Origin of the sequence: Prevotella sp. 10(H) (assembly GCF_000711235.1) — a bacterium.
Classification (GTDB): domain Bacteria; phylum Bacteroidota; class Bacteroidia; order Bacteroidales; family Dysgonomonadaceae; genus Dysgonomonas.
Genome location: NZ_JOMI01000002.1, coordinates 346030 through 403700 on the forward strand (window position 1 = coordinate 346030; position 57671 = coordinate 403700).

The 57671-nt window shown below is 40.2% G+C and carries 46 protein-coding genes (2 of these 46 only partly in view); 23 read left to right on the forward strand and 23 right to left on the reverse strand.

Going from position 1 to position 57671, the window contains the following annotated elements; all coding sequences use genetic code 11:
* From K348_RS0105050 to K348_RS0105060, 3 genes are all read left to right on the forward strand, one after another.
* A protein-coding gene (locus K348_RS0105050) for a DUF6056 family protein (RefSeq protein ID WP_029903566.1) crosses the window boundary here: on the forward strand, window positions 1–1328 show its 3' portion. Its footprint begins 142 nt before the window's first position; only the last 1328 of its 1470 coding nucleotides appear in the window; its start codon lies off the left edge, out of view; its stop codon occupies window positions 1326–1328.
* Window positions 1329–1419: 91 nt separating this feature from the next.
* Entirely contained in the window at window positions 1420–2403 is a 984-nt protein-coding gene (locus tag K348_RS0105055; RefSeq protein WP_029903567.1) for a GSCFA domain-containing protein, read from the forward strand.
* Window positions 2404–2416: 13 nt separating this feature from the next.
* Entirely contained in the window at window positions 2417–4888 is a 2472-nt protein-coding gene (locus K348_RS0105060; protein WP_029903569.1) for a bifunctional UDP-N-acetylmuramoyl-tripeptide:D-alanyl-D-alanine ligase/alanine racemase, read from the forward strand.
* Window positions 4889–4941: 53 nt separating this feature from the next.
* Here K348_RS0105060 and K348_RS0105065 read toward each other — a convergent pair whose 3' ends face one another.
* Window positions 4942–5556 (reverse strand): hypothetical protein, encoded by a 615-nt coding sequence (locus tag K348_RS0105065; RefSeq protein WP_029903576.1) that lies wholly within the window; start codon window positions 5554–5556, stop codon window positions 4942–4944.
* 226 nt (window positions 5557–5782) lie between these two features.
* Between K348_RS0105065 and K348_RS0105070 the strand changes: the two genes are divergently transcribed.
* The 3 genes from K348_RS0105070 (at window position 5783) to K348_RS0105080 (ending at window position 8964) form a co-directional block, all read left to right on the forward strand.
* The gene (locus K348_RS0105070) at window positions 5783–6322 is read left to right on the forward strand and encodes a YcxB family protein (protein ID WP_029903578.1); all 540 of its coding nucleotides are present in this window, start codon (window positions 5783–5785) and stop codon (window positions 6320–6322) included.
* 104 nt (window positions 6323–6426) lie between these two features.
* Window positions 6427–7581 (forward strand): Gfo/Idh/MocA family protein, encoded by a 1155-nt coding sequence (locus tag K348_RS0105075; RefSeq protein ID WP_029903580.1) that lies wholly within the window; start codon window positions 6427–6429, stop codon window positions 7579–7581.
* A 69-nt stretch (window positions 7582–7650) separates the two neighbouring features.
* The gene (locus K348_RS0105080) at window positions 7651–8964 is read left to right on the forward strand and encodes a Gfo/Idh/MocA family protein (protein WP_029903581.1); all 1314 of its coding nucleotides are present in this window, start codon (window positions 7651–7653) and stop codon (window positions 8962–8964) included.
* 13 nt (window positions 8965–8977) lie between these two features.
* Here the strand turns inward: K348_RS0105080 and K348_RS0105085 are convergent, their stop codons facing one another.
* Window positions 8978–9166 carry a hypothetical protein gene (locus tag K348_RS0105085; protein WP_029903583.1) on the reverse strand — a complete coding sequence of 63 codons (189 nt, stop codon included), beginning with the start codon at window positions 9164–9166 and terminating at the stop codon, window positions 8978–8980.
* A gap of 74 nt (window positions 9167–9240) precedes the next feature.
* Here K348_RS0105085 and K348_RS0105090 point away from each other — a divergent pair, with 74 nt between their 5' ends.
* The 3 genes from K348_RS0105090 to K348_RS0105100 all read left to right on the forward strand — a co-directional run bounded on the left by K348_RS0105090 (window position 9241) and on the right by K348_RS0105100 (window position 13077).
* Window positions 9241–10224, forward strand: a complete 984-nt coding sequence (locus K348_RS0105090; RefSeq protein ID WP_029903587.1) for a sugar phosphate isomerase/epimerase — start codon at window positions 9241–9243, stop codon at window positions 10222–10224.
* A gap of 93 nt (window positions 10225–10317) precedes the next feature.
* Window positions 10318–10779, forward strand: coding sequence for a hypothetical protein (locus K348_RS18980; protein ID WP_081852516.1), 462 nt, complete (start codon window positions 10318–10320; stop codon window positions 10777–10779).
* Window positions 10780–10863: 84 nt separating this feature from the next.
* Complete coding sequence (locus K348_RS0105100; RefSeq protein ID WP_029903591.1) at window positions 10864–13077, forward strand: TonB-dependent receptor; 2214 nt, start codon at window positions 10864–10866, stop codon at window positions 13075–13077.
* An 81-nt stretch (window positions 13078–13158) separates the two neighbouring features.
* On the opposite strand, the gene K348_RS18365 is transcribed toward K348_RS0105100, so the two are convergent.
* The 7 genes from K348_RS18365 to K348_RS0105135 form a co-directional block, all read right to left on the reverse strand.
* A complete protein-coding gene (locus K348_RS18365) occupies window positions 13159–14277 on the reverse strand; it encodes an HNH endonuclease (protein ID WP_051697630.1) in 1119 nt (372 codons plus the stop codon).
* Window positions 14278–14303: 26 nt separating this feature from the next.
* Window positions 14304–14969, reverse strand: coding sequence for a DNA alkylation repair protein (locus K348_RS0105110; protein ID WP_029903595.1), 666 nt, complete (start codon window positions 14967–14969; stop codon window positions 14304–14306).
* A gap of 7 nt (window positions 14970–14976) precedes the next feature.
* Window positions 14977–15276 carry a Dabb family protein gene (locus tag K348_RS0105115; RefSeq protein WP_029903607.1) on the reverse strand — a complete coding sequence of 100 codons (300 nt, stop codon included), beginning with the start codon at window positions 15274–15276 and terminating at the stop codon, window positions 14977–14979.
* A 9-nt stretch (window positions 15277–15285) separates the two neighbouring features.
* Window positions 15286–15738, reverse strand: coding sequence for a hypothetical protein (locus K348_RS0105120; RefSeq protein ID WP_029903609.1), 453 nt, complete (start codon window positions 15736–15738; stop codon window positions 15286–15288).
* Between the two features lie 488 nt (window positions 15739–16226).
* Window positions 16227–17513, reverse strand: a complete 1287-nt coding sequence (locus tag K348_RS0105125; RefSeq protein WP_029903611.1) for an Nramp family divalent metal transporter — start codon at window positions 17511–17513, stop codon at window positions 16227–16229.
* Window positions 17514–17734: 221 nt separating this feature from the next.
* On the reverse strand, window positions 17735–18328 hold the full coding sequence (locus tag K348_RS0105130; RefSeq protein WP_029903612.1) for a hypothetical protein: 594 nt from the start codon (window positions 18326–18328) through the stop codon (window positions 17735–17737).
* A 47-nt stretch (window positions 18329–18375) separates the two neighbouring features.
* The gene (locus tag K348_RS0105135) at window positions 18376–19761 is read right to left on the reverse strand and encodes an MFS transporter (RefSeq protein ID WP_029903615.1); all 1386 of its coding nucleotides are present in this window, start codon (window positions 19759–19761) and stop codon (window positions 18376–18378) included.
* Between the two features lie 253 nt (window positions 19762–20014).
* Between K348_RS0105135 and zupT the strand changes: the two genes are divergently transcribed.
* The 5 genes from zupT to K348_RS0105160 all read left to right on the forward strand — a co-directional run bounded on the left by zupT (window position 20015) and on the right by K348_RS0105160 (window position 29996).
* Window positions 20015–20809 carry a zinc transporter ZupT gene (zupT, locus tag K348_RS0105140; RefSeq protein WP_029903617.1) on the forward strand — a complete coding sequence of 265 codons (795 nt, stop codon included), beginning with the start codon at window positions 20015–20017 and terminating at the stop codon, window positions 20807–20809.
* 158 nt (window positions 20810–20967) lie between these two features.
* Window positions 20968–26532, forward strand: coding sequence for an alpha-2-macroglobulin (locus tag K348_RS0105145; protein ID WP_029903620.1), 5565 nt, complete (start codon window positions 20968–20970; stop codon window positions 26530–26532).
* Window positions 26533–26629: 97 nt separating this feature from the next.
* The gene (locus tag K348_RS0105150; protein WP_029903622.1) at window positions 26630–27487 is read left to right on the forward strand and encodes a hypothetical protein; all 858 of its coding nucleotides are present in this window, start codon (window positions 26630–26632) and stop codon (window positions 27485–27487) included.
* 239 nt (window positions 27488–27726) lie between these two features.
* A complete protein-coding gene (locus tag K348_RS0105155) occupies window positions 27727–28599 on the forward strand; it encodes a hypothetical protein (RefSeq protein ID WP_029903625.1) in 873 nt (290 codons plus the stop codon).
* A gap of 17 nt (window positions 28600–28616) precedes the next feature.
* Window positions 28617–29996 carry a hypothetical protein gene (locus K348_RS0105160; protein WP_029903627.1) on the forward strand — a complete coding sequence of 460 codons (1380 nt, stop codon included), beginning with the start codon at window positions 28617–28619 and terminating at the stop codon, window positions 29994–29996.
* On the opposite strand, the gene K348_RS0105165 is transcribed toward K348_RS0105160, so the two are convergent.
* The 7 genes from K348_RS0105165 to pgeF all read right to left on the reverse strand — a co-directional run bounded on the left by K348_RS0105165 (window position 29997) and on the right by pgeF (window position 37033).
* Window positions 29997–31679, reverse strand: a complete 1683-nt coding sequence (locus K348_RS0105165) for a glycosyltransferase family 39 protein (RefSeq protein ID WP_029903628.1) — start codon at window positions 31677–31679, stop codon at window positions 29997–29999. It abuts the gene before it with no gap.
* A 66-nt stretch (window positions 31680–31745) separates the two neighbouring features.
* The gene (locus K348_RS0105170; RefSeq protein WP_029903630.1) at window positions 31746–32942 is read right to left on the reverse strand and encodes an MFS transporter; all 1197 of its coding nucleotides are present in this window, start codon (window positions 32940–32942) and stop codon (window positions 31746–31748) included.
* A gap of 289 nt (window positions 32943–33231) precedes the next feature.
* Window positions 33232–33963, reverse strand: coding sequence for a hypothetical protein (locus tag K348_RS18740; RefSeq protein WP_051697631.1), 732 nt, complete (start codon window positions 33961–33963; stop codon window positions 33232–33234).
* Window position 33964: 1 nt separating this feature from the next.
* On the reverse strand, window positions 33965–34840 hold the full coding sequence (locus K348_RS0105180; protein ID WP_029903634.1) for a carbon-nitrogen hydrolase: 876 nt from the start codon (window positions 34838–34840) through the stop codon (window positions 33965–33967).
* A 63-nt stretch (window positions 34841–34903) separates the two neighbouring features.
* Entirely contained in the window at window positions 34904–35128 is a 225-nt protein-coding gene (locus K348_RS0105185; protein ID WP_029903636.1) for a hypothetical protein, read from the reverse strand.
* Window positions 35129–35141: 13 nt separating this feature from the next.
* Window positions 35142–36179, reverse strand: a complete 1038-nt coding sequence (locus tag K348_RS0105190; RefSeq protein ID WP_029903638.1) for an agmatine deiminase family protein — start codon at window positions 36177–36179, stop codon at window positions 35142–35144.
* Between the two features lie 44 nt (window positions 36180–36223).
* Window positions 36224–37033, reverse strand: a complete 810-nt coding sequence (pgeF, locus tag K348_RS0105195) for a peptidoglycan editing factor PgeF (protein ID WP_029903640.1) — start codon at window positions 37031–37033, stop codon at window positions 36224–36226.
* Window positions 37034–37137: 104 nt separating this feature from the next.
* On the opposite strand from pgeF, the gene K348_RS0105200 reads away from it, so the two are divergent.
* Window positions 37138–37677 (forward strand): hypothetical protein, encoded by a 540-nt coding sequence (locus tag K348_RS0105200; protein ID WP_029903642.1) that lies wholly within the window; start codon window positions 37138–37140, stop codon window positions 37675–37677.
* 67 nt (window positions 37678–37744) lie between these two features.
* Here the strand turns inward: K348_RS0105200 and obgE are convergent, their stop codons facing one another.
* The 3 genes from obgE to hpt all read right to left on the reverse strand — a co-directional run bounded on the left by obgE (window position 37745) and on the right by hpt (window position 40229).
* Window positions 37745–38917 (reverse strand): GTPase ObgE, encoded by a 1173-nt coding sequence (gene obgE, locus K348_RS0105205; protein WP_029903643.1) that lies wholly within the window; start codon window positions 38915–38917, stop codon window positions 37745–37747.
* A 119-nt stretch (window positions 38918–39036) separates the two neighbouring features.
* The gene (locus tag K348_RS0105210; RefSeq protein ID WP_029903644.1) at window positions 39037–39609 is read right to left on the reverse strand and encodes an adenylate kinase; all 573 of its coding nucleotides are present in this window, start codon (window positions 39607–39609) and stop codon (window positions 39037–39039) included.
* Between the two features lie 83 nt (window positions 39610–39692).
* Window positions 39693–40229 carry a hypoxanthine phosphoribosyltransferase gene (gene hpt / locus K348_RS0105215; protein WP_029903645.1) on the reverse strand — a complete coding sequence of 179 codons (537 nt, stop codon included), beginning with the start codon at window positions 40227–40229 and terminating at the stop codon, window positions 39693–39695.
* Between the two features lie 210 nt (window positions 40230–40439).
* Here hpt and K348_RS0105220 point away from each other — a divergent pair, with 210 nt between their 5' ends.
* The gene (locus tag K348_RS0105220; RefSeq protein ID WP_029903647.1) at window positions 40440–41879 is read left to right on the forward strand and encodes a redoxin family protein; all 1440 of its coding nucleotides are present in this window, start codon (window positions 40440–40442) and stop codon (window positions 41877–41879) included.
* A gap of 70 nt (window positions 41880–41949) precedes the next feature.
* Here K348_RS0105220 and K348_RS0105225 read toward each other — a convergent pair whose 3' ends face one another.
* From K348_RS0105225 to rnr, 3 genes are all read right to left on the reverse strand, one after another.
* The gene (locus K348_RS0105225) at window positions 41950–42642 is read right to left on the reverse strand and encodes an AIM24 family protein (RefSeq protein WP_029903649.1); all 693 of its coding nucleotides are present in this window, start codon (window positions 42640–42642) and stop codon (window positions 41950–41952) included.
* A gap of 128 nt (window positions 42643–42770) precedes the next feature.
* On the reverse strand, window positions 42771–43940 hold the full coding sequence (locus K348_RS0105230; protein ID WP_029903650.1) for an acyltransferase family protein: 1170 nt from the start codon (window positions 43938–43940) through the stop codon (window positions 42771–42773).
* Between the two features lie 82 nt (window positions 43941–44022).
* Window positions 44023–46179, reverse strand: coding sequence for a ribonuclease R (gene rnr, locus K348_RS0105235; RefSeq protein ID WP_029903652.1), 2157 nt, complete (start codon window positions 46177–46179; stop codon window positions 44023–44025).
* Between the two features lie 193 nt (window positions 46180–46372).
* Here rnr and tsaB point away from each other — a divergent pair, with 193 nt between their 5' ends.
* The 4 genes from tsaB to K348_RS0105265 all read left to right on the forward strand — a co-directional run bounded on the left by tsaB (window position 46373) and on the right by K348_RS0105265 (window position 51454).
* Window positions 46373–47083: a tRNA (adenosine(37)-N6)-threonylcarbamoyltransferase complex dimerization subunit type 1 TsaB gene (gene tsaB, locus K348_RS0105240; protein ID WP_029903654.1), complete on the forward strand. Its 711-nt coding sequence runs from the start codon at window positions 46373–46375 to the stop codon at window positions 47081–47083.
* 727 nt (window positions 47084–47810) lie between these two features.
* The gene (locus K348_RS0105255) at window positions 47811–48173 is read left to right on the forward strand and encodes a BlaI/MecI/CopY family transcriptional regulator (RefSeq protein WP_029903659.1); all 363 of its coding nucleotides are present in this window, start codon (window positions 47811–47813) and stop codon (window positions 48171–48173) included.
* A 17-nt stretch (window positions 48174–48190) separates the two neighbouring features.
* A complete protein-coding gene (locus K348_RS0105260) occupies window positions 48191–50062 on the forward strand; it encodes a M56 family metallopeptidase (RefSeq protein ID WP_081852517.1) in 1872 nt (623 codons plus the stop codon).
* Window positions 50063–50143: 81 nt separating this feature from the next.
* On the forward strand, window positions 50144–51454 hold the full coding sequence (locus tag K348_RS0105265) for a tetratricopeptide repeat protein (protein ID WP_029903663.1): 1311 nt from the start codon (window positions 50144–50146) through the stop codon (window positions 51452–51454).
* On the opposite strand, the gene recG is transcribed toward K348_RS0105265, so the two are convergent.
* Window positions 51451–53547, reverse strand: coding sequence for an ATP-dependent DNA helicase RecG (gene recG / locus K348_RS0105270; RefSeq protein WP_029903666.1), 2097 nt, complete (start codon window positions 53545–53547; stop codon window positions 51451–51453). The genes K348_RS0105265 and recG overlap by 4 nt on opposite strands.
* 397 nt (window positions 53548–53944) lie before the next feature.
* Between recG and K348_RS0105275 the strand changes: the two genes are divergently transcribed.
* The 3 genes from K348_RS0105275 to nagB form a co-directional block, all read left to right on the forward strand.
* Window positions 53945–54769 (forward strand): ROK family protein, encoded by an 825-nt coding sequence (locus K348_RS0105275; RefSeq protein WP_029903668.1) that lies wholly within the window; start codon window positions 53945–53947, stop codon window positions 54767–54769.
* A 53-nt stretch (window positions 54770–54822) separates the two neighbouring features.
* Window positions 54823–56805 (forward strand): glucosamine-6-phosphate deaminase, encoded by a 1983-nt coding sequence (locus K348_RS0105280; RefSeq protein WP_029903669.1) that lies wholly within the window; start codon window positions 54823–54825, stop codon window positions 56803–56805.
* A gap of 98 nt (window positions 56806–56903) precedes the next feature.
* Window positions 56904–57671 carry the 5' portion of a glucosamine-6-phosphate deaminase gene (gene nagB / locus K348_RS0105290; RefSeq protein ID WP_029903670.1) on the forward strand. It continues 30 nt past the right edge of the window, so 768 of the gene's 798 nt are visible here — the first part of the coding sequence; its start codon is at window positions 56904–56906; its stop codon lies beyond the right edge, outside the window.

Genomic DNA, 57671 nt, shown 5'->3' on the forward strand with positions numbered 1-57671 from the left:
TCATCTGGAAGGCCAATGTTGCGGATATGGATGGTAGCAGAATAACAAACCTCCATGACTTGTTTGAATCCCAGTATGCACATTATATGCAATGGGGAGGGCGTACAGTTGCCCATGTAATTGCACAAACATTGCTAAACATCGATATGATATGGCAGGATATATTAAATACTTTAGTATATATTTCCCTTATGTTCCTGATGTACAAGTATTCAATTGTCGGAAAGAAAACTAATGTCCTTGTGTTTTTGCTTATTTGCACTATTTTCTGGTTATTTCAGCCCATGTTTGCCTCTACAATGTTTTGGATTACCGGTAGTGCAAATTATATGTGGTGTACTCTTATCATTCTATTGTTTGTTTATCCATTTCATGTGCTCTATATGAAGGAAAATGGCAAAGAGAATTTGCTTAAAGCAGCCGGTCTCTTCGTATTTGGCATTATAGCCGGCTGGACAAACGAAAATATGGTGATTGCAATAATCTTCTGTATCCTAGTACTGATTTTCTTAATGAAGAGACAAAATATTTTTATCCCAAAATGGGTTTACTGGGGATTAGCCGGATTTATTATTGGTTCGCTGTTCTTATTATTATCACCCGGCAATGCGGTCAGATACGAGAAAGAACTGGATGCAGAATCTGCTTCGGCATCGTTATTTTCTATCGAAACTATCATAGCCCGTCTTCAGCATATATGGTTTTATTATCGCAGGTATTTACTGACGTTTTCTATTACATCTTTAGTAGCTATAATTTATTATTACATAAAAGGGAAGAATAAAAAACCGGATAAGTTCACTTCCATATTACTGCTCTTATTCATCTCGGCTCACATAGCTCTTTTTGCTATGATTGCTTCCCCGACATTTCCCGAAAGAGCCTTATTCGGCCTTATTTGCCTTTTCATTATACTGATTGGTTTGGCATTTGCAAACTTAAGCATGGATAATAAATGGGTGCGGAGTGTAAGTATTCTGGTTATTGTCGTGGCAACGGTTGCTTCATGCGTCGATTATGCCCAAAAGTACAAAGTTGTACGGGAAATAGATCGTGTGGATAAAGAGCGTGAGGAAATCATTGAAAAGGGCAAAAAACTGGGTTTGAAAGATTTTGTGTTCGATAATCAGCTTGTTGTTTCTCAGAGATTCCATTATCACGAATGGCCTAATGATCAAAAAGATGGGAAGACGATAGTTTTTTGCTTATACCATGGCATAAATTCAGCAATAATTATAGACCGGTGGGGAAAAGATTCTACAGAAATAAATCCGAAATATCTCGAGATGAAGGCTCGGCAAGACTCAATACTGAACAGTGCAAAATGATAATGTGTTTTTCAGTTTAATTTATTCTTTGCTGAAAACATAGAAACCAAAAGCTTTTTCTATTTTTGTATAACCCATAAATAATTATTGAATGGATTTCAGAACCAGAATAGAAATACCTAAATCCGATCTGAAAATATCTCACAGAAGCCGAATCTTAATGCTCGGCTCTTGTTTTATAGAGAATATTGGAAAACAGCTTATCAGGAATAAATTCAATGTAAACCTTAATCCTTTCGGGGTATTGTATAATCCCCAATCTATAAGTCAGGCTTTGAGGCTGCTTATGGAAAAGAAGAGATTTGCAGAAGAAGATATTTTCGAATATAAAGGACTTTATCATAGCTTTTATCATCACAGTACTTTTTCGGATACGGATAAAAACAGATGCCTTGGAAAGATAAACAGCGGATTGGAAAAATCTTCACAAGATCTTTATTCGGCAGATATCTTATTTATTACATTCGGTACGTCTTATGTCTTTCGTTCAAAAGAAAAAGATATGGTTGTCGGGAACTGCCATAAACTACCGGCGTCTGATTTTGACAGGTACCGCTTGTCGGTAAAAGATATTGTTGCTGATTGGGAAAGTTTGATAAAGCAGTTACGGCAAATAAATCCTTCTCTGCAAATAATATTTACCGTAAGCCCTATACGACACATGAAAGACGGGGCACATGAAAATCAATTGAGTAAAGCTACTCTGCTGCTTGCTATAGACGAACTGATGAAGAAAGGCGATTCTCTTCACTATTTCCCGTCATACGAGATCGTGCTCGACGAACTTCGCGATTACCGATTTTATTACGACGACATGGTGCATCCCAATTTTACAGCAATCAAATATATATGGGAAAGGTTTTCGAATACATATTTCGAAGCCGAAACATATCCTGTTGTCGAAGAGTGGAATAAGATATATCTTGCTCTTAATCATCGCCCGTTTAATACTGAAACAGATGAGTATAAGCATTTTTTAAGGCAAACTTTGTTAAAGCTTAAAGCCTTCGACGAGAAATATCCATACATTTGTTGTAGCGACGAAATATCAGGTTTAGAAGACCTGATATCATAAGAACAGATAACACATGAAATACTCTATACATAAAATAGCGAAAATCCTCGACGCCATCACCTCTGACCTGAACGATGCCGAAATCAGTATTTTACTCACCGACAGCAGACAGGTGTTTTACCCGGCCGAAACTTTATTCTTTGCCCTGACTACAAAGAACAACGACGGACATAAATATATCAATGAACTATATGAACTCGGTGTCCGCAACTTTGTCGTATCTCAGATGTATCCCGAATGGGATGATTTCGAAGATGCGAATTTTCTTATCGTTAGCAAGCCTTTGGCTGCGTTGCAGCGGATAGCGGCTTATCATCGCGCGCAGTTCGATATACCCGTTATCGGTATCACAGGCAGCAACGGTAAAACTGTAGTAAAAGAATGGCTGTATCAGGTGCTTCATCAGGATTTCAATATCACACATTCGCCACGCAGCTACAATTCGCAGATTGGCGTTCCTTTGTCGGTGTGGCAGATGAACGAAAATACGCAACTCGGCATCTTCGAAGCTGGAATTTCCCAGCCGGAAGAAATGTCTAAACTTGAAGCTATTATCGATCCGAAAATAGGTATCCTTACAAACATAGGGCAGGCACATCAAGAGGGTTTCAACTCGATGAAGCAGAAATGTCTGGAAAAACTAGAGCTGTTTATCAATTGCGATGTAATAGTCTGCGAGGAAGAAAATGAACTGATAGACGAATGCATGGAGATCGCCTGCCTGTCGCATAAACGTCTTACATGGTCGCGCAAGGGCTCCAATAAGAGTCCTTTGCATATTATGAAGGTGGAGAAGCATGACAAGTCTACCGATATACATTATTCCATTCTGGGAATGGCCTCGCGCCTGACGATTCCGTTTTCGGATAATGCTTCTATAGAAGATGCTATTCATGTATTGGCGACAGCATTTTACCTGCATGTTTCACTACCCGATATTAATGAGCGTATGTCGCAACTCGAGCCTGTGGCTATGCGTCTCGATGTGCGGCAGGGGAAGAATAATACGACCCTTATAAATGATTCATATAACTCCGATATAAACTCGCTGAACATAGCGCTGGATTTTCTGGCGCAGAGAGCCACAGCCGGAGATCAAAAGAAAGTGCTTATTATATCCGATATCCCACAATCAGGGCTTGCGTTGAAAGAACTTTATTATCTCGCATCCAACCTTGTTGTAAATAAGAAAATAGATTTACTGATAGGGATCGGAAAAGAAATATCGGCGCATAAGGACCTGTTTAAGCAGACCGAAAGTATATTCTTTGATACGACCGACGAATTTATCCATTCCAATGCATGGCACGATTTCCATGATATGTTTATCCTGCTCAAGGGCGCGCGCAGTTTCTCTTTCGAAAGCATCAATAAACTGCTGGAAGTTAAAACCCATGAAACTGTACTCGATGTAGATATGGATGCCATCGTGCATAATTTTAAGTTTTACCGTTCGCGACTGAACCCGAAAACAAAGATGATATGTATGGTAAAAGCCGACGGATACGGTACAGGCTCGTCGGAAGTAGCGAAGACATTACAATACCATAAATGTGATTATCTTGCCGTTGCTGTTGCAGACGAGGGAGTTACACTGCGCAAACATGGCATTAAAGTGCCGATAATCGTGCTTAATTCCGAAGTGGGAGGCTTTGAAGAACTGGCATCCTATTCACTCGAGCCGGAAGTTTATAATTTCAGGATACTCGATGCTTTCATCAAAGAAGCCAAGTTGCAAGGGATAACCAATTATCCTATCCATATAAAAATAGATACAGGTATGCATCGCCTCGGTTTCACAGAAGAAGATATTCCCGAACTGATGAACCGTATCAAAAACCAGACAGGGGTGCGCATCCAATCCGTATTTTCACATCTGGCAGCAAGTGAAAGCTGGAACTTCGACGATTTTACTTTGCAGCAGATAAAAACATTCAAGAAAATTGCGGCAGAAATAGAGAATAACTGCCGTTATCCTGTAATGAAACATATTTTAAATTCTGCAGGAATAGAACGCTTTCCAGAGGAGCAAATGGATATGGTACGACTCGGTATCAGCCTGTACGGTGTGAGTGCCAGCGGCAAGCAGGGGCTCCGCAATGTATGCACATTGAAAACGACTATCCTGCAAATAAAACATATCCCGGCCGGTGAAACGGTAGGATACGGACGTAAAGGACATTTCGACCATGATGCGACTATAGCTACCATACGTATCGGTTATGCAGACGGTATTAGCCGACAATTCGGAAACGGTGTGGGTAGTGTTATTGTAAACGGGCAGGAAGTTCCGATTGTGGGCAATATCTGTATGGACCTGACGATGATAGATGTTACAGGTAAGAATGTAAAAGAAGGAGATACAGTCACTATTTTCGGTGAATCACTGCCTGTTATAGATTTGGCAAAGAAGATAAATACAATCCCGTATGAAATACTGACTTCTATATCGAGCCGTGTAAAACATATATATTATAAGGAGTAATAGATAATTGATAGAATACTTGCAGCCAATAACCGAAGTTATTGGCTTTTATCTTAATAATTTTTGACTTTTGTATAAATTATATCCAGATTCTCTTCAGCCCATGCTTTCTTTTTAAAATTATAGATATTAATGGTTAAATCTACTTTGAATGAGTCTTCATTAATTCGCATTAACGAATTTACCTTGCCGTATTTCGAATTGAATTCAGAATTATTATCTATGATTTTAATTTGTTTGTCAGAATCATAGTCATATGAATAATTTGTAAATCTATCCAGATAAGTAAGTGTTGTATAATCGCCTTCTTCCTCATTAACGAAGACCTGATAAGGATAACGAAAATCAATAAGCCGGACATTATTTGCACTGCCAGGCAGAGGTCTGATCTCTGCATAGTTTCCCGGTGAATCAGGGTCGAAAGTTAGAGGAAATAATGTTACTGTAATGTCTTTGTAGTTACGCATTTCGGATATTAAATCAATGGTTTCTCTACCGTCATTATTCATGTCGATACCGCGCTCGGAGGTTATGGAAACAATTTTATAATAGCCAGGAAATGTATTGTCAAAGTCAGGATTGTTGTCAGCCTCGTTATTGCTGCATGAAATAAGGAAAATTGAGAACAAAACAAAAAATGCTGCACGGATACTATTGGGCGCTTTCATAAGATTTCCGTTTTATGATTATATACAAATATACCAATAATGTAAATATTAGAATATTATTATCATGAAAAATTTTGTCATGACCAATATTCGGATCTGTAACTTATTGTAATTTTAACATATAATAAGAAAGTCTTTTTTATTAAAAGAGAAGTAATTAAGCTGAAAGACAGACAAAAAATATTATTTTTACTTTTTCAGTTTAAAATTGAAACCGGAACATTGTATGTTAGAATTCAATTATACTTTAAGCAAAGAGGATAACTATATCTTCCAATTATATGTTGCTTCTAAAAGTCCGTTAATAAAAAAACAACGAAGAAGGGTCCGATACCTGTTGTTAGCCGTACTCACATTGTTGGGTTTTATTTTCTTTAAAGATAGTGTTGCTACGGCAATTGGTTTTTTTGCGGCAGCAATTATATTTTTCTTTTTTTATTCCGAATATTCCAAGTGGTTTTATCGGCGTTATCTGAGAAAGCATGTCGATGAGTTTTTCGATCCTGATGCCGGAACCACTACTCTCAGAATAACAGAACAAACACTAGAATCGTTTGATAAAAAAAGTAATTCTTCTATCCGGTGGAAAGAATTTCTAAGCTTTATCGAAATAGACAATTATTTCTTTATACAACTGACAAAAGCTATGTACTATATAATCCCCAAAGATCAGGTGGATGAAGAGGAAGTGAGGCGACATCTGCAAAAATGCTCAGAAGAATTTGGTGTGCCTTACGTTTCAGAACTCGACTGGAAATGGAGATAGTTGCATCTTTCATTTTCCGGTAGAATTGTGAAGCTGAATTGTTTAGCCTTATAATATTCGTTTGTGATAAATTGAATCAATTATAACCTAATAATATCTTTATCATGAAAAGGAAAATCAGAATGGGTATGATCGGTGGAGGACAAGGCTCTTTTATTGGCCCTGTACACCGTATCGCAGCATTAATAGACGGACAAATCGAGTTGGTCTGCGGCAGTTTCAGTTCTTCTTTCGAGAATACGAAAGCTACGGGAGAATCTTTATTTCTGCCCGAGAATCGTGTGTATCCTACATTTAAGGAAATGATTGAAAAGGAAGCGCAGCTTCCCGAGGGTGAACGTATGGACTTTGTAGCCATAGTTACTCCTAACAGCCTTCATTTCGAACCGGCTATGCTTGCCCTCGAGAAGGGTTTCCATGTTATGCTGGATAAGCCGATGACTTTAACTCTCGAACAGGCCTACCAGTTAAGGGATAAAGTAAAAGAAACAGGTAAACTTTTTGGATTGACACATACTTATACAGGTTACCCTGTTATGAAAGAAGCCCGCTTCCGTGTTCAGAGAGGCGACCTCGGTAAAATCCGCAGGATATATGCTCTCTATCCGCAGGGCTGGCTGGCTGAGGATGTAGCCGGAGAGAATAAACAGGCTGCATGGCGCGTCGATCCTAAACGATCGGGTATAGCAGGATGCATGGGGGATATCGGTGTGCATGCATTCAATATGATTGAGTATATCACCGGACTGAAAGCTGTGGAAATGTGCGCCGAACTGAACATATTTGTTCCGAACCGCCTCTTGGATGATGACGGTGTAGCCATGATACGCTACGATAACGGAGCAAGGGCAATGCTTGCTGCATCACAAATAGCGGTAGGAGAAGAAAATCCTTTCAGTATCCGTATCTATGGGGAAAAAGGAGGCTTGGAGTGGTGTCAGGAAGACCCGAATACTATGATTATGAAGTGGCCTGACAGACCGAAGGAAATAATCCGTACCAATTTAGGGTATATGTCACCCGTATCTCAGTTCCATAGCCGTGTTCCTGCCGGGCATCCCGAAGGTTATCTGGAAGCATTCGGGAATATCTACCGAAATTTTGCTTTATCGCTGCAGTGTATCTTGGCAGGAGAAAAGCCGAAACCTGAATACCTCGATTTTCCGTCCATTGAAGAAGGAGTGCGCGGCATGCAGTTTATAGAAACTGTTGTTGCTGCATCGGCAAGTAATGAGAAGTGGGTAAAGATGATTCAGTGATTGAATAGCTTCTATTCCCGAAAAACACGATCATATTAATTCTATTACCATAAAACCTAAACATACCTTATGACAACACGAAGAAATTTTATCAGGCAGGCCGCACTATTGGGTGCGGGATTAGTCGTTAGCCCTCATATTATAAGAGCGGAAAGAAGCCGTGTGAGCGCAAACGACAAAATAAATGTCGGGCTTATCGGCTGTAAAGGAATGGGATTTGAAGACCTGAAAGCTTTCCTGCGCAATCCTGAAGTAGAATGTGTCGCCCTGTCGGATGTCGATACAGGCGTTTTGAATGAGAGGGCTGCCGATACGGAAAAGATAACAGGCAAGAAAGTAAAGCATTTGTATAAAGACTGGAGGGAACTGATCGATAATAAAGATATCGATGTTGTTATTGTGGGAACTCCCGACCACTGGCATTGTCTGCAAATGGTCGCAGCCTGTGAGGCAGGTAAGGATGTATATTGCGAAAAGCCGTTGGGTAACAGTATCGAAGAATGTAATATAATGGTACGCGCCGCCCAGAAATATGACCGTGTGGTTCAGGTAGGGCAATGGCAACGAAGCGACCCTCATTGGCAGGATGCAATGGCTTTTGTGCATAGCGGAAAGCTGGGTAAGATACGTACAGTGCGTGTATTCTCCTATCAGGGCTGGTGTCCTTCTATTCCTGTAGTGGCTGATGAGGCTGTGCCTACAGGTGTTGATTATGATATGTGGCTGGGGCCTGCACCGAAACGTCCTTTCAACCGTAACCGCTTCCATTTTACTTTCCGTTGGTTCTGGGATTATGCAGGCGGTCTGATGACAGACTGGGGCGTTCATCTGCTCGATTATGCATTATATGGCATGCAGGTCACTGCACCTAATTCTATCATGGCATCGGGCGGTAAATTCGGATATCCCGACGATGCCTGTGAAACACCGGATCTGTTGCAGACAATTTATACTTTCGACGATTTTACCGTTATGTGGGATCATGCTATCGGTATCGACGACGGGGCATACGGACGTAACCACGGATTGGGTTTTGTCGGTGAAAACGGTACATTAGTTATAGACCGTGGCGGCTGGGAAGTAATTCCTGAACGTGTAAACGGAAAGTCACGTATGGAAGCCGTAGCATTAACCAAATCTTATGGCGAAGGAGGACTTAATCTGCATGTGAAGAATCATCTGGAATGTATCAAATCCCGTAACAGGAATTGTAATGCAAGTGTCGAAATTGGTGCACACATAGCTAAATTCTCCCAACTCGGAAATATTGCCTACCGTACAGGTAAAAAACTTACTTGGAATGGTAAGACCTTTAACGATAAGGAAGCCGATAAATATCTGGTTAAGGAATATCGTAATCCTTGGAAATTACCTAAGGTATAATATGCGATGAGAATTACGAAGAGCCTATTTCATAATTCTTGTCATCGCATTGCGATTGCGGCCTTTGACCCGCAGCAGGGGACACACCCGGCGAAAGCGGCATAGAAAGGAATCGGGCGGGAGCCCGTGTATTCCTTTCAGCCGGTAAGCCGTTGGTGGGTCTGCGAGGGTTGCAGCCTTGATTTTTTGTTTCGTTTTGCATCAAGGCAAAATGAAAAACAAACCCGACAGGGTGCGTTAGTATAACTGTATTATATAAACTAAAAAAATAAACATATGGCACGTCCGGTAACTATTTACACCTTACAATGGGGAGACCTCCCTTTTGAAACTGTTTGCGAAAAAGCACGCGAATTCGGATATGACGGAGTCGAGATAGGACTTCCCAATCACATGGATGTACGCAATACTGACCCTGCATATTACAGGGGTATTAAAGATATAATTGAAAAGAACGGATTAAAATTATTTACAATATCCACCCATATTGTCGGTCAGGCTGTTTGCGACAATATAGACGAACGCCACAAAAGCATTTTGCCCGAACATATCTGGGGAGACGGCGATCCCGAAGGAGTTCGCCAACGTGCTGCCGAAGAATTGATACGTACGGGGCATGCAGCTAAAGCGCTCGGTATCAATACCGTTGTCGGTTTCACGGGAAGCTCTATCTGGCATCTGTTGTATTCTTTCCCTCCGGTAACTAAGGAGATGATCGATAAAGGGTATGAAGATTTTGCGCGTCGTTTTACTCCTATAATGGATGTCTATAAAGAACTAGGAGTGAAATTTGCATTGGAAGTGCACCCTACCGAAATAGCTTTCGATACTTTTTCAGCAAAAAGGACTCTAGAAGCCATTAACTATCATCCGTCATTCGGATTTAATTACGACCCGAGCCATCTGGCATATCAGGGAGTGGACTATGTAGATTTCATCTATCAATTCCCTGAGCGCATTTATCATGTTCATATGAAAGATGTATATTGGAGCGATACCCCGAAGCAGATAGGCGTTTTCGGCGGATATTCCACATTCGGAGACCCGCACCGATACTGGAATTTCCGTAGTATGGGGCATGGCAAGGTACAGTTCGGGGAAATTATCCGTGCTCTTAACTGGATTGGTTATACCGGCCCGTTGTCGGTAGAGTGGGAGGATAGTGCAATGGATAGAAGTCAGGGAGCAATAGAATCCTGTAAATTCGTTAAGGATATCGACTTCGATACTTCGGCAATGGCTTTCGATGCATCGTTTTAAAGATAGTTATCTATAAGAGAATGAATGTTTTTGAGCGAATCTGTTTGTTAATCTACAGATTCGCTCAAATTATTATTTATCTTTGTAACCGGAATGAAAAAGTTTGGACAGACACTTATCCTCCTTGTCGCTGCTGTAACTGTCTTTCTTACAGGTGCGGGCGTAACGATAGTGAACTACTGCTGTACGTCGTGCAGTGGGCAGACTCTTTTTATGACCGGACAACATGTATGTTGCGCCGAATCATTTGAAAACGAAGAAGTAATGAGTTGTTGCTCGTCACATGAAGCGGTTGTGAATGAAACAAGTGAAACTGTTTGCTATGATCAGGACAGCCATTGTACGGCATCCCGCTTATCGATAGATATCGATGCGTCTTCGTTTCGCCCGCATGTATCTGTTCCTTTTATGTGGATTTCCGATGCTTCATTTACTCCGACTTCGTATATACTACCCGAAAAGATAGAGTATTCTGATGAATATATCCGGTTCGAATCACCTCCCGATATCCTCCCGAGGGAATACCTTTCTTTTATAAGAGTACTCATCATTTGATTTTCTCTATTAATTGTGTTGCAGGATGTGTCTCATCTTGTGACAAATACATGTTTACTACTTATTACTAATTAAGAGAATCAAATGAAAACAATCAAACTATTAATATTACTGCTTGCTATTCCGATTTTTAGTTTCGGTAAAGAGATTCTGAAAGGGTATGTATACGATAATCAGAAGCAGCCTCTGATAGGTGCCATGGTGCGATGGGAAAATGCAGAAACGGGAGTTGTAACTAACGATAAAGGCTATTTCGAAATAAGCGGAACGCCGCACAAAGACCATATGCTGACTATATCTTATGTCGGCTTTAAAGATAAGGTGCTGCATATCCATGACTTCAAAGAGGTACAGAATATTGTGCTGGAAGAAAATACAGAACTTGGAGAAGTCGTTGTAGAACGTACTCCTCCGGGAACAATAAAATCGAGAACCAACATCCTGCAAACAGAAAAGATAACAACGAAGGAACTGCACCGCGCTGCATGTTGCAACCTTTCTGAAAGCTTCGAAACGAACCCGTCGGTGGACGTATCCTTCAGTGATGCAGTGACAGGTGCGAAGCAAATTCAGTTACTCGGCCTTGCCGGAACTTATGTACAGACACTGACCGAAAACTATCCGAACTTTCGAGGACCTGCGTCTATATATGGTTTGGACTATATCCCCGGCCCATGGATGGAAAGCATTCAGATATCCAAAGGGGCGGCTTCGGTAAAGAACGGTTATGAATCTATTACCGGGCAAATGAATGTTGAATATAAAAAGCCGAATAGTGCCGACCCGCTGAGCCTGAATGTATTTGCCAGTGATGCCGGACGCTATGAAGGTAATGCCGATGCTGCTTTCATTCTGAACGATAAGCTGAATACAGGTATATTTCTGCATTATTCGAATGAAACGGCTTCACACGATGATAATGACGATAGTTTCCTCGATGCGCCGAAGAAGCACCAGTTCAACCTGATGAACCGCTGGCATTATATGTCGGGACGATATGCCTCGCAATATGGATTCCGTTTCGTACAGGATTACCGTACCAGCGGACAGACACTGCATACACTCACCCCCTCTTCCGTAAACAAAGACAATCCGTATGAAATAACCGTGAATGCAAACCGCGGAGAATTCTATACGAAGAATTCCTATATTATCGATGAGGAACGGAACGGCAATGTGGCACTGATTTTTACAGGCTCGTATCACGACCAGAAGTCGCAATTTGCTGCTAATAAATATAATGTGTACGGAAATAACCTTTACGCTTCGTTGATGTACGAAACCGAACTTGGTAAAATGCACCAACTGAGTACAGGCCTGAGTATGAACTGGGATAAATACAACGAGTCCGTATATCTGGCTCAGCCTATTACCAATCAACCAGGAGAGGAAACAACCACAGGCGGTTATCTGCAATATACTTTCAATCTGAATGATAAATTTATAGCATTGGCTGGTTTGCGTGGCGACTACAGTTCATTGCACGAAAAATTCTTTGTGACTCCGCGCCTGCACCTGAAATTTATGCCGGTGGAATGGCTTAATGTGAGGGCTTCGGCAGGGAAAGGATATCGAACGGTGTTTGTGATGCCAGAAAACAGTTTCTACCTTGCCAGCAGCAGAAAAATAGAAATTGCTAACGACCTGAAACAGGAATCGGCATGGAACTATGGTGCCAGTGTATCATTCCATATCCCAATTAATAATGAAGAACTGACTATCTCCGGTGAATGGTACCGTACTGATTTCGATAATCAGGTGGTAACGGATATAGACAGCAATCCGCACGCAGTGATGTTTTATAATTTACAGGGGAAATCTTACGCCAATAGTTTTCAGGTAGAGGCTTCTTATCCTTTGTTTAAGGGATTTAATATACTGGGGGCTTACCGCTGGATGAATGCGAAGACAAACTATGGTGGCAAGTTAATGAAGAAACCCCTTGTGAGTGATTATAAAGCATTGGCAACAGCATCATATGAAACGAAGTTGAGAAAATGGGTGTTTGACTTCACTGCGCAATTTAATGGTGGCGGACGCATGCCTACGCCCGATGCGGTAAATCCGTTATGGAATACGACATTCGATTCGTTTACGATACTGAATGCACAGATAACAAAGAATTTCCGAGATTGGAGTATTTATATCGGTGCGGAGAATATCACCGACTTTAAACAAAAGAATTCGATAATCTCACCGGAAAATCCTTTCGGAGATAGCTTCGATGCCACAATGGTGTGGGGCCCAACAATGGGACGGAAGTTTTATGTGGGGTTGAGGTATGCAATAGGGAAATGAGTGACTAATCATTTTATTTCTAGTGAAGCGAGATATCTTTCTATAAGACATGTTTCGTTTCATTACGAATGATAGAATTAGTTATCTTTTTTGATTCATTAACTCTATTACCTTATCTATAACTAGAAATGGATATTGACTATGAATTACTCGATGACAATTAGGACAAACTAAACAAACATTGTCCAAACTAGTACCATGGTCCTCTTCCATATCCATGATAGCTTTTAAATGGTGCACTTCTATGTAGTCAATACCATATTTATCCATAAAATTAAAACCACATATTTCACAAAAGATTTTACCATCATGCGTATCTCTAAACTTGCGCTTTGCATTAGCAACTAATTTTCTATTGCGTTCTCTTCTCTTATGCTTACCTTCCAAAATTCGCCCTTCTTTGTATTCTTTTCCATTATTATTCGCCAATTTTTCAAAAGGTGTACCAGAAAAGTCGAAGAACCAGTATTGTCGTTTATTTTGATATACTTCTATATCTAAAAGTTCACAATATTTTATATAGGCTTCTTCTATTTTCGGGTCATAATTAAGTTTTTGTTTTGCAAGCTTCTCGATAACTGGTGTGGTTTCTTTACCATCTTTAGTGTCATTATCAAGATGTTTTTGCATATCATTGTCTTTGTAGCCAATAAATCGACTGGGTGCAAAATGCCATTCATCTTGAACTTTATAAGCGATTAGGTTTTTCCCTTTTTGAATAAGAGATAGGGCAAATTCTCTTTCTTGAGTAGAAAAATCATCTCCTATATAGGCTTCAATTGTTAAAAGATTATCTTTCAAATCTTGTATGGTTTCAATAAATATTTCTTTTTGAGGTATCTCATAATCTTTTTCTATTATTTCTAATATGTTATTAGAGATTTCTTTTTCCATATATCCTTCATCTGTTAAATATCTCATATTTAAAGAATCCTCATTATGCTGCAAGAAATATAAATCATATTGTCCAGATAAATAGACTCCTTCTTTTCTGGGGATAATACTTTTTAATTCTTTTTCTATATTTATTTCAAGAATCGTTATTCTATTCAATTGCTTATCTATAAGCATTAAATGTAAAATACCTCTAAATGAATTTGGCGAAATAGTAAACCACCACTGTTTATTTTTTCTATTTATAAGATTAGAATAACGAATTGAATTATATTTTGTTTTCAATTCTTTTTTTAACTGTTCCATTCTTAGAGTAAAGATTTAAATAAAGGTTATTCGTCAAAATAATACTCAAACTCAAAAGCAAGGCTATTATATGCTTCCTGTTTTATCAAGTCACTATCATCTTTATAAATAGACAGCTTCGTTAAAATAGCATCCGCTTCTTCTTTCGACTGCCGACCGATATTTTTTAATGCTAATAATGCGGCATTTCGCAGAAACATATTATCGGAAGTTACATCATTCCAAACGGAGTGGAGAGCCTCAGCTGATTGCTTTTCCAGTTTCTTTATTAAAAATAAACGCGCAAGCAGCCAGTACCCTGTTGTCCGTATATCCTCATCTTCGTTATTACTCGATTCCAACGCCAATTTATTGGCAAAAGGGAGATTCTGTAGAAGATTGAGTGATAGTTGTTCCCTTATTTCCTGATTATGAATAGAAGCAATCCAATTATTTGCTGTTTCTACGGTGAAATCGTCAATAGGGTATAATAATGTAGCCAGAATTTTCAATTCCCGGGTGTCCTCTTTCCATAGAGTTTCTGCCAGTTCAGCATTCGGCTCATATCGTGTGGATAAATCCTTTATCTGCTGTATAGACAGACCGAAATTTACCTTGTAAGCCATGCCGCGTTTGCGCATACTTGTAGAAGCCACTCCGTTCATAGCCTTACGGCATCGTTGGCGTATATCCCTTAATATATCTTCGTACATTTGATTTTTATGCTTCGTAATCTACTGCTTTCCTGTCCGTAACGGCTTCGCGTATAAACGGGAGTTCTGCCTGATGCAGCGGGTGATTCTGATAAGTATCTAATGCCTCTTTGTTTGTCAGTTCAGAATAAAGTACCACATCGAAATTTCCTCCGCCGAGAATATCTATACCTACTTCTATTTTCAAGAGTCCGTCGATTTTACCGCTGAGGGCTTCCAGTTTTTCTTTTACCAAGCGGGCATTTGTCGCTTTATCATTTCCGTGGGCTTCCTCTTTGAGCTTCCACATTACAATATGTTTTACCATTGTATATATTTATTTTTTATAGTCTTCGGGTGAGAGTGCCGTTTCGGCGAAAAGGGTACCGTCCATCAGATAGTAAGCATAAATAACAGTCATTTTATCGCTTTTGAACATATCAATATCTTTCCCTTTCATCTGTTGCAAAGCAAGACTAAGCATAGGTTTTACATTTCTGATAAATTCTTCTGCAGAAACGGTCGGTACCTGCGTGAATGTATAACAGTATTTATACTCGTTCTTAGATACTGCCACTGCTTTATCCAACCTGATTCCTCCCGGCATGGGCTTCGGCAAATCTTTATTTGTTTCTTCCGCCAGTTTTATAAATTTTTCTTTTGGAGCTTCTGTCTTCGTGTCTGTTGACGTGGTTTCTGCCTGTTCATCGGTCTTTGTTTTTGAACCGCAACTTGCCGATATTCCTGCTATAAGAATGCTGCATAGTATGAAGAGTATTGTCTTTTTCATATCCGTTGATTTTAAATAACGGGCTAAAGATAAGTATTTGGATGTAAAGAGGCAATCTTACGGTATGTAATTAATGTAAAAGGAATGGGAGGAGTGAAAGAAATTTATCTATATAGAAGTAGTTGGTAGCCTTTAGCTGTAGCTTATAGCTCTTTGAAATGATTAGTGGTCCCTCCAACCTTCCCAAAGGGAGGCTTCTGCGAAAAAGATAGATATCTGTTACTTTTGTTACCTTTTAACATTGTATCTCGCAAAGACGCAAAGACGCAAGGACTCAAAGAGATGTTGTTGACTGATAACTGGTGACTGATACTGAAAAATACGTTACTTTCGTTACCTTTTAACTAAATATGGTTAATAAATGTAAATGTGAAATTGAAAACCAAAAAGCTAACGGCTAAAAGCTATCAGCTAATAGCTATAAAATCGTTACTTTCGTTACTTTTTAACTATATATTGTTAAAATATGTAAATTTACTAGAAGGGATTTATATCTTGATATCAATAAAGAAACTGGCAAGTAATAATATATTGAGGAATGTTACAATAGAAGCAATGCCGTAAAGCAGTACTTTGGTCGATAAAGGATTGGAATATTTCCCCATAACCTCGGTCGAAGAAGTAAGCCTTACCTGAAGGAAAACCGTAATCGGCAATTGCATACTCAGTATAGCCTGTGATATAATCAGTCCTTTGAACGGGTCGCCTATCATGAAGATAATTATCAGGGCAGCACCAAGTGAGATAGCAACACCAATACGTGAATGGATATCCTTTATGTTATAGGGTTCGTCATACATTCCGGCAAAGATGGAGCCTGCCGCGATGCCTGAGGTCATTGAAGAAGATATTCCTGCCAGAAGTAAGGCAATAGCAAAAATGATGACAGCGTTGTTACCCAAAAGAGGCTGTAATAATGAATGAGCCTGCTGCAAATCGTCTACAACAACTCCCTGCTTAAAGAACGTAGATGCAGCCAGCAATATCATGGCGCTGTTTATCGCCCAGCCTATAACCATGGAAAAGAATGTGTCGAAGAACTCGTATTTCAGTTGCTTCTCCATTACCTTTTCGTCTTTCAGGTTCCATTGGCGGCTTTGTATCACTTCCGAATGTAGGAACAGATTATGCGGCATGACTACGGCGCCCAGCACGCTCATAATTATCAGCATACTCCCCTGCGGAACAGACGGTACCACCCACGATTTGGCTGCTTCGCCCCATTCGATGTCGACCAGAAAGAGTTCATAGATAAAAGACAGGCCGATAATGGAAACGAAGAAGATAATATAGCGCTCTATCTTTTTATACGAGTTGGAGAACATCATGACGAATACGAAGACAGCGACCATAACCGCTCCTACCTTAACAGGTATGTCGAATAGCATATTCAGGGCGATGGCACCTCCCAGTATTTCGGCCAGTGATGTGGATATGGATGCACCGATGGCTGACCAGAGTACAACCCGCGAACCTGTTCTCGGCAAATATTTATTAGCCGCTTCGGAAAGGCACAGACCGGTGACAATACCCAGATGGGCGACATTATGCTGTAAAACGATAAGCATAATAGTGGACAAGGTGACTACCCAAAGCAGTGCATAGCCGAACTCGGAACCTGCGGCGAAATTCGACGCCCAGTTGCCGGGGTCGATAAAACCCACGGTAACCAATAGCCCGGGCCCGATATATTTGAGGATTTCCAGCAATCCCGATTTTTGTTTGGGATTGACAGTGTTATAGTCTTTCTTTATTCTGTTAAAAAGGTTCTTCATTCTTTCCGAGTGTGTTTTCTATCACTTTACTAGATTAAACAGCAAAATTAATAGTTTGTTTACAGCAATAGTCTGTTTTAGCGAAAAGAACCAAAAGCTGTTCCTCTGTGCTATCCGGTCCATTTTCCCCGTTATTCATCAGTAGAGTAGCTTGTTATGTAACAGAGGTTTGATAATGTAATAGTTGTTGTCTCTTTTCATAGTAAATAAATACTGAAGTATTATATCCGGCTCCATTTCTCTATTGGTGTAAACTTTAATCCTTTGGGATCGACTGATTTGATGATATTTATAATTGACTCATGGTATAGTTTAAGCCCTGTATCTTCTTTTGCTTTATACATGAGGCGTTCCTCAATAGGGATTTGCGATAAACATTCTTTATCCAAAACAATTTTCCTGATGCCAACCCATTCTCCGCTTCTGTTTATCTTCTTATACACACTTGCTTTTTCATCAAATGTCCGGATACTGTGGTATATGGCAGCTATCCAAAATCCCTTATATTCCTTGCTATCTTCATTGATGACCGTTTTAACAAGCTGGAAGTTTTTAATTGGCAGATACGGTTTTAGAGCATCACACACCTTCTCGGAAAAGACAGAATAAGTATCTAATCGCAGAAAATCAACATCCATATCGGGATTTTTATTGGGAATCAAAAATTGCAAATGTGCGAGATAGTTTTTTGCTACAGGGGTTTCATAGTATAGAAAATTAGTGCTGTTCGGCCCACTTCCTCCATTGTTCATCAACAAGACAGTCCGTTCGGTAATCACCGGTTCAATAATGTAATAATTAAAGTCTTTTTCCATAGTTAAAGCTAGTTTAAAATTTAGTGTTAAGTTGTTCTAGTTCTTTATTAATATTTCTTCTTCTTATCCCTTACCGATGAGGCATATACGCCGAACAGGCAAAGTATCAGGCATATGATGAACGTAATGCGCATACTTGCGATGAATTGGGCAGATAATGAGGGTGACATCTCCACATTTCCTATCATAATGGAAATGGCCATAATTGCGATACCCATACTGAATGCTTGACCTGTAAGACGCATGGTCCCCATGGTGGCGGAGGCGAGTCCGTAATGCTTTTTCTCTACCGAACTCATGATAATGTTTGTATTCGGAGAAGAGAATATGCCAAATCCCAGTCCTAGAAGTACAAGTATTGCTCCTAGGAAGTAAAAGCTGGTAGTTTCCGTAATAAAGCACAGGCCTACAAGTCCGACTGCTATTATCCCCATGCCGAGTGTTGCCAAAAATGTTGCAGACATCTTATCCGAGAGGCTTCCTGACTTTAAGGATGCAAATGCCTGAATAATAGATTGCAGAATCAGCAACAGACCTGCATCACGCGGACTCAATCCTCTGACATATTGCAGATAAAGGCTAAGCATAAAAGATATGGCAAATGTAGCCGAATAGTTAATCAGGGCAGAAAGAGAAGAGAGCCGAAAGACTCTGTTCTGAAGGAATACCCTGATATTGAATACAGGAGATTCCTGCTTCTTCTCATATACTGCGAAGCATAAGAGAACCGCTACCCCACTGACTATAAAGATAAAGCCTTTGGTATGCGGGAGTTCCGAAAAACCGTATATCAGTGCCGACAGACCTGCTGCAAATAAGATGGAACCGACGGTGTCGAACTTGCTCTTCGTTTCTTCTTTCCAGTCGTCTTTTATTATAACGATACCGCCGATAGCTACGATGAAACTGACCGCTGCGGATACGAAGAATATGCTGTGCCAATTGAAATACTGAGTAAGGATTCCCCCGATAAAAGGGCCTGCCGCCAGAGAAAAGTACACCGATGCAGCAACCATCCCCAAGGCTTTACCCCTTTTCTCTACGGGTACAGAAGTAGTAAGGATTGCTGTGCTGGTTCCAAACATCATTGCGCTACCGATACCGGCAAGCAGACGGTATGCTATAAGACTGAATCCGGTAGTTGCCAGTCCGCTCAATATCGAAAATATAGTGAGGACAATAACACCCCAGATAAATACCTTACGGCGTCCTATCATATCGGCTATACGGGCGCAGGGTATCTGCAATATGGCTGTTGACAGCATATAAGAAGTAGGCACCCACCCCGACATAACGGCGTCGAGCGACAAGTCGCTATTGATATACGGTAATGCGAGATTGAGCGCCGAACCCATGAATGGGACTAAGGATGCAGCCAGACAAATAATGAATAATAGGGCACCGGTGCTTGTATTATGAGTTTCCTGTGTCATATTTTTTCTTTTTTATCTATATCTCAAGATATACCGATTCTTCAAAAGGAAATAGGTATGAAATGAATATTATAGGGGCCTTTATTTATCATATATATATGTCGTTTTATAAATAACCTGTAAAATTATCAAAATGTTTATACTATAGGGCAATAATCGCTGACAATTACAGGCTTCTTCCTGAAATTTTCGCGGTACATCCCAACAATATTTTATCTTTGTAGCCTGTTTATTAATATTTCAGCGTGCGTACATGACCGAACAGAATATTCTACTTGCATTTATCCTGACAGCTGTTGCCGGTTTATCTACAGGCATAGGGAGTCTGATCGCTTTAATAGCCAAGCATACCAATACCAAGTTCCTTTGTGCATCACTTGGTTTCTCGGCAGGTATTATGCTCTATGTCTCTTTTATGGAAATGATGCCGCAGGGCAAAGAGGAACTGGTGCTGGTTTTTGGGGAGAAAATGGGGACGCTGTATCTGATACTTGCCTTTTTCGCCGGTATAGCATTTATCAACCTGATAGACTTTGCCATTCCTAAATCCCTCAATCCGCATGAGATACAAGGGGTAGAGGATATGGATAACAAGCGTTCTTTGAAACGGACGGGTATCGTTGTCGCCCTATCTATAGCTATACACAACTTTCCCGAAGGAATCGCCACTTTTACATCTGCCCTTGGTTCTTTGGATGTCGCCATACCTATTACCATAGCAATTGCCATACACAATATACCCGAAGGTATTGCCGTAGCTGTTCCTATCTATCATGCTACGGGTAGCCGCAAAAAGGCATTCTGGCTATCATTTGCTTCCGGTTTGGCCGAACCTTTCGGTGCGCTGATAGCTTATCTTTTCCTCATGCAGTTCTGGACTCCGGTTATGAACGGAATTATTCTGGCTGCAGTTTCCGGCATCATGGTTTTCATCTCCCTCGACGAACTGTTGCCCAGTGCTGAGAAGTACGGGAAGCATCATCTTTCCATTATGGGATTGGTCGCCGGTATGCTGGTCATGGCATTCAGTCTTTACCTCTTTGTATAGTTTCAATTGTTAATTACGTGAAGTCAGGATACTATTTCGTCATTGCAGGCGGCAACTTCCTACAATAGTGGATTTAACGCTCTGTATATCCCGAATATTCTTTTATATTTGTAAATTAGTATCTTATAATAAACACAATAGACACAAATGGTATCGTTATGAAAAAGCATCTATTCTTCCTCAGTTTCTTTCTATTGTCGTGCCTCTTTATTGCTAACTCATGCAAAAGGGACGGTAAACGGGAAATCAATCCTGCATTTGCCAAGTATATAGCAGCATTTACCTACGGTAAAGTATCTTCGTCATCGGAGATACAGATAGAACTTACTCAGGACATCCCGACAGTTGAGCTGAATAAAGAGATAGACCAAAAGCTTTTCAGGTTTTCCCCTTCTATCAAAGGAAAGGCTTATTGGTCCAGCAACCGCACCATAAAGTTTGTACCCGAACAGGGAGAACTACAGCCCGGAAAAGAATATGAGGCTTGGTTCGAACTGGATAAGGTGCTGAAGGTAGAGCGTGACTTCAAAGAGTTCTACTTCCATTTCCATATACCTGGTCAGAACTACAGTATTAGCATGATGCCTTACTCGCCTATTAAGGAAACCGACCTGAAGTGGAATTCGGTACAGGCGACAGTGCTTTTAGCTGATGATGCGCCATTGGATAATGTTACTAAGATGTTCAAACTTTCTGGAGGGGATAAAGCGGGAGAGGCAAAGATTAAAGTTAGCCCCGCACAGACAAAAGGCCGCTTCAACCTATTGATTGATAGCTTATACAGAGACGATGCGGGTAATGAATATACGCTTCATGTAAACGGAGATCCGATAGGCCTTAAAAAGACGGAGGATATAAAGATTGAAATACCTAAGATACCTCAGTTTGAAGTCATAGATGTAGCCATGGAACATGACCCGCAGGAATGTATCCGTGTCACGTTCAGCGATCCGCTTTCTTTGAACCAGAATATACATGGCTTAGTGAAGCCGGGCAATGTAGAAAGTTTTTCTTATGATATAGAGAAGAATGTGCTGAGACTTTATCTGGATAAGACAACCCGTGGTACAAGTATTGAGCTCACCGTATACAAAGAAATGAAGAGCGTGGCCAATGCTTCTCTGAAACAGGATTATACGTACAGTGTCAACTTTGAACGCAATAAGCCTGAAATAAAGCTGACTGCTACAGGCAATATACTACCTAATTCCAACAATCTGATAATACCGTTTCAGGCGGTAAATCTGTGGGCGGTAGATGTGAAGGTTATCAAGATATATGAGAACAATGTTCTCGGTTACTTACAGGCTAATAACTTTGGCGGAAATGACGAACTGAAACGCTTCGGCCGCCTGATACTAAAGAAACGCGTGCGTCTGGATGAAGACCCGACTTTGAAACTCGAAGAATGGAACAACTTCTCACTCGATCTGGCTACGATGATCAAGCAGGATCCGGGAGCCGTTTACCGTGTGGAGTTCACCATGAAGAAAGAATATTCCTTGTATCCTTGTGGCGGAGCAGTTCCACAGATACCGGAAGAAGCCAGCCTTGAAAGATTCAGCAACCAGATATCAGAGGAAGAAGAAGCCAAATGGGACAATCCGGGCTACTATTATTCCGACGAATGGGATTGGGATGATTATGACTGGGAAGAGCGCGAAAATCCGTGTCATCCGACATTTTATATTAATAAGTCTTACAGTTGTGTTGTGTTGGCTTCGAATATAGGGATGACAGCTAAACTCGGCGCAGACAAGAAGATGTATGTTACCCTTACGGATATCCTTTCCACAAAACCTATATCGGGAGGTGTGGTCGATATATACAACTATCAGATGCAGCGCATAGGAAGCGGACGAACCGACGCCAACGGCTTTGCCGATGTAGAATTCAAAAGCGGTGTTCCTTTCGTGGTAATAGCATCGCGCGACAAGGAAAAAGGATATCTTAAAGTGACTTCCAATCTCTCGCTTTCGCTGAGCAACTTCGATGTGAGCGGTAAAGAGATACAAAAAGGTCTAAAAGGCTATGTATATGGTGAGCGCGGTGTATGGCGTCCGGGTGATTCCATATTTGTAACTTTCATACTGGAAGATAAAGGCAATACCTTGCCTAAGGAACATCCTGTATCACTTGAATTATATACCCCTCGCGGACAGATGGCGCAACGCTATGTTTCCACATCCGGCAAGTATGGTTTCTATCCGTTCCGCATGGCTACCGATGCCAGTGCGATTACCGGTAACTGGCAGGCACGGGTGAAAGTAGGAGGTGTGACTTTCTATAAAACGTTGAAAATAGAGACAGTAAAACCTAACCGTCTCAAAGTACGCTTGGATGCAGGAGAAATGATTGATGCCGGTTCGGGTACTTTCTCAGCCGAACTATCATCGCAGTGGTTGCATGGAGCGCCTGCTGCAAATCTTGCGGCCAAAGTGGAAATGACATTGAGTTCGGTAGGTACACCTTTCAAGGGCTATGAGAATTATGCATTCAACAATCCGGCTTCCAACTTCTCATCGGACACGTATACAGTCTTCGACGGAAAGCTCGATGCATCGGGTAATGCCAGTGTAGAAGGAAATCTCCCACAGGCTGCAAGTGCTCCGGGCATGTTGCGTGCCAATATTGTTTCGCGGGTATTCGAGTCCGGTGGAGATGCAAGTATCTATACGCAGACAGCAGCTTATTCTCCTTTCCCAGCCTATATCGGGATAAAGTCGCCGACCGATACCCAATATGGCTGGCTGGAAACAGATAAGGACAATATGATAGATATAGTTACTCTTAGCCCGCAAGGCAAGCCGGTAAACCGTTCTAATCTGGAAGTTAAGATATATAAACTGGATTGGTCGTGGTGGTGGAGTTCGAACAATAATTTGTCTTCATACGTGAACAATACATCTACTAAGGTTATACTGGACCAGACGATAGCAACTAAAGGCGGAGGAAAAGCCAAAGTGAAATTCCGTGTCGATTACCCTGAATGGGGCCGTTACCTGATAATGGTTACCGACGAAGACGGAGGACATGTTTCCGGACGCTTGCTGTATGCCGACTGGCCGTCGTGGCGCGGACGCTCCGATAAGCAGGATCCTAGCGGATTGACTATGTTGTCGTTTACAACAGATAAGCAAAGTTATAAAGTCGGTGAAACCGTAACGGTTATTTTGCCTAAGAGTTCAGAGGGACGTGCATTGATAAGCCTTGAAGACGGTTCACGTGTAATTTCTCGCGAATGGGTATCGACAACGGCAAAAGAAGATACGAAGCATACATTTAAGGTGACAGAAGAAATGGCGCCGAACTTCTATATTTTCGCCAGTCTCTTCCAGCCTCATGCGCAGACGGATAATGACTTGCCGATACGTATGTATGGCGTACTGAATATAAATGTGGAAAACAGCGAAACGAAACTGACTCCTGTTATCAGTATGCCGGATGAACTACGGCCTGAAAAGGAATTCACGGTTTCCGTTACTGAAAAGAACAAGAAGGATATGACCTATACTCTCGCTATTGTGGATGAAGGTTTGCTTGATCTCACATCTTTCCGCACACCGAATGCATGGAGTGAGTTCTATTCGCGTCAGGCGCTGGGAGTACGTACCTGGGATATGTTCGATATGGTAGTAGGAGCGCAGACCGGAAAACTCGGCCCGCTGTTGAGTATCGGAGGGGATGAAGCTCTGAAACCGGGTAATAATACCATGAGCCGCTTCAAACCGGTAGTCAAATATCTGGGGCCGTTCACACTTAGTGGCGGTAAAACAGATACACATAAGATAACGTTGCCGCCGTACTTCGGTTCGGTACGCCTGATGGTCGTTGCCGGAAATACCAAAGGTGCATATGGTAATGCCGAAAAAGCCGTTCCGGTACGCAATCCGTTGATGGTATTGTCTACATTGCCACGTGTAGCAGGCCCTGACGAAGAGATACTGCTTCCGATCAATGTATTTGCTATGGATAAAAAAGTGAAGAACGTGTCGGTTAGCGCTCAGTCTACAGGACTCTTCCAGTTTACCGAAGGAACCACTCAATCGGTATCCTTTACCGAAACGGGCGATAAAATGGTGTATTTCAAAGTAAAAGTGGGTAAGAAGACCGGTTTCGAAAAGATTGTAATCAAAGCCACCGGAAACGGCGAATCTGCCACTGAGACCATAAATATAGAAGTCCGCAATCCGAATCCTCCAATACTCTTGTCTTCACAGGCTCTTGTCCCTGCAGACGGAGCTACACAGCTCGAAATCAATTTCGAGGCGCCAAAAGATGAAGATTGGGCTAAGATGGAGATATCACGCATGCCGGGTGTCGATCTGAATAAGAACCTTTCCTATCTGCACGATTATCCGCATGGATGCTCTGAACAGGTAACCTCTAAGGTATTCCCGCTGCTGTATGTACAGGCTTTCCGTCCGTTCTCTAATAAAGAGAAAGACGTGATAGACAATAATATCAGGGAAGGAATACGGATGATAGCTTCGCGTCAGCTTATCGACGGAGGAATTGCATACTGGCCGGGAAATGCCACCCCGAACGAATGGGTAACCAATTACGCTGGACATTTCCTTGTGGAAGCACAGCGTGCAGGACGTGATGTACCGGCATCGGTGATAACCAAATGGAAGCAATTCCAGAAGAAGGCCGCACAGAACTGGAATAGAGCAGACCTTTATACTTCATATTACAGCAACTCGATGTCCGACCTGCAGCAGGCATACCGTTTGTATACCCTCGCCCTTGCCGGAGAGCCTGAATTAGGAGCTATGAACCGTTTGAAGGAAATGAGCGGATTGTCTGCTCAGGCACGATGGCGTCTTGCTGCCGCTTATGCACTGGCAGGTAAGAGAGATGCTGCTAATCAGTTGATAACAAACCTCAGCGATATGGTAAGCCCTTATTCTTTCAATAATAACACGTATGGTAGCGCGCCTCGTGATATGTCGATGATTATGGAGACATATCTGTTGCTGGGTAAGACGGAGAAAGCATTGGCCTTATCATTCAAGGTATCCGAAGCGTTGAGCGGAAGATATATAACTACTCAGACTGCAGCTTACGGACTGATAGCAATGTCCAAACTGGCAGAAAAAATGGGCAAGGGGGTTATTTCATACGAATGGGAACTGAACGGAGTGAAGCAAACGACCGGAAACTCCGGTGATGTATTCCAGGAAATAGCATTGAAGCCTCAGAATAAGATTCATATCTCTATTAAGAATAAAGGACAGGGGCAGATATTTGTCCGCTTACTTGGTCGTACGCAGCCGATAGTGGATAATAGTCCTGCGCAGAGTAACGGTACTAACCTGTATGTGAAGTACGTGGATGAGAACAACAAGGAAATCGATGTTACTTCTTTGAAACAGGGTACTGAGTTTTATGCCGATGTTATAGTGCAGAATATCTCAGGTCAATATCTGACGGATATGACATTGAGCCAGATATTCCCGTCTGGATGGGAGATATTCAATACCCGCCTGTTTAATGAGGCAGATAAGCGTACCGGAGGTGCGTTTAACTATCAGGATATCCGCGACGACAGAGTATATACTTACTATAATATCAGCACCGGATATTCATCATCTTTCCGTATCAGGCTGCAGGCTGCATATTGCGGGAAGTTCTATCTTCCGGCTATTACGAACGAACCAATGTACAATCCGTCTGAGCAAAGCCGTACTACCGGACGCTGGGTAGAAGTTAAGCAATAGAGATAATGAGGCCTGATAAAGACTATCAATAATAAGCAGAATAGGGTATTTATCAAATAAATACCCTATTTTTGTATAATATTCATCTACATATATAATGAAGAGAGCAGTCTGCACGTTTGGCAGCTATTATTTAACCGCAGGTTTTCCGCGTTTCAGGAAGATGGCCGAAAGTATGGATATTTTCGATGAGATACATACTGTCAGCCAGAAGGATCTGGATAAGGATTTCTATAAGAAATGGGGACGCTATCTTATTCCTTACTCTCGCGGATTCGGCTATTGGTGCTGGAAGCCGTATTTTATTCTGAATATATTGGAAAAGATGAATGACGGAGATGTGCTTCTCTATTCTGATATAGGCTGCTATTTCAATCCGAAAGGCAGGATGCGGTTGCTCGAATATTATGATATGGTAGAGAAGACGCCAACAGGGATTCTCGGGGTTAAAAGTCAGGAAGTTAGTTATAACGGGATGCCCGAAACGCTCTATTACGAATATGAATGGACGAAAGGTGATGTCTTTGCTTACTACAATGTGTATGATGATAAGGCTTTTACCCATACGCCGCAGTTCGAATCCACTATTATATTCTTCAAGAAGAGCCCGGTAGTCATGCAGTTTGTAAAGGACTGGTATCAGGCTTACTTAGATGATTATAGTCTGGCAACAGATTCTCTTTCCCGAATACCTAACCTTCCGGGATTTAAGGAGAACCGCCATGATCAGAGCATATATTCCATATTGGGAAAGAGATACGGTATAGCTGAGATTTCCACCAACGAAATTTTCCAGCGCGACTGGTCATTATTGGATAACTATCCGATACAAGCCCGCCGCGACAAATATTATACAAGCAAATATCACTACAAGCACCGTTTCAGACTCAGAAAATTATATAGAAGAATCTGGGCACTAAAGTACTGGTTCAAAGATACGTTCAACAACTATTAATTCAATAAAACTATATATATCAATCATTTATAACTTAATAGCGCAAAATATATAACTAAGGTCAAAACCAAACATATAACGTTCTTTTTACAATACGACATTTACCTATTAAGCAGGTAGAATTTTCAGCTACCTCGAATTATGCTGTATTTCGCTTACTGTATTGTTTTCCTGTAAGTATAATAATAGCACCTTAATGAACTTTTTGAATAGACTCAGAATCTAACACGACTATATATATGAAAAAAGTCTTATGCACATTTGGCAATTATCCCATGTTTAAAGGAGCGGAACGCTATCGTAAATCAGCTGAGGGCCTGAATGTATTCGACGAAATATACACATATAATGAGAATGATCTCGATGCCGACTTTAAGAAAAAGTGGGGGAGATACCTAATTCCTTATTCCCGTGGTTTCGGCTACTGGTGTTGGAAGCCATATTTAGTACTTCAGACACTAGAGAGAATGAATGACGGAGATATTCTCCTATATGCCGACCTTGGTTGTTTCTATAATCCTGACGGTCGTCAACGTATGCTGGAATACTACGATATCGTTGAGAAATCGGAAACGGGTATTCTAGGTTTCAGAGGACAGGTCATTCCCACAAACGATATGCCTGAAATGATACGCTGTGATAATGAATGGACTAAAGGTGATATCTTCGATTATTACGGTGTGCGTGATAATAAGGTATTTACCCATACTCCGCAATTCGAATCCACAGCAATCTTCTTTAAAAAAAGTCCTCTTGTAATGCAGTTTGTAAAAGACTGGTATCAGCCTTATCTTGACGATTACAGCCTTATTACCGATGAGCCGTCGCGTTCTCCCAATCTCGAAGGGTTTGTAGAGAACCGTCACGACCAGAGTATATATTCCATGCTTGCCAAAAAATATAAGATAGCCGAAGTTTCCCTCAATGAGATATGTCCTTTCGATGACAATTATGATTGGGGCCTGTTGAAGGATTATCCGATATGGGCTACCCGCAATCTTTACTATGAGTCGACATTTCATTACAGGCACCGATACCGATATCGGCAACTTTATACCAATTGGTGGAAAGCGAAGTACTTTTTTAAAGACTTATTTGGAAAGTCTGAATAAAGCATCACAACGTATTTATGCAGAGCTATATATCAAGAAATAGCAAAAGGATATTCTATGGAATTGCCTTTATCCTCTTTGTCCTGAGCTTTTATCTTAATCTTTTTAAGATAGCTCCTGACTTGAAATACACTGAATACGAGACATTCGAAGAAGCGCTTGTTTTAGGTCGGATGGCAAAAGCAGAGAAAGACGGGTTCTTTGCAGCTTCAGGTTTTACAGGAGTTAATCATAGCAGGCCGGATAGTATTATCAGTGAAGAGCAGGTAAATGATCTTACCCTAAGGGATTATGTCATTTCCGAAACACAGTTCGACCAGAAGAAATACTATATCGGAGAAGAAAAGACTCCGAACGGGTACTGTGTATATGTAAGTCATTCCGGAGGACAGGCATCGCTTTATTATCTCATACAGAAGATACTTCCGTTTAGTAAAGAAACATGCTATCAGATACTCCGTTTACTGAATGCTGTACTTATGGCAATCAGCTTTCTCGTTTTCATCGGCTGGATACTACGCAACGTTGGATTTATTGCTGCTGTCATATCCTTTGTTCTTATCTTCCTTTCCCCATGGATAGTTTTGTTTGGCGGTAATGGCTTATGGTGGTCGCTGTGGAATTTCTATGTCCCTTTTCTTACAATGCTTTTATTACTTGAGGAGAAGTATAGTCTGCATAAAGACGTTTCGGACAGAAAGATTTATGCAATGCTGTTTCTGGCATTAACGATCAAATTCTTTTTCTCCGGATTGGAATTTATATCTACTGTTATATTGTCCATTTTCATTCCTATAATATACTATGCATATCTTGAAAGATGGCAGTTTCTCAAATTTATGAAGCACTCGCTAAAAGCCACTATGGTAGCACTGGGAGCCCTTGTCTTACAGTTTATAGTATTAGCCTTACAACTTTGGAATCTATTGAGAAATCCTACTGCCGCTATACGATATATAGAATCTGCTTTTACTCGTCGTTCTTCTTTCGGAGAATTTGCTTCTGCAAGCGGAGCAACAGAAGATACCGATTCTTTCCTCTTTACATGGAACAATGTCATTAAATTTTATCTGAGGGAGAACAGTACTGACTGGGGATTCTCTCCAATATTTATCCGTATCCGGTTTATATACCTGTTTCTTATTATTATAGCCTGTGCAGCAATCATTTATTTACTGACGAAGCAATTACAAGACCGTAAATATAAGGCGCTCATATTATCAGTGTTCATATCCGTAATATGTCCGTTATCATGGTACATTATTTTCAAAGAGCACGCATTCTGGCATGTACAACTGGATGTAATCGTGTGGTATATGCCTTTTCTTTTATTAGGTTTTACTTTGATAGCAACTACATTATCCCTGTTGATAACAAAAGTATTGAAAAGTAAATAATTATTCTTTTACATAGACGTTTACTATATTCCATTTTGTCGGAATGGAATATGTAGCTTTCCTCTTTACAGTTTTATCAAAATCCTGATCAATCAGCACATAATCGTAAGAAAATATAGTATCTGCACTAATAGGTTCAGCACTTCTATTTTTTATTGCATAACAGTTATAAGAACGTCTTTCTGCTTCGAAATCGAAAGTAAGCACTATGTCATCTTTAGCTTGTACAAAATAGGATTTATTATCTTCCAACAATGTTTCAGTAAAAGCCTTGAATCCGTTCAGACCCTTAGTATATTCCGGCACCTTGTATATGTAATTACATACTAGAGATATCTGCAATATGAGTGTAATAAGTAGTGTCGGTTTCAGTTCGATTCTTGAAAGTAATTGCTTAAAAGTAAGAACAGTTAATATAGTAAGAGCAAAACTTATATAAATAAATGTCCTCGAAAAAGGAAATACTCCTTGTATAAGTGGAAACACAAAAGGTAAAACCCCGAATATAAATAATAAAATAACAAGCTTAATATTCTTCTTTATCCGCAATAGTGTGTATCCACCGACTAACATAAAGAATATCATCACATAGTATGCATTAAAGCCGAAATTATCCGAATATGTCCACATTACCAATGTAGTCATCATATGTATCACCATACTTCGGCTGATACTTGGGGCATCGGGATTCGAAAACACCATATCCCATCCGCTGACCATAAATACCGGAATGTAAAGTATTGCGGTGACAAGCACAATGAGGCAATTATAATACAATTGCTTGGATATAGACTTGTAATTATATAGTAATATGACGAGATTTAATGAAACGAAAGGATAAAGGAACGACGGCATCGTATAAAATCCTAGTACCGAGCTAAATGCAAAGAGCAACCAATGCTTATTTTGATTATTCTTCTTTATAATGCAAAATGCAGAATAAGAGGCTATAATAAAAAACAGAAGGAACATGCTGTATCCTCTCGCTACACTACTATAAAATAATACCAGAAAGAGTGTGGAATAAATCCCCATTGCCAGCAGTGAAAGTTTCTCGGTAAGTATTTCTTTTACAAATCGGAATCCGATAAACAAAGCAATAAATGAAGTGAATATGGTAATAATACGCATCTTCATCAGTACATCCATCCATGGGATAAGCTCGGTAATATTACACAGAAAAGAGTATAATATATGATTATTCGGATACGGGTAATATATCAGGCATTTGTAAAACGACGGTTTTACAAATTGATTATATGTAACGATTTCATCGGCAGTAGGAGGCAGGTAATACGAATAGAAAATCGATACAACTACAGGTAGAATTATTATGTATTTCAGATGTGTATAACGAAAATCATTATATCCCTGATTAATAACATTCTTTATTAATATAACGAATTTTTTAGGATATGAATATACTGTATCAAATTTATAGAGAATAACACTGAATAAAGCGATGAAAAGGACTAATTCTACCAACAGAAATAAATAACTATTATATATAGGCGTTTTAAAATAAATAATGATAGATCGTATTGTAATAAAAAACTCAGTATTTCCGATATACTTATTCAGGATATCTCCGGTTCCCTCACACCCTGATATGGTAAAGATTATAAGGAGTAAGGCCGAAACGGCGATAAAAAGTATATTCAGTATCTTGATCGTTTTTTTCATGTAAAGGTTTTAGTTTCCCCGCTACAAAGATATAGATAATCCCGATTTAAAAAGATATAAATCTTTTCATATAGCATATTTCTTCCTGCTACATAATATGATATGAGTTAACAGGCAGAGTAATACAAGCAATCCTCCGCTGGCGACTACTCCGTTCCATTCGTAATGCTGCCATGCGATTCCACCGATGAAAGTGCCTATTGAACCGCCCACAAAATAAGATACCATATACACCGTATTCAAGCGGTTGGATGCTTCGGGATGTGTGGAAAAAACAATTGTCTGGTTTGTTACATGCATACCTTGTAACCCCATATCCAGAAAGACAATGCCTGCAATCAGTCCTATATAGCTATTACCTAAAAATCCAAATATTCCCCATGATAATATCATTATTAAACAAGCCATAAGGATTATTTTATTCTTATTAATCTTACCAGCAAGCGATCCTGTGACGGATGCTGCCAGTGCGCCTACTATCCCTACAAGCCCCAATGAACCCGCAACGTCGCTTCCCTGAAAGAATGGGGCTTGTTCGAGGCGGAATGTCAGCGTAGTCCAAAAGATAGAAAATGAACCGAATCCTAATGCCCCTCGGACTGATGCAAGGCGCAGGCTTGGAATTTCTTTTATATACCGGAATATAGAGCTCATCAGCTGACTATATGTTCCACGGAAAGTCGGATTCATATCCGGCAGTAGCCATGAGATGAGGATAGCCATTGCGAACATCATTCCTGCAGCTATATAGAATACTTCCCGCCAACCGAGATATTCACCCAGCAATCCGCTGAAAACGCGTGAAGCAAGTATGCCTATAAGCAATCCGCTCATCACTATCCCTACATTGCGGCCTTTCTCTTCCGGTTTTGAAAGTTGAGCGGCTATAGGTACGAATATCTGGGGCACTACGGATGTCAGGCCAATAAAGAAGCTGGCAATTATCATCACAGTGAGGGAATTGCTGAAAGCAAAAGCCAGTAATGAAAGGATGATAAATATGAAGTCGAAGAGTATAATCCTTTTCCGCCGGAACATATCACCTAACGGAATAATCAGCAAAAGTCCGGCAGCATAGCCTATTTGCGTTAGCATGGCGACTTTGCTTGTTGCGGCTTCCGATTGTCCGAATTCTTTAGCTATCATACCCAATAAGGGTTGATTGTAGTAAAGATTAGCGACTACCAGTCCGGCACCGATTGTCATCAGCCAAAGGGTACTCTTTGTCAGGTATATTTTACTTTCTTGTTCGGTTGATGTCATTAATATTTATTAACTATATAATGTTAAAAAGTAACGAAAGTAACGCATTTTTCATTTATCAGTCAACAGTTATCAGTTAACAACATCTCTTTGCCTCCTTGCGCCTTTGCGAGATACAATGTTAAAAGGTAACAAAAGTAACAGAAATCAATTAGTAATTAACAATGAACAATTAATATTTCCGTAACTCGTAACTGCCCCCAGGGCGAAGTAACTTGTAACTAATATATCATTCAAAGAACTAACAGCTATTAGCTAAAGGCTAACAGCTACCTCAATATAGATAAACTTATTCCGGATAAGCCACATTCAATATCCAATTCTTTACCATTTCTTTATCGAATATTTTCCCTATAACGCGGTATTTAGAATCGTTCAGCGGATTACGTCCTGTCAGTGGTTCCGACATTACACCGATTTTCGGTTTGTAGTAATTAGCATGCACGAAAGACATCTTCCCGTTCAGGTAGTAAATATATCCTACATGGCTGTCGAGACCGACAATGTACAGTCCTTCACCTTTCGATTCGATGTAACTCACAATATCCTTCATCGGCTTTTGCTGAAATCGTTTGATGTCGGTCGATACTTTCTTTATCAGATATTCGGAAGCTTGCTGTGCCCATTTTATACGGGGGATATTGAAACCCATATCGCGCAGTGTTGTAGTAACAAAGTAACCGCAGGCAATACTGCCTTCTTTTGGGGTCTGGCTGTGCCCGTGAAATGTCCATGGCGTATTGTACCACGAACGGAAGAAATCGTCGGAAATAGTTAATAAGTATTTTTGTGCTTCAAGGAGAATGCTGTCCTGCTTTTCCTTGTTGTTTTTATTAGCTTCATATGCTTTTCTGAAAGCCTCTCTTTTCTCAATAGTTTCTTTTTTGAGTTCGGCATACGGCTTTAGATTTTCAATTTCAGTAACTTCATTTACAATCTCGCTTTCCTTTTGTTCATTCGATTTGGATGAACAGGAGAACAGAAAGAAAACAGCGAGCAATATAAAGTTTTGTAAACTCATATCAATCTATAAACCGCTTCGTTATATCCCCGAAATAATCGATGCGTCTGTCACGGAAGAAAGGCCACCAGCGACGTACCTGTTCCGAACGTTTCAAATCGATATCAATAACTTTCACTTCTTCCTTATCATTTGATGCCTGCCATAATATCTCACCCTGAGGGCCTGCTATGAAACTATTTCCCCAGAATGTGATACCGTTAGTCTGTCCTGACGGGTCGGGTTCGTAGCCTGTACGGTTCACAGATATTACGTGTAGCCCGTTAGCTACAGCATGTCCCCGTTGCGAGACTACCCATGCCCCGAGTTGGCGGTCTTTCTCATCCTGTATATCGGTCGATTCCCAGCCTATCGCAGTAGGATAAATCAGCAAATCAGCTCCGGCCATGGCCATTAGGCGGGCAGCTTCGGGATACCATTGATCCCAACAGACCAAAACGCCCAATTTACCGAGAGAAGTCTCTATCGGTTTGAAGCCCAGATCACCCGGTGTAAAGTAGAATTTTTCGTAATAAGCCGGATCGTCGGGAATATGCATCTTGCGGTACTTTCCGGCGATGGTTCCGTCTTTTTCCATTACAACGGCCGTATTGTGATACAATCCCGGTGCACGCCGTTCGAAGAGAGATAATACTATAACCACTCCGAGTTCCTTAGCCAGTGCGCCAAATTCGTCAGTAGACGGTCCGGGTATGGTTTCAGCAAGGTCGAAAATATCTGTATCTTCCACCTGACAGAAGTAAAGGGAATTATGCAGTTCCTGCATTACAATAAGTTCCGCGCCCTGCTTGGCTGCTTCCCTGACTTTGTCTTTTAGTCCTTGTATATTATTTTTAATATCAGGCGTATTGGCCTGTTGTATTATTCCTACTTTCATTGTTCTCAAAATTACGAATTACTAAATTTGCTAATTTCCGAATTTGCTAATTGTCACATTGGATTAATCCGGTAACTTAACTGTATCGGGCGACATCTGTACATGCTTTTCAAATTCCTCAATGCGAAGCAATATATCGTCTAGAAACTCTTGAGTACATCCTCCTTCCTTTGCATCCTGATAATATCTTTTCAAGAGTGGCAGGAACAATATATCATTTCCCGAAAATACCATTGCCGGAATATCGTTTTTCAGGCATCTGAATAATAATGCTTTCTGGTCTTTCATCCTTAATTAATAATTAAATAAAACCTTCGGGATACTGCATGGTAATGCAATGTAGTGAGCCATGCTGCTTAATCAGCGGTGAACAATCCACACCGACAACTTCCCTATCCGGAAAAGTCATCTGCAACTGCTTACGCGCTTCTTCATCCCTTTCCTTATCATTATAAAACGGCAACAGAACGGCTTTGTTCATAATCAGGAAATTAGCATATGTAGCGGGCAGTCTGTGATTATCTTCATCATATACAGCTTTTGCCATTGGCAGAGCCACCAGTTTATATGGTTTTCCCTGATAGTCGGTAAAAGTTTTCAGTTGCTCTTCCATTTTTGCCAAAGCATGGTAATGTTCGTCCGATTTGTCGTCACACTTTACATAAGCTATTGTGTGCTCATCACAAAAGCGGGCAAGCGTGTCGATATGGCTGTCCGTATCGTCTCCGGCAAAATAGCCATGGTCGAGCCATAGTACTTTATTTAGTCCGAATACTTCTTTCAAATAGTCTTCTATGCCGTCTTTTGACAGGTAAGAGTTTCTATTTGGTGATAGCAGACATTCGGTTGTGGTAAGCAATGTGCCTTTTCCGTCCGATTCTATCGCGCCCCCTTCGAGTACGAAATCCTTTTTGTTGACCAGCGTAACATCATTCCCAAAAATCTCTTTCGCAAATAACCCTTTGGTTATCTGGTTGTCGAAATTGGATGCAAATTTCATGCCCCAGCCATTGAATGTAAAGTCGTAAACACATTTTTTACCATCTTTTATGACAGAGATTCCGCTATGGTCGCGTGCCCATGTGTCGTTTGTCGGTAATTCGACAAGGGTAAGATTTGTAAATAAGTCTTTATGTTCCCTTAGTTCGAATTTTACTGTTTCGGCACTGTAGCAGACAATAACCAACTTTTGCCTTTTCAATATCTCTACTGCAATATTTACATAGCAGGCTGTTACGTCTTCAATCATATATTCCCAATCGGTACCAAGATGTGGCCATGTGAGTTGTATCGCACTTTGTGGGTACCATTCGGGAGGTAAAAGTATAGGGTGAGCCATTAGAATCAACTTAATAATTATATATTATAGCAAAAATACAAATATTATCTTAATACACCACCCGTTATCATCCTTCCCGAATGTACAGACTGGCGTCGCGCGGAGAAGAACAATGCAGGATTAGAGTAAGTGCAAAGATCGGCAATCTCTATATTGTCAGCGGGAATACCGGCCTCTGATAAAGTAAGTTCGTTTGCCCGTTGCAGGTCGATATGCATTTTGCCGGTTTCTGGTTTTCTGTATCCTATATCTTCCATTATAAAGCCCGCTTGTTGGAAAGCGTCGACAACCTCCTCGCCGACCTCGAAGCGTTCCTGAGATATACACGGCGCTATTCCTGCCAATAGTTTAGTGGGATCGCAGTCGAATTGCTCTTTCATTTTAGCCACTGTTTTTGCTGCAATTTTGGCTACAGTGCCTTTCCATCCGGCATGGACGGCTGCAAGTATATTCTTTTCGGGGTCGAAAATCAGTACAGGGACACAGTCGGCTGTTGTGACGCCTATACAGATATTCTTCCGGTCGGTTATCAGTGCATCGATGCCATTCATCAGTTTTACTTTCTCAAGGTCGGGTTTGCTGAGAAATGAATCGTCGATAGTCAGTATTTTGTCTTCATGGGTCTGATAAGGAATGTAAATATCTTCTTCAGAAACTCCTATAGCCTGAGCCAGTCTCTCCTTGTTTTCGGCAACATTGTCGATATCGTCGCCCGAATACATACCGAGATTTAAAGATGTATAATCACCTGTGCTTACACCGCCTTTAATAGTAGTAGAAAAATGAAATAAATTTTCCTGCTTGAAGTGATTGAATTGTAAGAGATTAATCGCTTTTATTTCGGTAAATATCATGCTTTTGTTGTTATTTTAATGTTATCTTAGGTTAAATAAATAAACTTTTCCGATCAGGTTCTGTCTTAAAGATAATGTTGTTTTATTAATCAATTTTACGTATAATGAAGAAAATTTTACTCTTACTACTTGTTGCAATCCTTGCTGTTTCATTGAATGCACAGACTAACGATCATGAAAATTATTACAAAGGAATAGAATCTAATCAAGAACTTCGCCTTTCATCGGAACAAATTGCAAAAATAAAGAAACTTAAGCGAGAGATAGGGCCACAGTTTGCAGCAATTAATAAAGACCGGAATTTGTCGGGTTATGAGAAAGGAGAGAGAAAACGTGCTCTGGCTCAGAAGCACCGTGCCGAAATACGCTCGATACTTTCGGAAAACCAGATAACAATTCTGGATAAGAAATATGGTGTTAATTCGGACGGGAGCCTAAAAGATGTCATCTCAGATAAGTATGATTCACGGCTTGATGCCTTGGAAAGAAAGTATGAGGCGGATATAGATGCTTTGGAAGGCAACAATTCATTATCCAAATCTGAAATTAAAGCAAGAAAAAAAGCTTTGAAGGATGCTTATAAAGCCGAAAAGGATAAATTGAAAGCGGAAAAAGAATCTGCTAAACGCGCTACAATATTATAATTATTTCAATATAAAAATAAAAACCCATTGAATAACAGATCCAATGGGTTTCTTATTTTATAGTCTATTATTTTTCATCTTCTGTATCTTCTCCATAGTAAAAATCAGGGTCGAAGTCATCGTCTTCTTCATCCCAATCTTCTTCGATATCATCGTCCTCAGGAATTACAACCTCATCCTCTTCGTCGAATTCTACAGACTTAATATCCAAATTACGGTGCGTGATATTGAATGACTTCTGATATTCGCCGTCGGCATTCAGTTCGCGCCATAACAGGTCTTTCAGTGCCGTAATATTATATCCTGTAATGGACGAAATAAAGATATGTGGTATTTCCGGCAAATCGGCTTCCAAAGCTTCCATCAGTTCCTCGTCCAGCATATCCGATTTGGAAATGGCAAGCACACGCCGTTTATCGAGTAACTCGGGATTATATTGTGCTAGTTCGTTCAGCAATACCCGATATTCGTGATGTATATCGTCTGCATCGGCAGCAATAAGGAATAATAATAAAGAGTTTCGTTCGATATGCCGCAGGAAGCGTAATCCAAGACCTTTACCTTCGCTCGCCCCTTCGATAATTCCCGGAATATCCGCCATTACGAATGATTTATAGTCGCGGTAGCTGACAATCCCGATTTTCGGTTCAAGTGTAGTAAACGGATAATTGGCAATTTTCGGCTTGGCAGCAGATACTACCGACAGCAAAGTCGATTTTCCTGCATTCGGGAATCCTACCAGACCTACATCGGCCAATACTTTCAACTCGAGTATAACTCTGCGTTCTTCGTATGGTTCGCCCGGCTGCGCATAGCGCGGAGCCTGATTAGTAGGAGTCTTAAAGTGGTTGTTTCCACGTCCGCCTTTACCGCCTTTCAGCAGGATAACTTCCTGTCCGTCTTCGGTTACGTCGCAGAGATATTCGCCAGTTTCGGCATCATAGGCAACTGTTCCCATAGGAACTTCTATGATTTTTGTCTCCCCTTTTTTACCGGAGCTCAGCCTACCTGTACCGCCTTCCCCATGTCCGGCAAGTATATGGCGCTGGTATCTGAGGTGAAGCAATGTCCACAGGTTGCGGTTTGCCCGCAGGATAACATGCCCGCCGTCACCTCCGTCACCTCCGTCAGGGCCTCCTTTAGGGATGTACTTTTCGCGGCGGAAGTGTGTTGAACCCCTGCCTCCCTTTCCGGAGCGGCAATATATTTTGACGTAATCGATAAAATTTGAATCTGCCATAATTTAGTTACGAGTTACAAGCCCTAGGGGCAGTTACAAGTTACGAGTTACAGTTTACAAGTTCATGGATAAAGCATCTTGTAACTCGTAACTTGTAACTCGTAACTACTTAAATACAATTATTTTACTTTGTCAACGGCTTCGGTTATACGATCGAAGATTTCTTCGACAGTACCTACGCCTTTTATAGAGGCAAGTTTCCCACTTGTCTGATAATGTTCTTTGAGCGGAGAAGTCTGGTTTTTGTATACATCCAGGCGCGACTTAATTGTTTCCAGATTATCGTCGGAGCGTCCCGATTGCTGTCCTCGTTTGATAAGGCGGTCTATCAGTTCCGGCTCTTCTACTTCGAGGCTGACAACGATAGTCACTTCCTGACCTCTTTCTTTCAACATCTGTTCCAGTGCTTCGCTTTGAGGAATAGTGCGGGGAAAGCCGTCAAAGATTACTCCGGCAGCTTCTTTTTTGCTGTCGAGTACGTTTGCCAGCATGCCTATTACTACATCGTCGGGTACAAGTTGTCCTTTCGATATGTAATTTTCGGCAAGTTTACCGAGTTCTGTGCCGTTTTTCATTTCAGCACGTAATACATCGCCTGTAGAAATGTGTGCAAGATTGTATCTCTTAATCAGGTTCTCACTCTGAGTACCTTTGCCTGAGCCCGGAGCTCCAAAAATTATAATATTCAACATGTTTATAAAGTTATAAGTGAGGAGTTAAGAGTTATAAGTTGCGAATTTGTCAACTTGTTTACTCGTCTACTCGTATCTACTTTTTAATTCTTAATCTTATAAATATCCGGCAGATTACGGCCATATCCGTCGTAATCGAGTCCGTATCCTACAATAAAGTCGCTAGGTATTTCCAGTGCCACATAATCCAGTTTCAACTCATGCTGCAAAGCATCCGGCTTGAGTAACAATGTTGTTATCAGAATTTCCTTTGGCTCGTCGCAAATCAACTGTTCCAGCATAAGGGTCATTGTGTATCCGGTGTCTACAATATCTTCGACAATAACTATCGTACGTCCTTTGATATCTTCTTCCAATCCGTATATCTCTTTGATCTTTCCGGTCGAAGTGGTGCCTTTATAAGAAGACATCTTCACGAATGATACTTCGGAAGGAACAGATACGCGTTTCATCAATTCAGAAGCATACATAAAAGAACCGTTCAGGACACAGATAAACAAAGGGTCTTTATCTTTCAGATCATTGCTCAGTCGGGCGGCAACATCGTCGATCGCTTTTTCTATTGTTTCCTGTGTAAGGAAAAGTTCAAACTCCTTATCCTTAATTTTCACCGTTTTCATGTATGGCCTCACTCTAAATTGTTAGTAAACTGCAAAAGTAGTATAAATCGCTTAATTGAGCGTTATTTAATGTTATCTTTTTACATAACTGATTCTTAGATTTATTTACGGTAAGTAATATGGAATGGTTGCATATTCTGTGAAAATATTTATCTTTATGCCTAGCCTTGAATATAAATTCTCAAATAACTCAATTAATCTTATCTTACTATGAATGTATTAAAAGTGATTTGTTTTTTTTCGCTTCTTGTACTGGCAGGATGTGATAAATCTCCGGATGCAGCAATAATCTCAGGGAAAATAGAAGGAAAGAGTATAGATTCTATAGAATATTCACTGCCGGTAAACGGGGTTTCTTTTACGGGATTCACAGGAAAAACTGCTGTAGACAGCCTGGGTAATTTTACCATATCTCTGATTATGGAAAAGCCTGCTATTATTTCTTTAATGGGATTCGGGTCGGGTAAAAAAATAATAATCGAACCTGCGCAGAAATATGACCTTCATATTAAAGCAGACGATAACAATTCATCCCTGAGCATAACAGGGCTTAATGAAGAAGGCAATAAACTTTTTTCGGAACTGCCTAATCCGCCGTTTCTTGAAATGGAGCTGAGGAAATATGGCAGAAATGCCTCCTTAGATTCCATGAAAACGGATATGGCTGCAAAGAAAGCGGAAGCTATCGGTTTTTTTAAAAAATTACTGGATGAAAAGAAAGTATCTGCAAAGTTTTATGATATGGTGGGAGCCGAACTGGACTGTTATTACGCAGCTTTGGAAACTTTAGCTCATTATTCGAAAATGGATTTCTCAGGAAATCTGAAAGAACAATCCGCAGCTCTCGATAGTATTTACTCGCAATATCCTCCCGACAGCGAACGGTTAATGGCTTCATCCTACTGGTATCAATATGCGGACAGGTATATAACCGTATACAAAGAAATAGCCGCAGGGGAATATAATCAGGAAAAACTTAGGGAGATATATGAGGCAGGTAAGATATATACATATTTTGTTGAAAATTCGAAGAAGAACTTTACCGGTTTGCGATTGGAATATTTCATAGCTGCTTACCTTTATTTCCAGAGTATACAGAAAAATTATGAAGCGGAGTTAATAACTCTGTACAATCAATTCAAAACCGATTATCCCGACAGTAAGTATATTGTTTTTTTAGAGCCTTTGATAAATGAGATCGCAGATTATCAGAAAAAAATATCTGCCGATTTTTCTGAAAATATGAAATTTGTCCCCGATTATCAGAATATCAATACTTTAAAAGAACTTATATCCCTGTTTAAAGGAAAGAAACTTTATATAGACATTTGGGCGACATGGTGTGGCCCGTGCAAAACTGAATTTAAATATAACAAGGAATTGAAGGAAATATTAAAGGAGAAAGGGATGGAGTCTATATACATTTCCATTGATGAGGACAGGAATGATAAGCAATGGAAAGATATGATTAAATTCTATTCTCTCGAAGGTAATCATGTGCGGGTGAATAAGGCATTGGATGCAGATTTGCGAAAAGTATTCGATCGGGATGGTATGATCGCTATACCGTGGTATATTATGGTGGACGAAAACGGTACAATCATAGAAAAGCATGCAAAAGCTCCATCCCAACTGATAAAGGATAAATAATCAGATAAATGATTAAAAGACAAAAGGCTACGGATTCCGTAGCCTTTTATATTTTGTAAAAGCGTATTTATCACTGAGGTGCTCCGTAAACTTCCTCGCAAGGTTGGATAATTACCCAGCCTTCGCCTTCAAACATCATCTGGAAGCTTTCACCACTACCGCGTCCGATAAATGTTTTCAGTGAGATGTCTGTTTTCATCTGAGGAGTAAGGTTGCCCGACCATGCTACTGTTGCATTAGGATCTGTAAATACAGGCTGTCCCGGTTTAACGATCAAGGTCATAGGGTTTCCGTGAGTAGTGATAGCAATGTGACCAGTTCCTGTCAGGCGTGCCTGGAATAGTCCCCCACCCATGATTCCTGCAACGCTCTTCATCATTTTTACTTCCGATTTAACACCTTCTTCGTGAGCAAGGATGTCATTACCGTTAACGTTGATAGATTCATTTTCAAGATAAAGGATACGTACTCTTTTTTCGAAATCGGCAGCATAAACGCGGCCTGTACCTGTTGTCTTCATCATGGTTGTTCCTTCACCGGACATAGTTTTCTTAAGCAGGTTGCCGATACCTTTGCTCAGCATGCCTTCTCTTTCGAATTTTATATTCCCCGTGTATGCTACCATCGCTCCTTTTTTTAGCATCACCATTTGGTTGTTGATGTTAAGTTCAAGCATATAAGGACTTTCTAACTGGAAGAAATCATTTTTTGATTCGTCTTGCGCTGTTTCTTCGATAAATGCCTTAATAGAATATTTGTTCATAGTGTAAAGTTTTAATAATTAATTAAATACTAAGTTTTGTTATTTTAAATCTCTTCAAATTCTAAGCAAGAAAGCCTAAAAGTAGTAAAATTTATTAAAAAGTTGCTATAAAACGCAATGAATGATATCTATATTTTGATATATATGTTTTTCTTATACAGAATATTACCTATTATCCAGCAAATGGCGACAAAAAGCAAGGCGTAGACCAGCGCCCCGAAATAATCTCCGAAATAGGGTTGCAGCAGAACCGTGTATATATATTCTTTAGCAGATATATATCCTTCCTGATATGGGAACACAGCCTGATAAGATAATGTACCCAGTACACCTGCAAATACATATATAAAGAGGGGGTTCACTCCGAACGACTCGAAAAATACACTCCATTTTTTGTGTCCTTTTATATCGATAATCCAGACCAGTAAGGCAAGGAATAACGAACCTAGCCCGCATGTTGCCAAAACAAATGTCGGAGTCCATAGCTTTTTGTTGATAGGGCAACCATAACTTAGCAGTAAGCCGAGGAATGTAAGTATAGTACCGATGATAAACAATTGCGTTATCCTCTTCTCATTGTCCTTTGTATTCATAAGTACAGCTCCACAGCAAAAACCAATGAGGACGTGGGCAATCGCCGGCAGGGTGCTTAATACTCCTTCGGGATCAATTGCTACACCACCGTCTACAAGCAAATGTTTCATACCTAATACTGCTCTGTCGACTACCGATACGATACTCTCATCACTTCTTTCAAAACCGTTACCAAACAGTAGTAAAAGGAAATATCCGATAAGAGTTACTCCTATGATGTATGGAATATATTTGTGTTTTACAGTAATGGCAACAATAGAGGCTATGCCATAAGTGAGCGCCAGACGTTGCATTACACCCAATATACGTATACGTTCGAAATTTGTTATGGCTCTGAAAAACCTTTCGAAGAATCCGAGTCCTTCCGGTTCCAGCACATGGTAAGTACGGAAAGAAAGTCCGATCCACGCAAGCCCTAATCCGATAACGAATATAACAAGCGTCCGTTTCAGTATCTTCAACAGAGTAGGGGTGCTGAACTCAAAATTAAATTTCCGCAACGAAATATAAGTAGATATTCCCATAATGAACATGAAGAAAGGGAATACAAGATCGGTAGGAGTAAGACCATTCCATTCAGCATGCTGAAGCGGCGCATAAGTATGCTGCCACGAGCCTGAATTGTTTACCATGATCATTCCTGCAATAGTGATGCCGCGCAATACGTCTAGGGCAAGTAATCTGCCCGAAGGTTTCTGTGTCATTTCTTTAATTTTTTATTTGGTTAACTATATGAATATATGTATCACACAGGTGCGGCATTTCCTGTGCGATACCTTATTTTTCTTATTCTTCTACCAAAGCAAAATCCAGTTGCTTGCGCTCCAGATTGGCACGGGCAACTTTTATTTTTATAGGTGCGCCCAGACTATAGATGCGCTTGTTGCGGCGACCGCGCAGACAATAATTCTTTTCGTCGAATTCGTAAAAATCATCGTCCAGATCGCGGATAGGAATCATTCCCTCGCATTTATTCTCATTTATTTCGGCATATAGTCCCCACTCGGTTATGCCGGAGATAACAGCATCGAATACCTGTCCCAGCTTGTCGGACATATATTCCACCTGTTTATATTTTATTGAAGCACGTTCGGCGCTTGCTGCCAGTTGTTCCATTTCGGAACTGTGCTCACATTTACTTTCGTATAATTGTTTGCTTACACTGCGTCCTCCATCCAGATAACGGGTAAGCAGGCGGTGTACCATCATATCAGGATAACGGCGTATAGGAGAGGTGAAATGCGTATAGTATTCGAATGCCAAGCCGTAGTGCCCGATGTTAGCTGTAGAATAGATTGCTTTAGCCATTGCGCGGATAGCGATAGTGGAAATGAGGTTTTCTTCCGGTTTCCCGCTGACTTCATCCAGCAAATGGTTTATGGATTTAGATACATTCGTTTTCGTTCCGTCTACTTTTATTTTATAACCGAAACGGCGGATAAATTCGGATAGGTTCTCCATTTTTTCCGAATTAGGCACGTCGTGGATACGGTAGACAAATGTTTTTGCTGTCTTGTTTTTAGGAACATTCCCGACAAATTCGGCAACGGTGCGGTTTGCGAGAAGCATAAATTCTTCTATCAGCTTGTTCGATTCCTTAGCATATTTGAAATATACGCTCAGCGGTTTACCGTGTTCGTCGATTTCGAATCTTACTTCGTGGCGGTCGAATGCAATAGCTCCGTTATCGAAACGTTTTGCACGAAGTTTCTTGGCCAGATCGTTTAGTTTCAAAACTTCTTCTTTATAGTCACCCTCGCCTGTTTCTATAATGTCCTGCGCTTCTTCGTAAGTAAAACGCCTGTCGGAATGGATGACGGTACGCACGATACGGTGTTTCTTAATGTTGGCTTCATCGTCCATTTCGAAAACAACGGAGTAGCAGAGTTTGTCCTCGTGAGGACGCAGTGAACACAACCCGTTACTCAGATGCTCAGGTAGCATAGGTATTGTCCTGTCTACAAGATATATGGATGTAGCACGGCTTTCACCTTCTTTATCTATAATATCCCCTTCCTGTACATAATGGGTGACATCTGCTATATGTACGCCGATTTCCCAGCGACCGTTTTTCAGTTGTTTTATAGATAGGGCATCGTCAAAGTCTTTTGCATCGCGAGGGTCGATAGTAAAGGTGGTTGTACCTCTCATATCTTCGCGTTTGGCAATCTCTTCTTTTGTGATTTCTTCCGGTATTTTATTGGCGGCGGCTTCAACTCTTTCCGGATATTTGTACGGTAGACCGTATTCTGCCAGTATGGCGTTCATCTCCGTATTGTTTTCTCCTGCCTGCCCCAGAATGTCTATTACCTTACCGATAGGATTTTTAGCTTTTTGCGGCCACTCTACTATTTCTACCAATGCTTTATCTCCGTCTTTTCCGCCTTTAAGGTTTTCTTTCGGGATAAATATATCGTTTGCCAGTATTTTACTGTCCATTACCAAAAAAGCAAATTGCTTCTGAACATCGAGTGTGCCGACAAATGTATTTTGTTTGCGTTCCAGTATTTCTATTACTTCGGCTTCCGGATCACGTCCTTTACGTTTTGCCAGCATCTGCACTTTAACGCGGTCGCCGTTCATGGCATGTGCCGAATTGCGTTCTGCAACGAAAACATGTGAACTGTCGTCGTCACCATCGGCAACAAAGAAATTCTTCCCGTTGCTTCTGCGTTCGAATGTTCCTTCCACGAAAAGTCCGCGGTTATTGGATTTATATTTTCCCCGTGCAGTTTCTATAATGAAGGCATCTTCCTGCAGGTCATACAATATATTTGTGATCAATTGCTTTTCGGCCGGCTTTTTGAATCCGAGTTTTTCAGCAACTTGTTTAGAACTGAAAGATTCGGATGAATTTCTGTTGAAAAAGTTTACAATACTGTTGATTATATCTGATTTTGTCTTCCTTTTATCAGTTTTGTGAGGCGGTTTATTTTTAGCCATGTTGTATAATAATTTCTTTATTTTGTTTTTCAGGTAAACATTCGCAGGATGCAAAATGTTATGGCCTTCGTATTTTTACTAAGTTTCAAATGTACAAAAAAGAATTAAATTGTACATCTGATTATTTGTGAATGAAGTACTTTTCTAATAATATTATGTAATTTTGCTTTCCAATAAATAAGAACAGATAATAATGCCTTGTATATTAAATATAGAAACCGCTACGGAAGTATGCTCTGTTGTAGTATCGCGCGACGGTGAAGTGATTTTTCAGAGAGAAGAAACAAAAGGGCCTTCACATGCCGTACTCTTGGGCGCTTTTGTCGATGAAGCGGTGAAAACACTACGCGGTCATGGCATAGCTTTAGATGCTATAGCCGTAAGCTGTGGCCCCGGTTCATATACCGGACTACGCATAGGCGTGTCGGAAGCAAAAGGGCTGTGCTTCGGATTGAATATTCCGCTCATAGCCCTTAATTCCTTAAAGATTATGGCGAACGGAGTACTGAAAAGGAACGACCTTGAAGACTATTCATTATTATGTCCTATGATCGATGCCCGCCGTATGGAAGTATATGATGTATTGCTGAACAAGGATTTGCAGGAAGTTCGCCCTGTAAGCGCCGATATTATCGATAATGATTCTTTTGCGGAATATCTCGCTAAGCATCGTATCCTCTTTTTCGGCAATGGGGCTGAAAAATGTAAGTCTGTATTACAATCTGAAACAGCTTTGTTTTTAGATAATATATATCCGCGGGCGTTAGATATGATTAGCCTTGCTGAAGAGGCTTTTAAAGAAAATGCCTTTGAGGATGTTGCATATTTCGAGCCGTTTTATTTAAAGGAGTTTGTGGCAACAGTGCCGAAGAATAAGGTGCTGGGGAATCCCTCTAAGTCATAATTCATTATTTATTCAGAATAATAAAACAGCAGTAATAATCGTTATTTCTGCTGTTTTTTATGCTTTCAAATCTTAATCTATTATATAATACAATGTAATTGCTATAACTCCTAACATGGATAAACAGGAATATAACAGTTCTTTCTTAGGCCATTTTTTTATATTAATAACAACAATGACGCCTACAGATAATATAGTAATAATTCCATATATAATAAGAGGCAACATATAATTAGCTGTCAGTAATACAGTTGCTGCAGTTATTATAGCATAAACTAATATTATTTTGTCGATTAAAGGATTTACCAATTTGAACATAGCTTATTATTTGAGTGGTATATTCCTTAAACTATATAATATATTATCGCTAAAAATGATATTGCCAACATTGCAATAATGGAATGTAAAAGTTCTTTTTTCGACCATTTCTTTCTATTAATAAAAATAATAATTCCCATTGAGATAATAGCAATGCAACTATAAATTATGAGAGGTATAACATTGCTCGTAATTAATAAAGTGGCTGAAGCAATAATAGTATAAGCTATTATTATTTTATCTACTAAAGGATTTACAAATTTAAGCATGGTTTTTCATTATGTAATTAATTAAGGTCGCAAAAGAATTATACTGTCTAAATTTAAAAATAATATCCCAAATATTTTCTTTTTCAAATATTATATCTATATTTACGAAAAAATAGTAGTTTTACGTAAATGATATACTAATGGAAAAGCTAACTCATCAGGAAGAATCTATCATGCTTCATATCTGGCAACTCAAAGAATGTGTAGTAAAAGATATAATAAATGAAATGGATGATCCCAAACCACCCTATACAACTGTAGCATCGGTAGTGCGCAATCTGGAGCAAAAAGGATATCTCAATTCGAAGAAATATGGGAATGTATGGGTATATACTCCAAAGATAGAGGAAGATGAATATAAAAAGGTCTTTATGTCGTCCGTTGTAAAAAGCTATTTCGAAAATTCATATAAAGAACTGGTATCTTTCTTTGTCAAGGAAGAAAAAATATCTTCGCAAGAATTAAAGGAGATAGTAAAAATGATTGAGAGAGGAGAATCTTAATTAAAAGATAAAGCGCCATGGATTACGCGATCATTATATATCTGGCAAAGGTGTCAATTGCTTTGGCCTTATTTTACGGTTTATACTTGCTCTTTCTGAGAAAAGACACATTTTTAAGGCTCAGGAGAGGATTTTTTCTGATTGCATTATTGTTTTCACTGCTGTTTCCCGCATTCACTATCGAAATACCTGCCACAAGCGACACACCTCTGTACATACCTGCCTATTGGCTTCCCGAAGCAGAGGCTATCGAAATTGTAGCGGATGCCGATTCGGAATCTGCGCTGATAGATATGCGAACGATAGCATTAGGCGTATTATTCACTATATCTCTGATTTGTGCACTGAAGTTTATATTTCAGCTTTTGAGTATAGTCAGGCTTCGGTTTGCTAACGAATCGGAAGAGAAAGTAAACTGTCGCATAATAAAAGTAAAAGATAAAAAAGCTTCGCCTTTCTCCTTTTTCGGCTGGATTTTTATAAACCGTGATATGGATTGCGCGGCAAAACTCGATGAGATAATAGCTCATGAGCAGGTTCACGTAAGGCAATACCATTCTATAGATGTTTTGCTTTTCGAGATATTCTGTATATGCTTCTGGTGGAACCCGTTTGCATGGCTACTGAAGAAAGAGATGAAGCTGAATCTGGAATATCTGGCTGACGAGGGAGTTTTAAATTCAGGCTACAATACAAAAGAATATCAATATATATTATTAGAAGTTTCAAGTAAGAATACCGGTATATCACTTATTAATAATTTCAATGTATCACAACTCAAAAAAAGAATATCGATGATGAATAAACAAAAAAGTTCGATAATATCATCCCTGAAATATATGCTGGCTGTGCCGTTGGGTATAGTGCTTTTGTTGGGTAATGCAATACAGGCAACAACAACATTGAATGATTTTTCTATCGATGGTATTACTGAAGTAATAGACGAGTTACACTCTCCCCAAGAGAATGCAGATGCATATAATTCGGCAGAAGTAATGCCGGAATTTCCCGGTGGTGCAGATGCTATGATGTCTTTTATCAATAACACACGGAAATATCCTGTAAGTGCAATAGACAAAAAAGCAGAGGGGCGTGTAATGGTACGCTTTGTTGTAAAAAGTACTGGTGAAGTAGCAAAGGCTGAAGTTTGGCGTGGTATTAATCCCGATCTGGATAAAGAAGCAGTTCGTATTGTAAGTGCAATGCCAAAATGGATTCCGGGTAAACAGGGCGGCAAGGCTGTGGATACGTACTTTAATTTGCCTGTTATATTCAAGATGCCGGCAGATTCACGGGAAAAAGCAGTAGCCGGTTCCGGTAATCAGGTACCAAAAACAGGTAAAGAAAAAACAGAAGAAACACCTTCTTTTCCAAAAGGAGAAGCAGCTATGCAGGCTTTTATCGCTGCTAATATGAAATATCCGGTAGAAGCGCAAAAAGAAGGTTTGCAGGGACGGGTATTAGTCAAATTCATGGTTAAAAGTACCGGAGATATTACAGATATATCTATAGTTCGCGGAATCGATCCTTTACTAGATACTGAGGCTTTAAGAGTAGTAAAGTCGATGCCTAAGTGGAATCCGGGTAAAAAAGACGGTAAGGCAGTAGATACATACTTTACGTTACCATTTGTATTCAGGCTTAGTAAAGGCGATTGTACATCTTCTATAAATAAAGAAGCGGAAAATGATTCGAATACATTGTTTGTATATAATGGTAAACTCGTGAAAGCAGCTGAATTCAAAAAATATGAAGAATCTATAAAATCACAGGATAATAAAGGTGCTATCACAACTATAATGGTACTCTCCGAAGCTGACGGCGTGAAAAAGTACGGACAAAAAGCTAAAGGCAAGAAAGTAGTGGAAATGAGTACACCAGCTGTATAATATAAAAGGTAAAATAACTAAACTACAAGAGGCAGACGGGATCTTTTCCTCTGCCTCTATTCTTTATATATTTTTTGAAGGATGAAAAAAATTGTAATTATCATTTGTTTATTATTTTCAGGTATACTGAATGCTTTTTCGCAAAGCGATCAAGATCAACTCCGGGAATATCTTCGTAATTTTCAATACCAAAAGGCACTCGACTATATCGAAATGCAGGAACCAACGAAAGATTTATTTATTCAAAAGGCACTTTGTTATAAAGCATTGGGCAATTATCAGAAATCTTTGGAGATATTGTATCCCTTATCTAAAGAATATAACGGTGACCTTCAGATTATAACGGAGATGGCCGTATGCTATGAAGCACTTTCACAGCGTGACTCGGGGATAGATTGCTATAATGAACTTATCCGGCTCGATTCTGCAAATGTTTATTTCAAGATGCAGAAAGCTGATTTATTGTATCAGCAGGGAAAATATCGCCAATCATTAGAGCTATTCAGGCATATAAATGAAGATCACGGTATGACTAATGCTCTTAAAAGAGTAGGACAGTGCTACGAAAAGCTGAATCTTCCCGATAGCGCTTTGTTATATTTTAAAGAAGCATGGGAAATTAATCCTTACGATGGATTTTCAGCCGCAAGCTTCGTAAACCTTTGTCTGAAGACCCAGAGGACCCCTGAAGCTGTTGCTTATTCCGATAAGTATATGGAAACAGATACGACCAATCATCAGATGAATCTGTTGAATGCTTTAAGTTATTATAGTATCAATGATTTTGAGTCTGCAATATCCAAATTTGAGGGCTGTATCAATCGGGGAGATAGTTCCCTAATTGTGAACCGTAGTTTAGGGCTTTCTTATTATTCTATAGGTGAAAGTGAAAAAGCATATCCTTATCTCGACAGGGCTTTTGCTCAGGATACGACCAATAACAATGTCCTTTATTGTCTGGCAGTGACCTGTAACGATGAAGCCAAGTATGATGATGCTGCATTTTATTTTCAGAAACTGCTCGACCGTACTATCCCTCCGGATATGGCTCTTTATCTCTATTACAGGGGTATGGCGATCGCATATGAGAGAAACATGAAAAATCAAGAGGCTGTAGATAGCTATCTGCTGGCGCTTAATTATGCAAAAGGCAACCAGAAGATGCATCTGTATTATACTATTGCCCAACTATACGAACTCTTTCTTCGTGAGGATGCAGACGCTTTAGTCTATTATAAATTATATAATACCAGCCTGACTGAATATTATGAAGATCTGAAAGTTAAAGCGGATACGGAGCCTATGGAAATAGAAGAGACAAAAATGAAACTGGATAATCTTGACGGCTATATTAAGCGATTAGAAAAACGTATTACTAAAAAGGCTTTTTAACTTATAATTCCCCAGTTATATTTGTTGCCGCTCAGTTTCCGCAATTGTTTTCGTAGTATAAGATTGTCGGGTTTTTCCATTGCAGGATCGTCGTCCAGTATTTTTTGCGCTACTTCACGTGCATATTGCACGATTTCACCGTCGCGCACAAGGTTGGCTATTCTCAGGTTGAACGGTATGCCGCTTTGCTGAGTACCCTCCAGATCCCCCGGCCCGCGTAGTTTCAGGTCGGCTTCTGCTATTTCGAATCCGTCGTTGCTTTCCACCATAATATTGATTCGCTTGCGGGTATCGGCGGAGAGTTCGTAAGGTGTTACAAGTATACAATAAGACTGGTCTGCCCCGCGACCTACACGCCCCCGTAGCTGATGCAATTGTGAAAGGCCGAAACGTTGTGCCGACTCAATAACCATTACCGAAGCATTCGGTACGTTCACGCCTACTTCGATAACGGTCGTCGCTACCATTATCTGTGCCTCATTGGCTATGAACCGTTGCATCTCTGCATCTTTTTCTTTCGGCTTCATCTTGCCGTGCACCTTGCATACCGTATATTCCGGAAAAACTTCTTTGATATGTTCGAATCCTTCTTCCAGATTTTTCAAATCCAGCTTTTCGCTTTCTTCTATCAGCGGATAAACGATATATACCTGTCTGCCTTCTCGTAATTGTTTCCGGATAGATTCGTATAAAGAACCTCTTTTTTTATCGTACTGGTGAATTGTCTGTATCGGCTTCCTGCCGGGAGGCAGTTCATCAATAACCGAAACATCGAGGTCACCGTATACGGTCATTGCAAGCGTTCGCGGAATGGGTGTTGCCGTCATTACCAATATATGCGGAGGATTAACGTTCTTCGTCCATAATTTTGCCCGTTGGGCGACACCGAACCGATGCTGCTCGTCGATGACTACCAGTCCGAGGTTGCCGAACTGCACTGTATCTTCTATCAACGCATGTGTGCCGACCAATATCTGGAGGTCGTTTGTAAGCAGCATGCTGTGTATGCGTTCCCTGTCCTTTTTCTTTGTAGAGCCTGTCAGTAACTCTACTTTTACATCCATTCCGGCGAGAAACTCCATTATCGTATGATAATGTTGTGTAGCCAATATTTCGGTGGGAGCCATCATTGCCGCCTGAAAGCCATTGTCCATGGCTATCAGCATCAGCATGAGTGCGACTAGTGTTTTCCCACTACCGACGTCACCTTGCAATAGGCGGTTCATTTGTTCGCCTTTAGCCATATCCTGCCGTATCTCTTTAATAATGCGTTTTTGGGCATTGGTGAGAGGGAATGGCAAATTCTGTTCATAAAATTTATTCAGATAATCTCCCACTTTAGTAAAAACGAAACCTTTCAGCTTTGATCTCCGGTCGGCAGTATATTTCAGTATATTGAGCTGGATGTAAAACAGTTCTTCAAACTTTAGCCGGTATTGAGCTTCTCTGAGAAGGGCTGCATTTTCGGGAAAATGTATATTTCGCATAGCTTGCTTAAGACCCATCAGTCGTGCTTCCTGCAATACGGTCTCGGGTAAAGTTTCGGGGAGTGTCCTGATAACAGATGAGAAAGCCGAAGCCATTATTTTCTGAATCGCTTTCGAATTCAGATAATGGTTTTTCATTTTCTCTGTCGTATTATAATAGGGCATCAACCCTGTCGGACGCTCTTCTTCGGTGATATAGGGGTCGACATCAGGATGGGCGATATTAAATTTATCGCCGAACATTGTAGGTTTTCCGAAAATGATGTATGGACGGTTCACTTTATATTTATCTACGATAAATTTAGCTCCCTGAAACCAGACAAGATCGATAAAGCCTGTTTCGTCGGTAAAATGGGCGACAAGGCGTTTTTTGCGACCTTCCCCGAACGATTCGAATGCAGTTATTCGTCCTTTCAATTGTATGTATGGCATATTGCCATCTATTTCGTGGATAAAATAGATGCGGCTGCGGTCGATATATTTATATGGAAAATAGTACAGCAGGTCTTCTACCGAAAATACATTAATCTCTTTATTCAGTATCTCGGCTTTTTTCGGACCTACTCCTGCCAAAAATTTTATGTCTGTCTGGAAATTGTCAGTCATTTTACAAAGTTATAAGATTTTGTCTGCTGTGAAAAAACTCTTTCGGATAATTTAATTGGAAAAGGAGCAAATGATGAGTACAAGTTTATGTCTATAATTGTTTATATGATATATCGGCTGTCGGGTAACTGATTATCCGGTTTATGGCGCTCTTTGAAAAGTAAGCAGTGGATAAAAATTCTGTAAAAGATTCTGGTGTTGTAGATGTTAATTAACAATTGATTTGCCTGTATTTATATTTAGAAGTATATATTTGTAAATAGATGTATCATGGAAAACAAAGAGATAATATAGGTAAAGGGTTTTTTATTTGTAAGTAAGCACTTCAATTGTATTAGCAGATTTAACCTTAATCGATAAGATTATCTCATATTAATTATATTATATTCTTAATATTATGAGGATTGGTATAGATATAGACGGCACAAGCATGCGGCTCGGAATAGTAGATGGGGGACATATATTCCGTAAAATAGTGGTGCCTGCAGAGGCAACAGAATCAGAAACTTCTATTGTGGATAATCTGATTGAAACGATTGGTCAGATTGCAAACTCAAATATCCGTGGCATCGGTATCGGGGTTTCGGGCATTGTCAATACAAGTAAAGGTATAGTCCAGGATGCAATAAATATCCCATCGTGGAAGAATTTACCGCTTAAAGATATTCTGGAAAAAGAATTTCACATCCCTGTTTTTGTAAACAACGACTCTAACTGTTTTGCCTTTGGTGAGCGTTATTATGGTGAAGGTACTCTTTACCGTGATATTGTCTGCGTAACATTGAGTATTGGTGTGGGAGCAGGCATTATTATCAATAATGAACTATATAACGGAAACAATACAGGAGCGGGAGAAATAGGAAGTCTTCCATATTTGTATTCCGACTACGAACGTTATTGCGGACAAAAGTTCTTTGTCAGGAATAATACTACGGCAGAAGAAGCTTATGAACTTGCTTTGCAGGGAGATAGTAACATGCTGGCACTTTGGGCGGAATTAGGAGATCATATCGGTAATCTTTTAAAAACAATTTTGTTCACATACGACCCTCAGGCCATCATACTGGGTGGTAATATCATAAAAGGATATGAATTGTTTGCCGATTCCATGTATGAAAGTGTATACAAGTTTCCTTTCAAAGAAACGGTAGAGCGTATAAAAATCCTGCTTACAAAGAGAGAAGATATTAATCTTCTCGGGGCGGCTGCCCTTGTTGTCTGAACCTATATGCTATAGAAAATGTTCAATCATAATAATTATATAAAACCTTTGATATGAGATTAGATTTAAGTTCGCAAATTGTACTGGATAGGGTACCCCAGCGCTACTATCGTCCCGAAAACGAATTTGAGCTGTCGGCACTCACCCGTTACGAAAAAGTACCTACCGAGATTTACGAATCGTCTGTTGAGGCATCTTTATATATTGCAAAGGAAATTGCAAAAAAGATAAAGGAAAAGCAGGAAGCAGGTTTGCCGTTTGTTCTGGGGCTGCCGGGAGGGCATTCTCCACAGACTATTTATCAGGAACTTATCCGTTTGCATAAGGAAAAGGGACTGAGCTTCAAAAATGTTATCATATTTAATATATATGAATTCTATCCGCTGGCTCCACAGTCGAATAGTAACCTGAAATTATTGAAAGAATCTCTGCTGGATTATATCGATATCGATCCGGGCAATGTATATTCACCTGACGGTTCCGTACCGAAAGCGGAAATTTTGAATTATTGCCGCGAGTACGAACAGGCTATACGAAATGCCGGAGGAATAGACTATCTCCTTTTGGGACTTGGGCGTGCAGGTAATATCGGTATTAATATTGCCGGATCGAGTGTGAGTTCACAAACACGTCTGATATTGTTAGATGTTCAATCGAAAAAAGAGGCAGTCAACACTTTCGGTTCGGTGGATAAAGTACCGGTAAGTGCCGTAACTATGGGACTGGCAACGATCATGAAGGCTCGTCAGATAGCGCTTATTGCTTGGGGTGAAGATAAATCGAAAAGCGTGAAAGATGTAGTTGAAGGAGTTATTTCCGATGCAGTACCTGCTTCTTGCCTGCAGGCTCACGAAAATGCAAAAGTGCATATCGACTTGAATGCTGCTTTTGAACTGACCCGCATTAATCATCCATGGTTGGTAACAAGCTGCGACTGGAATAATAAATTAATTCGCAGGGCTATAGTGTGGTTGTGTTTCAAAGTAAATAAACCTATTCTTAAACTGACAAATAAAGACTATCAGGATAACGGGCTTGAAGAGTTACTTGCATTATATGGCTCTGCCTACAATGTCAATATCAAGATATTCAATGATCTACAGCATACTATTACCGGATGGCCGGGTGGGAAACCGAATGCGGATGATACCAACCGCCCTGAAAGGGCAAAGCCTTATCCGAAACGTGTAATTATTTTCAGTCCTCACCCCGACGATGATGTTATTTCTATGGGTGGTACGTTTAAAAGGCTGGTAGATCAGAAGCATGATGTACATGTAGCTTATCAGACATCTGGTAATATTGCAGTAGGCGATGAGGAAGTAATCCGTTATGTTTCTTTCCTTGAGGATGTGAGACAGAAATACGATCCCGAAAATGAAGTGTCTAAAAAGAAATATGCCGAAATTCTTCAATATCTTCTGCATGATAAAAAAGAGGGGGATATAGATACTCCTGATATTCTTTTCATAAAAGGTCATATCCGCCGTCAGGAAGCAACTACTGCTTGCCGCTACGTAGGAATGGATACGAATAATATTTCTTTTCTCGACTTGCCTTTCTATGAAACGGGTCGTGTGAAGAAGAAGCCGATTTCGGAAGCTGATGTGGAAATAGTGAAAGATTATCTTTCATCGGTAGAGCCGCATGAAGTGTTTGTTGCAGGTGACTTAGCCGATCCGCACGGAACACACAAGGTTTGTCTGGATGCTATTCTGGCAGCTGTAGATGAACTGAAAGGCGCAGAATGGCTAAAGAATTGCCGCTTCTGGATGTATCGTGGTGCGTGGGCAGAGTGGGAAATCGACCATATAGAAATGGCTGTACCGATTTCACCGGAAGAATTGAGGGCTAAACGAAATGCCATTCTGAAGCATCAGTCTCAAATGGAAAGCGCTCCGTTTTTAGGTAACGATGAACGTCTGTTCTGGCAACGTTCCGAAGACAGAAACAAGGCTACTGCAGAGCTGTACCGTTTGCTAGGGTTAGCTTCTTATGAGGCTATCGAGGCATTTGTAGAATATCATCCTTTGTAAATTATAATAAGAAAAGGCAAACCTTTCAGGATATAATTATTATCTTTGAAAGGTTTGTTTTTTATTATTAATGCCATAATATCTAAAACTAATATAACATGAGATTAATTATCCAGCCTGATTACAATTCCCTGTCGCAATGGGCGGCTAACTATGTAGTATCAAGAATAAATGCAGCAAATCCGACAGTTGATAAGCCGTTTGTGCTCGGATTGCCTACAGGTTCTTCTCCTATAGGAATGTATGAAGAGTTAATTAGGCATTATCAGGAAAAAAATGTTTCGTTCAAGCATGTCATCACATTCAATATGGATGAATATGTAGATTTGCCGAAAGATCATCCGCAGAGTTATCACACTTTTATGTGGGATAAATTTTTCAGCCACATAGATATCGAGCCTGCCAATATAAATATACTGGACGGGAATGCAGCCGATCTCGATGCCGAATGTGCTGCATATGAAGCGAAGATGAAAGCGGTAGGCGGAGTAGACCTGTTCTTGGGTGGAGTAGGACCTGACGGTCATATTGCATTCAATGAACCCGGTTCATCACTTTCGTCACGTACCCGTATTAAGACATTGACGCACGATACTATTATTGCTAATTCGCGTTTCTTCGGTAATAATGTGAATAAAGTGCCAAAAACATCTGTTACAGTAGGTGTAGGCACTATATTGGATGCGAAAGAAGTCCTTATTCTGGTAAATGGGCATAACAAGGCCAGAGCTTTGGCTCAGGCTGTGGAAGGTGCAGTTAATCAGATGTGGACTATTACTGCATTACAGCTTCACCCGAAAGGTATTATCGTATGCGACGAGGCAGCGACAGATGAACTGAAAGTAAGTACTTATAAGTATTTTAAA

Bases quoted from the DNA above. Each gene is read 5' to 3' on its own strand.
- K348_RS0105110 (WP_029903595.1), bottom strand. From the start codon at position 14,969: ATGTACGAAGATATATTAAGGGATATACGCCAACGATGCCGTAAGGCT.
- K348_RS0105280 (WP_029903669.1), top strand. From the start codon at position 54,823: ATGAGATTAGATTTAAGTTCGCAAATTGTACTGGATAGGGTACCCCAG.
- K348_RS0105055 (WP_029903567.1), top strand. From the start codon at position 1,420: ATGGATTTCAGAACCAGAATAGAAATACCTAAATCCGATCTGAAAATA.
- K348_RS0105080 (WP_029903581.1), top strand. From the start codon at position 7,651: ATGACAACACGAAGAAATTTTATCAGGCAGGCCGCACTATTGGGTGCG.
- K348_RS0105125 (WP_029903611.1), bottom strand. From the start codon at position 17,513: ATGAAGAACCTTTTTAACAGAATAAAGAAAGACTATAACACTGTCAAT.
- K348_RS18365 (WP_051697630.1), bottom strand. From the start codon at position 14,277: ATGGAACAGTTAAAAAAAGAATTGAAAACAAAATATAATTCAATTCGT.
- K348_RS0105090 (WP_029903587.1), top strand. From the start codon at position 9,241: ATGGCACGTCCGGTAACTATTTACACCTTACAATGGGGAGACCTCCCT.
- K348_RS0105200 (WP_029903642.1), top strand. From the start codon at position 37,138: ATGAAGAAAATTTTACTCTTACTACTTGTTGCAATCCTTGCTGTTTCA.
- K348_RS0105145 (WP_029903620.1), top strand. From the start codon at position 20,968: ATGAAAAAGCATCTATTCTTCCTCAGTTTCTTTCTATTGTCGTGCCTC.
- K348_RS0105130 (WP_029903612.1), bottom strand. From the start codon at position 18,328: ATGGAAAAAGACTTTAATTATTACATTATTGAACCGGTGATTACCGAA.
- rnr (WP_029903652.1), bottom strand. From the start codon at position 46,179: ATGGCTAAAAATAAACCGCCTCACAAAACTGATAAAAGGAAGACAAAA.
- K348_RS0105265 (WP_029903663.1), top strand. From the start codon at position 50,144: ATGAAAAAAATTGTAATTATCATTTGTTTATTATTTTCAGGTATACTG.
- K348_RS0105275 (WP_029903668.1), top strand. From the start codon at position 53,945: ATGAGGATTGGTATAGATATAGACGGCACAAGCATGCGGCTCGGAATA.
- K348_RS0105065 (WP_029903576.1), bottom strand. From the start codon at position 5,556: ATGAAAGCGCCCAATAGTATCCGTGCAGCATTTTTTGTTTTGTTCTCA.
- K348_RS18980 (WP_081852516.1), top strand. From the start codon at position 10,318: ATGAAAAAGTTTGGACAGACACTTATCCTCCTTGTCGCTGCTGTAACT.
- K348_RS0105190 (WP_029903638.1), bottom strand. From the start codon at position 36,179: ATGGCTCACCCTATACTTTTACCTCCCGAATGGTACCCACAAAGTGCG.
- zupT (WP_029903617.1), top strand. From the start codon at position 20,015: ATGACCGAACAGAATATTCTACTTGCATTTATCCTGACAGCTGTTGCC.
- K348_RS0105075 (WP_029903580.1), top strand. From the start codon at position 6,427: ATGAAAAGGAAAATCAGAATGGGTATGATCGGTGGAGGACAAGGCTCT.
- K348_RS0105155 (WP_029903625.1), top strand. From the start codon at position 27,727: ATGAAAAAAGTCTTATGCACATTTGGCAATTATCCCATGTTTAAAGGA.
- K348_RS0105120 (WP_029903609.1), bottom strand. From the start codon at position 15,738: ATGAAAAAGACAATACTCTTCATACTATGCAGCATTCTTATAGCAGGA.
- obgE (WP_029903643.1), bottom strand. From the start codon at position 38,917: ATGGCAGATTCAAATTTTATCGATTACGTCAAAATATATTGCCGCTCC.
- K348_RS0105135 (WP_029903615.1), bottom strand. From the start codon at position 19,761: ATGACACAGGAAACTCATAATACAAGCACCGGTGCCCTATTATTCATT.
- K348_RS0105170 (WP_029903630.1), bottom strand. From the start codon at position 32,942: ATGACATCAACCGAACAAGAAAGTAAAATATACCTGACAAAGAGTACC.
- K348_RS0105210 (WP_029903644.1), bottom strand. From the start codon at position 39,609: ATGTTGAATATTATAATTTTTGGAGCTCCGGGCTCAGGCAAAGGTACT.
- K348_RS0105160 (WP_029903627.1), top strand. From the start codon at position 28,617: ATGCAGAGCTATATATCAAGAAATAGCAAAAGGATATTCTATGGAATT.
- recG (WP_029903666.1), bottom strand. From the start codon at position 53,547: ATGACTGACAATTTCCAGACAGACATAAAATTTTTGGCAGGAGTAGGT.
- K348_RS0105115 (WP_029903607.1), bottom strand. From the start codon at position 15,276: ATGGTAAAACATATTGTAATGTGGAAGCTCAAAGAGGAAGCCCACGGA.
- K348_RS0105085 (WP_029903583.1), bottom strand. From the start codon at position 9,166: ATGCAAAACGAAACAAAAAATCAAGGCTGCAACCCTCGCAGACCCACC.
- K348_RS0105230 (WP_029903650.1), bottom strand. From the start codon at position 43,940: ATGACACAGAAACCTTCGGGCAGATTACTTGCCCTAGACGTATTGCGC.
- K348_RS0105060 (WP_029903569.1), top strand. From the start codon at position 2,417: ATGAAATACTCTATACATAAAATAGCGAAAATCCTCGACGCCATCACC.
- pgeF (WP_029903640.1), bottom strand. From the start codon at position 37,033: ATGATATTTACCGAAATAAAAGCGATTAATCTCTTACAATTCAATCAC.
- K348_RS0105070 (WP_029903578.1), top strand. From the start codon at position 5,783: ATGTTAGAATTCAATTATACTTTAAGCAAAGAGGATAACTATATCTTC.
- hpt (WP_029903645.1), bottom strand. From the start codon at position 40,229: ATGAAAACGGTGAAAATTAAGGATAAGGAGTTTGAACTTTTCCTTACA.
- K348_RS0105150 (WP_029903622.1), top strand. From the start codon at position 26,630: ATGAAGAGAGCAGTCTGCACGTTTGGCAGCTATTATTTAACCGCAGGT.
- K348_RS0105220 (WP_029903647.1), top strand. From the start codon at position 40,440: ATGAATGTATTAAAAGTGATTTGTTTTTTTTCGCTTCTTGTACTGGCA.
- tsaB (WP_029903654.1), top strand. From the start codon at position 46,373: ATGCCTTGTATATTAAATATAGAAACCGCTACGGAAGTATGCTCTGTT.
- K348_RS0105185 (WP_029903636.1), bottom strand. From the start codon at position 35,128: ATGAAAGACCAGAAAGCATTATTATTCAGATGCCTGAAAAACGATATT.
- K348_RS18740 (WP_051697631.1), bottom strand. From the start codon at position 33,963: ATGAGTTTACAAAACTTTATATTGCTCGCTGTTTTCTTTCTGTTCTCC.
- K348_RS0105100 (WP_029903591.1), top strand. From the start codon at position 10,864: ATGAAAACAATCAAACTATTAATATTACTGCTTGCTATTCCGATTTTT.
- K348_RS0105260 (WP_081852517.1), top strand. From the start codon at position 48,191: ATGGATTACGCGATCATTATATATCTGGCAAAGGTGTCAATTGCTTTG.
- K348_RS0105165 (WP_029903628.1), bottom strand. From the start codon at position 31,679: ATGAAAAAAACGATCAAGATACTGAATATACTTTTTATCGCCGTTTCG.
- K348_RS0105225 (WP_029903649.1), bottom strand. From the start codon at position 42,642: ATGAACAAATATTCTATTAAGGCATTTATCGAAGAAACAGCGCAAGAC.
- K348_RS0105180 (WP_029903634.1), bottom strand. From the start codon at position 34,840: ATGAAAGTAGGAATAATACAACAGGCCAATACGCCTGATATTAAAAAT.
- K348_RS0105255 (WP_029903659.1), top strand. From the start codon at position 47,811: ATGGAAAAGCTAACTCATCAGGAAGAATCTATCATGCTTCATATCTGG.